We start from the raw sequence: 56,372 nt of genomic DNA on the forward strand, positions 1-56,372 counted from the left end.
CCGCGCACTGCAGGCCACCCGACTCGAACCAGACGTCGCGCCGCACGGTGGCGGCGCCCGGGTTCTGCCCTGATGTCGTCTCCATCGCCATCATCAGCCCCTATCGCCTCTTGATTACCATTCAAGATCGGTTCGGAGGGAGGCTACGGCCCTCTTGAATGGCAGTCAAGAAGTGGCCCACTCGCTACCTACGCCCGGTGTTGGCGACAGCAGGGTGCGGACATGGAAGGTGCGACGTGGAACCGGCGGGCCCCTCCCGCCCTGCCGCGAAGCGGAGAAGCCATGTTGGCGTGTTCTTGAATACCTGCCAAGATGCCGGTATGGCTCGCAACCGCCGCCCGGTCCCCAAGGAGCAGAGACGCGACGAGCTGCTGGCCGCTGCAGCGAAACTGCTCGTGCTCGACGGCTACGAGGCCACCTCAATGAGTCGACTCGCCCAACACGCCGGTGTCGCCCCGAACACGCTCTACTGGTACTTCCGCGACAAGGACGAACTGCTCGTAGCCGTCGCCGACCGGTATTTCCAAGCGCTGTTGCATGAGCACGCCTCGCTAGCAGACCGGCCACTCGCCGAGCAGTTCCTCTGGTTGATCGAGAGGCTCCGGCCAGTCAAGCACCTGGTCGCCACGGTCCATAGCCGCGTCACCGTCTCGGAGACCGTCCGCAAGTGGCATACCGGCTTCCATCAGAGCTTCGAGAACCTCTTCGAGCGACAACTCGCCGCCCCCCTAGCCGCCGAGCACCGCACCGCGGAATTCGCTGCCGCGACCTTCACCCTCGAAGGCGCGATCACCCACAGCCTCGACGAGGCCACCACGGAACAACTCTGCGAGATCACTGCCGATCGCCTGCGCCGTGCAGCCGAAGCGAAGCTGAACGCGACCTGAGAAGACGCCAGGGTTCAGTCGAGGGCCAGGCGTGTCGCGACATCTCAGCCACCAGCCCCGGCATCCTGCTTGCTTGGCACCAGGCCTACGTCGGAGACTGGTGGGCACTTGCCACGTTCGAACCGAGGAACCGCTCGGGCGATCCCGGCTCGATGGTCACTCAACTGGTCCCGCGAAGGCCGTCAACCTGCGATAGACGGCATCGTGCACCGTGCTTTTCCCTTCCAGAACAACCGGAAATGACCGGCACCGACCGTCCTGATCGGTCATAGGTCGAACTCGAAAACCTTGATACTGCAAGGCTTTCGCCAACATCAGGAGATAACAAGACACGTCGCCTCAGAATCCGCGGGTTCAGGGTTCGATCCCCTGGCGCCCCACCACAACCCCAGGTCACAGGCCTGGGGTTCTTCATCGCCGAGCTCCGGTTGCCACTTGATCACGCCGCGGAACACCGGTAGGGATCGTCTCCAGCAACTCAGAGGCACTGTTCGCGCCTACCTTCACGCCAACGGCCTTGCAGTGCTCACCCAAGGCGTGCCCGCGAGGACTGGTGCAGAGCTCGCCGAGCTGTAACTGACCACCTGCGGTCACAAGCGTCGCCTCTACGGCGCCCTCGCATGGCATGGCACGTCGAGCATGCTCACCTGTGCACACTCGCCTACCACCGACCCGGACAGCAGGACTAGTAGTAGCCCTTGTCGCGGAACTGGTCCCGCAGTTCCTTGACCACTTCCCGGCGCTGCTCTTCGTCCGGCCACTGGCCGAGCTTGTAGGCGCGCAGTACCCGCCGCACGATGCTCGCGCCAGGCCGACTGGTGCAGCGCCCGCACACCTGAGGAAAGACCCGCTTGGGGTTAGCCATCATGTCCAGCAGCTCAGCCGGGGTGAACACCCACGCGTCGCGACGCTCGTCGATGAACCGGCACGGTTCATCGCGGTCGATCGGGTCGAACTCGGCGTGCACGGCCACGGTCAGGTTGCCGGGCTCGGAATGCTGCTGCAGCAGGAACCGTGGCGGGGTGGTGACCTGCCCACGCAGCCCCATCTGCCGCAGCTGGCGCTCCAGCACCTCACGCAGGTGGTTGATCTGCTGGTCGGAAATCTCGTCGACCACATCCACGCTGATTCGAGTCATGGCGCCGGACTCTAGTCCGAACGGGTGAATGATCGGCAGGCCTGCGGTGCGAACCGGCCACTCCCAAGCTCAAGCCCGGGTTCTTCTTCGGCCTCCGCAGCGGGCTGAGCACCTCGCCTCCCGCACTGACCACGTCGCATGGTCGAGCTCAGTTCACCGAGCGGCCGACGAAGACGACGTCCTGGCCGAGACCGTCCAGGTCGGCCACGGCCGGGAGTCGTCCCCACTCTTCGAACCCGTGGGAGCGGAACAGCCGGATGCTGCGCTCGTTGCTGGCGAAGATCGTGGTGGCCAGAGTTCGCAGCCCCAGCTTCGGGGCGTGGGAGATCGCCTCGCGAAGGAGGTGAGCACGTTGCCCGCGGCCGCGGTGGTCAGGATGGAGGTAGAGCGCGAGGTCCGCGGTCACGTCGTAGCCGCGACGTCCGTTGAGGAAGGGCTCGAAGGACAGGTAGCCCGTGACGGTGTGCGGACGGCCGGGTTCGTGACCGACCCAGGTGGGACGGCTCCCCGGATCAGCCGCTTCGAACCACGCGATCCTGGAATCGACGGTCACCGGCTCCAGGTCGCACGTAGCGGACCTGCTCGGGATCGCGGAGTTGTCGATGTCGACGATCGCCTGCAGATCGTCGCGGGTGGCGAGCCTGTGGCAGTACGTCACGGAGTCTCCCTGCGGCCGTCGGAGGGGTAGAGCGGCGGAGTTGAGCGCTACGTGCGGGCGGACCTCACCACTGCGGGCCGCTCCGACGACTAGATCAGTCCGGACGCATCCCGATCAACGTCGTCCTGCAGGGCCTGCGCTTCTCCATCCTGAAGCCTCCACCCCCAAGCACAGGGGCTCCTCGAACGGACTTGTCTCCTCCCGGCCGCCTCCCGTGCAGCCGAAACCTCGCGGTGAGTCGACCTGCGGCGTCGCGCCGTTGACGGGCGTCCGGTCTGCCCCCGACGCGCGGCACCCAGCACGTGCGCTGCTGGTCAGCCGGGCCGGCGCTAGCGTCGGGTTCGTGATCGTGTGGCTCAACGGTGCCCATGGCGTGGGCAAGACGACGACCGGCGCGCTGCTTCAGGAGCTGCTCGCGAATGCTCGCGTGCTGGACGCCGAGAAGGTGGGCGAGACGCTCATGGACATCACGCCCGGCCTGCCCTGGACGGGGAACTTCCAGGACTGGCCGCCGTGGCGGCCGCTGGTCGTCGAAACCGCGCGCCACGTCCTCGATCACACCGGTGGCGCCCTCGTGATGCCGATGACCGTGCTGGTCGAGGAGTACTGGCGCGAGGTCTCCTCGGGGCTCGCCCACCACGGCATTCCCGTACGGCACTTCGTGCTGCACGCCGACCTCGACACGCTCCGCGGGCGCATCGAGGGAGACACCGCCCTGGGGCCCTCCTCGTTCCGGCCGCGCCACCTCGAGCCCTACGCCGACGCGGCGCGCGCCTGGCTCCACCGGGAGGCTGAGGTCGTCGACACCACGCTTCTGACGCCCGCCGAGGTCGCAGCGCGTATCGCGGAGGTCGTGCGGTGCTGGGAACCGCTGTAGCGCAACGGGTTCGGTGGTCGCGAGAGCGGCCGCCGCTGTGCGGCAGCGGCGGCCCTCCTCGGTCCGGTCGTGCGAGGACCTCGGTCAGCTCTGCACGAGGTAGCGCATCATCATCGCCCCTTCTTCCGAGACGACCGACGCGAGTTCCAGTTCGAGGGTGTCGAAGAGCTCGCCCGTGGCGATCCGCGAGTGGGAACCGCTCACGAGCATCGGGGACACGGTCAGCCTGAGCTCGTCGACGAGGCCCGCGGCCAACAGCCCGCCGAACAGGTGGGGCCCACCCTCGCAGTCCACGTGACGCAGACCTCGTTCGGCGAGCGACTTGGTGGCCGTGGCGAGGTTCACGCTCCCCATTCCGGTGATCAGCAGGTCCGCTCCGGCCTCCCGCCAGGCGTTGAGCTTCTCCCCTGGGGCCGTGGCGCAGGTGATCACGATGGTGGGTGTTTCGGCTTCGGTGATGACCGGTGCGTCGGCTGGGAGCGAATCGCCGGACGTGACCACTGCCGTCGGGGGCACTTCGGACAGGCCGTGCCGGAGACGCCGCTCCCGGGTGGCGGTGTCCGGGTGCTTGCCGCGGAAGCCTTCGGCCATCGCTGTCGTGGCGCCGACCAGCATCACGTCCGCGAGGTCGCTGCCGAGCTTGAGCACCTCCTGGTCGGCGGGCGTGGAAAGCCCGCGCGCGGTGCCGTCCAACTCGACGGCTCCATCAGCGCTCGAGACGAAGTTGACGACGAGCCACCGCTCGTCAGCGGGGTAGGTGTAGAGGTCCTCCAACTGCCGGTCGTCGAGGGTCGCGGCGTCCGGCCAGAGCTGTCTCATCAGAACGCCCGTTCCGAGGCCGTCGAATGTCCAGTTCCGGGCGTGCAGGCGAACACCTCAACGGTCCACCGAGCACGCGTTGCAAGATCGAGGAGTGCCGTCATGCACTACCTCTACCCGGGTTCGGGCAGAACCATGCCCGTCCTGCCGAGATTTCTCGATTCACCTCTGAGCTGGGGAGATTCGTCACCTCAGGCGTGGTCACCCTCGGTGCCGGACTCGGTTCCCAGCGTCAACCGCGGCCGGTAGTCGGTAGACCACTTCGGGGCGGCCACCGCTGACCCGTTCCACGTGGCGGTCGAACCCGAGCCTCTCGGCCAGCCGCACGCCGGCCCGTTGTCCTCGTCCGTCACGATCAGCACGGGCTTGTCGGGGCGGTGACGACGAGCCCAGTCCAGCGCGGCCTGGGCCATCTCCCGCGCGTAGCCCTGGCCCCACGCCTGCGGCCAGAAGCGGTACGCGAGGTTCAGCACCGGCTCGCCGTCCTCCACCCACGGCCGCAGACCGCCGAAGCCGATCACGCCCTCCGCGCCGTGGAGCCTGACCAACCAGTACCCGATGCCGTCCGGTTCCCAGCTCGTCATGAACCTGTCGAACGCCACGAGGGCCTGGTCAGGGGTCTTCCGGACGTGCGGGTCGAACGGATGGGTCTCCGCAGCGGTGGACAGGGCGACGAACGCGTCCACATCGGAGCGCCGCAAGGCGCGGAGGACCAGTCGACGGGTGCGCATCTCTTCCGGTTCCTGCACCCCGCACACGCTATTCCCCTTCGCCGTCCCGAGCACTCGAATTCCGGCCGAGCGCGGTTCGAGGAGCCAGCGGCGACCTGCGGTGATCAACCGCTGGTGAGCACGCGCCGGACGAACGCCGACTTCTCAGCGGTGTACGCCTCACGTTCGTGCGGGTGCCGTGCGGCCGCCGCGACTTCAAGCCGGGCGTACTCGTCGGCCAGGGCGGGCGATGCGCGGAGCCGATCGCGGAAGGCGAGCTGCTGGTCCCACCGCGGTTCGTCCGGCTTCATGAGGTGCAGGTGGGCCAGGCGATGTCGACCGGTCGGATCGGCGCGGACGACGAACCGGCGCCACGCACGCAGGTCGAGTTCTCGAGGCACGACGAACCAGGACGCGGCGGCCATCGCCGCCTGCGCAGCCGCGATCGCCGAGTCCGGGTCCTCAGCGCGGGCCTGCAGGTCGACGATGGGCTTGGCGAGGAGGCCGGGGACCGCGGTGGAGCCGATGTGGAGGACCGGCTCCGTCAGCGAGGCCCCGAGCAGAGCCCGCGCCTCCGCGGCGAAGGCATCCGCCCATCCCGGCCAGGCGGGGTCGGGGTCGGCGAGGTGGACGTCCTCGACGGCCCACGCAGGCGGCCTGGCGGCGTCGTCCGCTGACACGCCGCCAGTCTGACAGCGGTGAGCGGCCCGAACTGGCGATCATTCGCACGGGTGTTCTAACCTTCGGGTGCTGGGCCGGAGGATGGGGAAGATCCGGGAGGTCGAGCACGGGTCGGTCGCTGCACCCCCTCTGGCCGACCCGACCACACTTCACGTCAGAGCGGGCACCAGGTGGCGAACGACGGTGGCGATGGTTGGCAGGGCACGCGGCGACGACCGCACACCCCGCTCCCCATCTGGGTCCACCTGGCACGAGCGCTGCCGCCGCAGCGCGGCATCGGCTACGGCCGCACGCCGCTGCGCGTGCGAGCCGGCGGCATCGACATCGCCGCGACCGTGCCGGGCGTCCTCGTCGCCTGGCACCAGACGTCCGTGGGCGACTGGTGGGCACTCGCGACGTTCGAGATGACCAACCGGACCGGCAAGCCCGCCGTCGTCGTGACCCAGCTGGTGCCCGCCGCGGCCGTCAGCCCCCGCCAGGGGGACCCGCGGTGAGCCCCCCCACGTGCGCCGACGGTCCACCGTGGCCTGACGGGTGGGCGGCTCCGGCAACGGCCTTCACGCGGACGGACCGGACAGGCGAGCGCGGCTCATCGCCCTGCGCCGGCCGTGCGCTTCTCGATGCGGTTGACGGTGGCGTGGGCGGGGATCAGCAGGAGCCAGCACAGGGGCGTCCACGTGGGAGCGAACAGCGCCACCGGAGCGGACAGGGCGAAGACGACGATCGTGACCGCCGAGGGCGCGTACGCCGGGAAGGCGGCCCTGCCCGGCCGGAAGCTCCCGGTTCGGCGGGCGACGCCGACGATGACCAGCTGGAGCGCCGCGATCATCGCGACGTTCGCGGCGTAGCCGAGCACCGCGACCGGCTCGTCCCCGTAGTTGGCCAGCAGCGACGAGGGGAACGGCAGCAGCGCGACGAAGCCCAGCAGCACCACGTTCACCGCGGCGACCGGAGGCTCGGCGCGGTAGACGTCGGTGAACAGCTCGCGGTGGCCCATCCACAGCACGCCGATCACCAGGAACGCGATCGCGTAGCCGACGATGTCGGGCGTCAGCTCGAGCAGCGCGTCGTGCAGACCGCCGGTGCTCAGCCCTTCCGGCACGCGGATGTCGAGCGCGAGCAGGGTGGCCGCGATCGCGAAAACACCGTCGGACAGGGCGAGCACCCGCCCGTCCTGCCCCACGTCGTCGTCCCCGGCCACCACACCCCGAGACTGGCTCAAAACCGGCCCTCGGGCACGATGACCTTGGAACCGCCGGGCCGAGGGCAGATCAGCGCTGGACCAGGTACCGGATCATCAGCGTGTCGTCCTGGGCCAGCACCGAAGCGAGCTGGAGCCGCGCGGGTTCGATGCCGGCGCCCTTCGCGATCCGGTCCGCCGCGCCGGAGACCAGCATCGGCGAGAGCGTCAGGCGCAGCTCGTCGACGAGACCTGCTTCGAGCAACGAGCCGAACAAGCGCGGTCCGCCGTCGCAGTGGATCCGCCGGAGTCCCCGCTGCGCCAAAGCCCCTGTCGCCGCGCGGAAGTCGACCTCCTCGTCCCCGGCGACCAGAACCTCGGCACCGGCGGCCGCCCACTGCTCCCGCAGGCTCGCAGGGGCCGCAGCGCAGGTGATCACGACCGTCGGCACGTGGACGTCGGTGAGCACCGGCGCGTCCGGAGGCAACGTCCGCCCGGTGGTGACGACGGCGATCCGGGGGACCGGGGCCAGGCCGTGCCGCTCGCGGAGCGCGGCGTGCTCCGCATCGGGGTCGACACCGCGGAACTCCTCGACGACCGCCGTGTTCGCCCCGACCAGCAGGACGTCAGCGAGCCGGCTGCCCAGCGGGTAGACCTCTCGGTCGGCGGCGTTGGACAGGCCGCGGGAGCGCCCGCCGAGCTCCACCGCGCCGTCCACGCTGCTCACGAAGTTCATCGCCAGCCACTGGGGCGGACCGTCGGGGTAGCCGTAGAGGCGTTCGAGTTCCGCGCGGTCGACGTCCCCCGCCTCGTCGGGCGGCCACAGCTTGAGCATCAGTCCAGGTACCTCACCACGCGCGACGGCTTCCGGAGGCCACCGATGCTGGCGACCATCTCGAGGGTGTGCCGGGTTTCGCGGACCTGGTGCGCCCGGAACATCACCGCGCCGGCTTGAGCCGCCAGCGCGGTGGCCGCGAGCGTGCCCGTCACGCGGTCGTCCAGCTCCACGTCGAGGGTTTCGCCCACGACGTTCTTGTTGCTCATCGCCATGAGCACCGGCCAACCGGTGTCGACCAGCTCCGACAGGCGGCCGAGGACCTCCAGCGACTGGTAGGTGTTCTTGCCGAAGTCGATCGTCGGGTCGATCAGCACGCCTTCGCGCGGGACTCCGAGGGCGACGGCCCGCTCGGCCAGCGCCGTGGTCTCCTCGACCACGTCGGCGACAACGTCGTCGTACTGGGGCCGGGTGGGGTCGGTCCGCGGTTCCAGCCCGCCGGTGTGCGAGCAGACGTACCCGGCGCCGTACTTCGCGGCGACCTCCAGCACCTCCGGGTCGTGGCCCTGCCACGTGTCGTTGAGCAGGTCGGCACCCGCCTGGCACACGACGTCGGCGACCTCGTGCCGGTAGGTGTCGATGCTGATGACCAGGTCGGGGAACTGCTCACGGGTCCACTCCAAGGTGGGCAGGACGCGGCGCAGCTCCTCCTCGACGGTCACCTCGGGCCCGGGGCTCGCCGGGATCCCTCCGATGTCGAGGACGTCGGCGCCTTCGGCGACGGCTGCGGAGATCGCCGCCTTCGCCCGGTCCTCGTCGAACGTCGCACCGTGGTCGTAGAACGAGTCCGGCGTGCGGTTGACGATCGCCATGATGAAGGCTCGATCGCTGGTCACCTTTCGGCCCCGGAAGGCCAGCTCAGGCATCCACACTCCTAGCTGCGGCGATCCGTCACTCCTGCCCGAGCCTACCGAACCGGTTGGCTCGGTCCCGCTGCTCGCGGGCCGGCAGTACGGTGTCCTCGTGATGGAGATCTGGGTCAACCCCGCGTGTTCCAAGTGCCGGTCCGCTGTGAGCGAGCTCGACGCAGCCGGAGCCCAGTACACCGTGCGGCGGTACCTGGAGGAGCCTCCGTCGGTCGCGGAGCTGGAATCCGTGCTGGAGCGCCTGGGCCTGGAGCCGTGGGACGTCGCGCGGACCGGCGAGGCCATGGCGAAGGAGGTCGGGCTCCGCGAGCTGCCCAGGGACGCCGAGCACCGGCAGGACTGGCTGCGCCTGATGAGCGAGAACCCGAAGCTTGTCCAGCGACCGATCATCACCGCCTCCGACAGCACGACCGTCGTCGGCCGTGACCCGGAGTCGGTCAGCCGCGTCCTCGACGCCGAGAAGAACGCGTGACGGCAGGGGCTTCCACCGCAAGCTCGTGGGCATGAGCGACGCGCGCATCGAGGCGACCCGGACGATGGCCGCCACCCCGGCGGCGATCTTCGAGGTCCTGCGCGACCCGGAGGGGCACGTGGCGATCGACTCCTCCGGCATGCTGCAGTCCGCCGAGGGTGCCCCGGTGAGCGCAGTTGAGGAGAGCTTCGTGGTGCACATGGACCGCGAGGCGCTCGGCGATGTTCCGCTGGGCCACTACGACGTCGAGGTCGTCTTCACGAAGGTCGCCGAGCCGACCGAGATCGAGTGGACGATCCACGGCACGATCACACCGCCGCTCGGGCACGTGTTCGGCTACCTGCTCGAACCGCTCGAGAACGCGGACGGCGGACCGGCCACCAAGGTCACGTCCTACTGCGACTGGAGCGACGTGCACCCGGACTGGCTGCCGATCTTCCCGGTGATCGACCAGAAGGCGTTGCGGGCGACGCTCGGCGTCCTGGAGCGGACCGTGAAGCGCGGGTACCCGCGGATCAGCCTCGGCGGCTGAGCTTCTCGCCGAGCTGGATGATGCGTTCGCCGACGTCCTCGGCGAGGCCGCTGGTGGCGGTGGCGAGCTTCTCGGCAGCGGACCGGCTCGCCTCCGCGGCCTTGGCCGCGGTGTCCTCTGTGAACTCGGCCGTCGCCGCACCTGCCTGGTCCGCCCACCCGGCGGCGCGGCCGGAGAAGCGCGCGACGTGCTCCCCAGCGTCCTCGCGGACCTGCTCGTAGAACTGCGCGGTCTGCGCGACCGTCGTGTCGACCAGCTTCGAAAGCACTCCAGGAACCGGCACCGCGACCTCCTCCGGGGACACCGAGCGAACCTGTTACTTCGAGTAACACCTTAAAGCGGGTTGCCCACCACCGCAACGTCCTCGGTGCGGTGCGAGCGGACCTCCGGCCCGCACTCGCGCGTGCGCGCAGGGTGCACGCGAAGTCCACTGAGGACTCTCTCCCGTAACGATTGCGATCACGTGACGAGGATCGCCCTCGAGACCTGCTTGATCGTGCTGATCAGCGAAGATCGTCCTCGTGATCCGGATGGGGAACGTCCGCGTGGCCGCGACGATGCCGGAACGCGACCTGGGGCACTTAGGATCAACCACCCAGGGAAGGGAATGCCCGCGCAACGGCTGGACAGGCGCAGACCTGACCGCGCCACAACACCTCGTGCGGGCAGCAACGGCAGCCGACACCTCGGCAACCACTAAGGACAGGTACTCATGCTTCAGCAGCGGACGCGACTGTTCGGTTCGATCGCGGGCCTGTGCACGGCCGGCGCACTGCTCGCCGGTTGCGGCGGGGGGGACTCGGGCGAGCAGGCGCAGAACCAGCCCGCTCCGCAGGCTCCCGCTCAGGGGCAGTCCGCTGCGGGCAAGCAGACCTCGGGTGCGTTCGAGAACTTCTCGCCGACCGCCAAGGCGGTCACCTACAAGCCGGACCAGGTGCCGGTGGGCGGGCACATCACCGTGTCCTCCACCAACGCCGACGGCAAGTCCAAGGTGACCGTCGAGGTCAAGGGCCTGCAGCCGAACCGCCCCTACGGTGGGCACGTGCACGTCAAGCCCTGCGGTGCCACCGGTGAGGACGCGGGCTCGCACTTCCAGGAGAAGGCCGACCCGGTGAAGCCGTCGGTCGACCCGGCCTACGCCAACCCGCAGAACGAGGTGTGGCTGGACTTCCACACCGACGCCCAGGGCAACGGCACCGCCACCGCCGAGGGCAACTGGTCGTTGGCCACCCGCGACGACGCCCAGTCGGTGGTCATCCACGAGACCCACACGCACTCCGAGCCCGGCAAGGCCGGCTCCGCGGGCGGGCGCCTGGCCTGCATCTCCGCGGACTTCTGAGCCGCGCGGACCCCGAGGGCGCTCGCCGACCAGGCGGGCGCCCTCGTCGCGTCCCGGGAGGCCGGGAGCGGCCCGCGACGCAGGTCACGGGTGATCGCGGTTCGCCGTCAGGGACAATGGCAGCGATGACCGCTCTGGACCTGCCCGCCGCGACGGGCACCACGACGCTGCGGATCGGCCCCTACGAGGTCGACCCGCCGGTGGTGCTCGCCCCGATGGCCGGGATCACCAACGTCGCGTTCCGGCGGCTGTGCCGGGAGTACGGGGCCGGGTTGTACGTGTGCGAGATGATCACCAGCCGCGCGCTGGTCGAGCGGCACCCGAAGACCCTGGAGATGATCACCTTCGACGACGACGAGCGCCCGCGCTCGATGCAGCTCTACGGCGTCGACCCGGTGACCATGGGCCAGGCTGTGCGCATGATCGTCGACGAGGACCTCGCCGACCACGTCGACATGAACTTCGGCTGCCCGGTGCCCAAGGTCACCCGCAAGGGCGGCGGCTCGGCGCTGCCGTACAAGCGGCAGCTGTTCCGCGAGATCGTCCGCGCCGCGGTCACCGCCGCCGAGCCCGCGGGCGTCCCGGTGACCGTGAAGTTCCGGATCGGCATCGACGACGAGCACATCACCTACCTCGACGCCGGGCGCATCGCCGAGGAGGAGGGCGCCAAGGCGGTCGCGCTGCACGGCAGGACCGCCTCGCAGCGCTACTCCGGCACCGCCGACTGGTCGGCGATCCGCACGCTCAAGGAGCACGTCACCTCGATCCCGGTGCTGGGCAACGGTGACATCTTCAGCGCCGACGACGCGCTGCGGATGGTGGCCGAGACCGGGTGCGACGGCGTGGTCGTCGGCCGCGGTTGCCTCGGGCGCCCGTGGCTGTTCCGCGACCTGCAGGCCGCCTTCAGCGGTGAGCCCGTCCCCGACGGCCCCCACCTGGGTGAGGTCGCGCGCGTCCTGCGGCGGCACGCCGAACTGCTCGCCGACCACATGGGCGAGGAGAAGGGCCTCCGGGACCTGCGCAAGCACATGTCGCAGTACCTGCGGGGCTTCCCGGTGGGGTCGGACCTGCGGCAGGGCTTCGGGCTCGTCTCCAGCCTCGCCGAGCTCGACGACCTGCTGGCCCAGCTCGACCCGGACGTGCCCTTCCCGGCCGACGCCGAAGGACCCCGCGGGCGGCAGGGCTCGGCGGGAAAGGTCGTGCTGCCGGAGGGGTGGCTGGACGACCCGGACGACGCGACCGTGCCCACCGGCGCGGAGATCGACTCCAGCGGCGGCTGATCCGTGCGCGTGGTCTGGGTGCTCGTGGCCGCGCTGTGCTTGAGCGGGTGCGCCTCGGCACCGCCGCAACCGGACCTCCGCCAGTACTTCGCGGACAACAACGCCGCAGCGGCGGCGGGGCCGCGAGCGCAGGAGGAGTTCTTCCGCCGCACGCAGCACCCCGATTTCGCCGACAGCACGTGCGAACTCGGCGATCTCACCGTCCACCTCGATCCTGCCTGGAGCACGCTGCGCCCGGACCCCGGGTTCGCCGCCGGCGGCGTGGTTCCGCGCGGCGAGATCTGGGCTGTCGGTGTCGAGGTCACCACCCGGGCGAACGGCAGCGCCACCGGTCATCAAATCGGGTCACAACACCTCGTAGTGCTCGACGGGCGCACGTTCGGCTTCGCACCCTGTCCTCAATAACCGAAAACCCGCGTCGTGCGGGGAAGATCACCCAGCCCACGTGCGGGGTCGGCGATGTGGAACGAGAACTGGTCTGCTCGTCCGTGCGGGTGGGTCCGAACCGATTCGCTTCCACATCCGCCCCCTCGCCCGGTACACACCTAGGAGCCGAAGGCTCGGTCTCCCCATCACCGAGATGTAACCCGATCGCGCGAATCGAGGTACGGGGCGAGTCGAAACGGCATGATCGTTCCGTCACAACCGACGACAGCGCGCGGACGGGAGGTGGTCGACATGATCCGCAACGGATTTGCCGGGCAGGACCCGCACTCCGGTGGTGGGGACGTGCCGCAGCCGCCGACACCCCGCAGCCGTGAGGAGCTCGCCAACGGCACGGGCATGGCGGAACTGCACGAATCCATCGCGCGGTTGCTGGCCTCGCGCGGGCAGTGGCGCCAGGCCTACCACCACCTCCGCTCCGCGCTGGACATGATGTCGTCGGACAAGCCCGCGGTCCCCGAGCAGTTGCGCAGCGAGGTCGAACTGCTGCGCAAGGAGCACGCCAAAGCTCGCGAGGACAGCCTGCGGGACAGCCTCACCGCCAGCTACAACCGTCGGTACCTCGACGAACGGCTTGCGGACCTGGTAGCCGAGAACGCCATGACCGGGGAGGGCCTGGCCGTGGCGCTGATCGACCTGGACTGGTTCAAGCTCGTCAACGACACCTACGGCCACCTCTTCGGGGACCGGGTGCTGCAACGCGTCGTCGACCTGCTGCAGGAGGCGCTGCCGGACGGGGCGTTCTGCGCCCGCTACGGCGGCGAGGAGTTCGTGCTGGTGCTGCCGCACATCCTGCCCAACTCGGCGGCCCAGGTGTGCGAGGCGGCCCGGCAGCGGGTCGAGCACTTCGAGTGGGGGACCATGGCACCCGGGCTCGGTGTGACGATCAGCATCGGCGTCGCGCACGAACAGGGCACCGGTGCACCCGTCTCGGGCGAGCAGCAGCTCATCGCGTCCGACGCGCTGCTGTACGCGGCGAAGCGGGCCGGCCGGAACGCCGTCGCCTACCGGAAGGGCACCGAAGTCCGGTTGGCCGGGGCCGCCGCGGAACGCGTCGTCGAAGCGGGGAGCCGCGTCGCCGGTTACTGATGGCGATCACGCGAAAACACACGGTGCAACCAGATTTCGAGCATACCGGTCATCTGGATTAGCACGGCTAGTCGCAACAGACCAGCCAGGCGGTAGGATCGTGCACTGATTGTGAAGAAATTGTCGGCGCTATCGTCAGTTCGGGCGATCCGCCGTACTATCTCCAAGGCGCCACGCGATACATGTCGGGGAGTATCGAGCGCGTCAGCACGGTTCGCAGACGATGACTGAGGCAGGTTGGGAGGGAACACGCGTGCCGCAAGACCCCCGGCATGGCGACTTCGGGCACCGGCGTACCCGCCCCGACGAGACCGCCGATGCCACCGGTCAGGCGAGTGGTGGACGGCGCCGACGCGCGCTGTCCGAGGACGGCACCGGTGGCACTCGCGTCATCGACCTGCTGTCCAAGCACGGCAAGAGCCCCGGCACCTCCGGTCACCGCCGCGCGGCCGAACCGGAAGCACCCTCGGCACCGCAGTCCCCCCAGACCGGACCCCGCCGGACAGCACCGGACCCGCCGCAGGCCTGGACCTCACCCGAGCCCTCGGGCCGCCGCGCCCGGCAAGCCCCTCCGAGCCGGCCGATGCCCAACCCGCCGGCTCCGCCGATCAACCCGGCTCCCCCGGCCGGCTGGACGCCGCCGAGCACCGGCCCCCGCCCGGTGCAGCAGCCGCCCGCCGGCCCGGTGTCACCGCCTTCCGGCCGCAACCAGCGGCCGACTCCGCCTCCGCCTTCCGCTCCGGGCGCCGCCGCCGCGTTCGCCGGTGGCGCCGCCGCGCGCCCCACGCGGCGCAACCCCGAGCCACCCGGCGAGGAGGCCACCCGCATCAGCCAGGCGTTGAGCGCCGATGCTCCGCAGCGCGTCTCGCCGCCGTCCGGGCGCAACCCGCGTCCGGGCCCCGCGCGCCCGCCGGCTGACATGGACGCCACCACCCAGCACCCGCGCGTCCCGGCTGCTCCTCAGCAGCCCCAGCAGCCCCAGCAACCGCAGCCCGGCTCGCAGCAGCAGCCCCACCCGCAACACCAGGGCGGTCCCCAGCAGCTGGGCGGCCCCCAGCAGCAGGGCCAGCAGGCCGCGAAGCCCTCAGCGCCGCCGGTCGAGCGCGCCGAGGAAACCGCGATCGTGGCGCCGGCCGACGGCTACTCCGAGCTCGACGAGTACGCCGAGCTCGATGAGTACGGCGAGCTGGAGGAGTACAGCGAGCTCGGCGACGAGGAGTTCGACGACTCCGGCGAGCGCAAGAACGACATCGAGCAGATCGACCTGACGCTGGCCCGGTTCTCCGCGGTGCACGACGAGATCGCCGCCGAGGAGGCCAAGCGCCGCAAGCGCTACGCGTGGCTTCCCGGCCACAAGAAGGAACCGGAGCTCGGCAGCGACATGCCGTTCGACTTCCACGAGGACCGCGGCGGCGCGTCGCGCGTGGAGTGGAAGAAGAAGCAGCGCAAGCGCCGCACGAACCTGATCGTGATGGCCGTGGCGGTCGCCGCGTCGCTGACGGTGTTCCTGTCGCTGGGCTTCGCCTGGGGCGCCACCACGCTGTTCGGACCGCCGTCGGTGCTGGCGCTGGACCCGAACTCCCGCGACATCAAGGACGTCGCCAACCAGGCTGGCGACCAGAACTTCCTGATGATCGGCTCGGACACCCGCGCGGGCGCCAGCGCCGCCGACGGCGTCGGGTCCGAGGCCGACGAGCCGGGCGCGCGCTCGGACACCACGATGATCGCCCACATCCCGGCCGACCGGAGCCGCGTGGAGCTGGTGTCCTTCCCGCGCGACCTGCAGGTGAACATGCCCGCCTGCGAGCGCTGGGACCCCAAGACCGGCCAGTACAGCAACGAGGTCGTCCCGCCGAAGGAAGGCGCGCGGCTCAACGAGGCCTACGCCGTCGGCGGCCCGCTCTGCACCACCAAGGTCATCCAGCAGGTCTCCGGCCTGCGGATGGACAGCTTCCTCGGCATCGACTTCAACGGCTTCAAGTCCATGGTCGACGCGGTGCACGGCGTCGAGATCTGCACCCCGAAGCCGGTCGTGGACTCCACGCTGGGCACCGTGATCCCCGAAGCCGGACGGCACACCCTCACCGGCGACCAGGCCCTGACCTACGTCCGGGCCCGTCACGTCGAGGGCGACCCGACCTCGGACTACGGCCGGATGCAGCGCCAGCAGATGTTCCTGTCGTCGCTGCTGCGCAAGACCATGTCCAGCCAGGTGCTGCTGGACCCGCGCAAGCTCAGCGACTTCGTCAAGGCCGTCAGCGCCAACACCTTCGGCGACAACGTCAGCGCCGACCGGCTGATGGGCCTCGGCCAGCAACTGCAGGGCCTGGACCCGAACAAGGTCACCTTCGTGACGGTCCCGACCACCGGCTACGCCAACGAGGAGGGCAAGGAGGTCCTTCGCGAGGACGCCGCGAAGTCGCTGTTCCAGTCGATGATCGACGGTGCTCCGGTGTCGACCGGCAGCGCTCCGCGGCAGGTCGCGCAGTCCACGCCGACCGGTGGTTCGGGCGGTTCCGGCGGTGCGTCCGGAGCGGGCCGGGTGCTGCACCAGCAGCCCGCCGCCCCCTCCCTGCCGGACGACCTGCGAACCGTGAACGCCGGCACCGACACCTGCGGCTGACCTGCGGGTACGTCCGGTTCGGACCTGCCGATCACGTCGAGTTCACCGCCGGTTCACCACAGGTCATTCTGTCCGATTCCGCGGCGAAGTACGCTGGGTGACATGCGCGAGGTCTACCAGGAACAGCTAGGCATGCTCACCGACGTTCTCGCCTCGATGTCGGCGATGGTCGGGACGGCGATGGAGCGGGCCACCAAGTCGCTCCTGGAGGCCGACCTGACCCTGGCCGAGCAGGTCATCGACGAGGACGCCCTGGTCGACGAGGCCCGCTCGCGCGCCGAGGAGTACGCCTTCGGCCTGCTGGCGCTGCAGGCCCCGGTCGCCGGTGACCTGCGCAGCGTCATCGCCACCATCCACGCCGCCGAGGACATGGAGCGGATGGGCGACCTCGCGCTGCACGTCGCCAAGGCCGCCCGGCGCAGGCACCCCAACGCGGTGCTGCCCGACGACGTCTCCGCCTACTTCGCCGAGATGGGCCGCATCGCGGTGAAGCTGGCCAACCAGGTCAGCACCGTGATCCGCACCCACGACGTGGAGGCCGCGCGGCTGCTGGAAGAGATCGACGACGAGATGGACGACCTGCACCGGCACCTGTTCACCGTGCTGATGAGCCCCGACTGGGAGCACGGGGTCGCCACGGCCGTCGACGTCACGCTGCTGGGCCGCTTCTACGAGCGCTTCGCCGACCACGCCGTCGCGGTCGCCCGCCGCGTCGAGTTCATCGTGACCGGAAAGATGCCGTCCCGTTGATCCGTCCTCGCTGGTCAACGGCGATCTGGTGCGGAAAGTACTAATAGTCGGTCTCAGCACTCGATGTTGTGATCATCGTGTGCCATCCTCTTTCGGGTGAGAAGCGACCGAACTCGTACCGATGGGGGGCGCGGTGGGTAAGAGTCCGACCGTGCACCGACGTCGACTGGGCAGTGAACTGCGGCGCCTCCGCGAGATCGCCGGCCGTACGCACCGGGAGGTCGCCGCCCACCTGGACTGCTCGCAGGGCAAGATCAGCCAGATCGAGCTGGGCCGCGTTCCGGTGCGCACCTCCGACGTGCGCCTGATGGCCGAGTTCTACGGCGCGTCCGGCGATCAGCTCGAGGCGCTCATCGACTTGGCCCAGGACTCCAAGCAGCGTGGCTGGTGGCAGCAGTACCCGAGCACCGCGCAGCGTCCCGGCCTGCAGACCTACTTGGGGTTGGAGACCTCCGCGAAGGCGGTCAGCTGCTTCGGCAGCGACCCGCTGCCGGAGCTGCTGCAGACCACCGACTACACGCGCGCACTGCTGACCTCCGACTCGCAGGTGTTCACCGACGACGAGATCGCCGAGCGCCTGCAGGTGGTCTCCACCCGGCAGCAGCGGTTGCTGGGTGAGCAGCCCCTGGAGCTCTGGGCGGTCCTCGACGAGTCCGCGCTGCGGCGCTGCGTGGGCGGCCCGGGCGTGATGCGGCAGCAGTTGGAGCACCTGGTGCTGCTGGGCTACCGGCGCAACGTCACCATCCAGGTCCTGCCGTTCGTCGTCGGTGCCCACCCGCTGATGGGCGACCGGGCGGCGGTGTTCTCCTTCGCCAACGAGGCGGATCCGCAGGTGGTCCACCTGGGAGACTCGGCCAACTCCCGCTTCTTGGACAAGGCCGCCGACACCGCCGACTACCTCAAGGCCTTTGAGCAGGTGTGCACGAGCGCCCTGGGCCCCAAGGACTCCAGCGCTTTCATCTCTGCGGTGGCGGACGAGCTCCCAGCGCAGTGAGGACCTGCACCCTCGGCCCGGCACGACCCCGGGACGACGTGGAAGAGGGCCTCCTGCAGCGAGGCCCTCTTCTGCTCGCGCGAGACTTGCTGCACAACAGCGCTTGTCAGGGTTCGGGCCGGGAGAAGGTGCCGTGGCGACCCTCGCCGGAGGCGAAGCGAGCTGCCCCGCCGACGCCGTCGCTGGTGTAGGACTCCACGCCGACGGCGTACTCGAAGGCCATGGCCTCGGATTCCGAGCGGCCGAACTGCTCGTGCACCGACCGGCGATCGTTGCGCAGGCAGGTTTGCGGGAACCGGGTGAGCTGCCGCGCCAAGTATTCGGCGGCCTCACGGCTGCTCCCCGGTTCGACGACGCGGTTGGCCAACCCGAAGTCGAGCGCTTCCGCCGCCTCCACCGGCCGGCCGGTCAGAACCATGTCCAGGGCTCGGCTCGTACCGATCAACCGCGGCAACCGGACGGTGCCGCCGTCGACGAGCGGCACTCCCCAGCGCCGGCAGAACACTCCGAACACCGCATCGGACGCAGCGACGCGCAGATCGCACCAGAGGGTCAGCTCCAGGCCGCCGGCGACCGCGTGGCCTTCCACAGCGGCGATGACGGGCTTGGACAAGGTCAGGCGAGTCGGGCCCATCGGTCCGTCGCCGTCCTCGCTGAGCACGTTCATCTCGTCGGTGCCCAAGGCTTTGAGGTTCGCCCCGGCGCAGAAGGTGCCTCCTTCGCCGTGGAGCACGGCGACATCGGCGTCGGGATCGGCGTCGAACGCCTTGAAGGCGTGGGCGAGTTCCGCTGCCATCGGACCGTCGACGGAGTTGCGGCGCTCAGGGCGAGCCAGGACCACGGTCGTCACCCGCTCCCGCGTCTCCACCCGGATCGACTCGTACTGCGTCGTCATGCCTCCGCCTCCTGGTTCCACAACGGCTCCCGCAACGCACGCCGGAGAACCCCCGGCCCCACCCTCCCCGGCCGGCCCGGCTGATCACTCCCAGTCGACCGAATCCCACCCCGGAAAGCAACAACGCCGTCCGCTCAAGCAGGACAGCACGCAGGGACGCTGGAGTCATCGCTCAACACGGACGAGCAACCGCCACCACCCAACGAGCGCACCAACGCAGCCGAAGGCGACAAGCTCCACCCGTGCCCCCAAAGCCACTGCGCCAAGCGACGTTCCCCCCCACAACCCCCACTCGAACTTCGCGCGGATGTCGAACGGTAACCCTCGGAGCAGCCCAGGCACGCCGGAGTTCCCGACACCCCCGCGCGTCAGCCCGACCACGGCGGCGCCGCCCTGCACGAGCAACGTCCAGCCCCGTCGGATCTCGCGCGAAGATCGACAAAGCCCCGCACACCAACGCTCTGCGCTGCACAGACACGTCCGGGCTCAGGGAACGCCCTCGCGCGTCCGGGAACAGGAAGTTGCGACCAGGCGCCAAGCCGCGCACAGCCCCACACTCGAGCTTGGCGCGAATGTCGAACTGGAGGCCTCGGAGCAGGCCCAACACGGCGGAGATCACGGAGCGGCCCCGGGCGCGTCGGGCGGTGGCATCACCCTCTCCGCGCGAAACACCGCACCGCCCGGTCGAAACCCGCGCGAGGTTGGACGCTCTGCGCTGCACTGACACACTCGGCCTCAAGATCCGCCGTCGCGTGTCGGGGCCGAAGAAGTCACGACCTTCTCGCGCCTAGCTGCGCCCAGCCCTCGCTCGAACTCCGTGCGAGATTCGAACGGTAACCCTCGGACCAGGCCAGACACACCGGGGGCCACGAAGCACCCGGGCACGGCGGGCGATGGTCACAACCTCCTCGCGCGAAACACCGTCCCACCCGGTCGAAATCCGCGCGAAGTTCGACAAGGCCCCCCGCACACCAACGCTCTGCGCTGCACAGACACACTCGGCCTCAAGATCCGCCGTCGCGTGTCGGGGCCGAAGAAGTCACGACCTTCTCGCGCCTAGCTGCGCCCAGCCCTCGCTCGAACTCCGTGCGAAATTCGAACGGTAACCCTCGGACCAGGCCAGACACACCGGGGGCCACGAAGCACCCGGGCACGGCGGGCGATGGTCACAACCTCCTCGCGCGAAACACCGTCCCGCCCGGTCGAAATCCGCGCGAAGTTCGACAAGGCCCCCCGCACACCAACGCTCTGCGCTGCACAGACACGCTCCGGCTCAGGATGCGCACTCGCTGGTCGGGCTGAGAGGGTCACGACCTTCTCGGGGCAGGCTGCGCCTAGCGCTCAGTCGAAGTTCGCGCGAAGTTCGAACTGCAGGCCTCGGAACAGGGCAGACACGGCGGAGACCACGGAGCGGCCCCGGGCGCGTCGGGCGAAGTGACAGCGTCGCACCGGCTGAGCAACCGGCACCGCCGTGGGCTCGCGGAGGTTCTTTGGGCAGGACAGTCGTGGCAGGTTCAGGACCCGTAAGGCGTTGGGGATCTCCCCCTAGCCGCACCGGGTTCTGCAGGACGACCACCAGGCCCTCAGTGCGGGCGAGCCGGAGGCTCGCCCGCACGACATCGCGGCTCACCCACGGGGAACCCGAACGAGGATCAGCCGAAGCGGCCGGAGATGTAGTCCTCCGTGGCCTTCTGAGCGGGGTTGGAGAAGATCTTCCCGGTCTCGTCGATCTCCACCAGCTGGCCGGGTTCCCCGACCGCGCGGAGGTTGAAGAACGCGGTCTGGTCGCTGACGCGGGCGGCCTGCTGCATGTTGTGGGTGACGATGACGATCGTGTAGTCCTGCTTGAGGTTCGCGATGAGGTCCTCGATCGCCAGGGTCGAGATCGGGTCGAGCGCGGAGCAGGGCTCGTCCATTAGCAGCACGTCGGGGCGCACCGCGATGGCGCGGGCGATGCAGAGGCGCTGCTGCTGACCGCCGGAGAGGCCGCCGCCCGGCTTGTTGAGCCGGTCCTTGACCTCTTCCCACAGGTTCGCGCCGCGCAGCGCCTTCTCGGCGACCTCGTCCAGGTGCGCCTTGTTCTTCTCGCCCGCGAGCTTCAGGCCGGCGACCACGTTGTCCCGGATGGACATCGTGGGGAACGGGTTGGCGCGCTGGAAGACCATGCCGATGGTCTTGCGGACCTGCACCGGGTCGACGTCGTCGGCGTAGATGTCCTCGCCGTCGAGCATCACCTTGCCCTCGACGCGGGCACCCGGGATGACCTCGTGCATCCGGTTCAGCGACCGCAGCACGGTGGACTTGCCGCAACCGGAGGGACCGATGAAGGCGGTGACGCTGCGGGCGGGCACCTGCAGGGTCACGTCCTGCACGGCGTGGAACTTGCCGTAGTGGAGGTTCAGGTCTTTGATGTCGAGACGCTTGGCCATGTCGAGAAGTCCCTACTTGGTCTTGATCGCGAAGATCTTGGACAGACCGGTGGCAGCGAGGTTGATCAGCATGATGACGAGGACGAGGGTCAGCGCCGCCCCCCACATCCGGTAGTCGCCGGCCGCGGTTCCGGTGCTGCGCTCCATGAAGATGGTCAGCGGGAGAGAGGCCATCTCCCCGTTGAAGAGGTCGAAGTTGATCGCCGAGGAGTACCCGACCAGGATCAGCAGTGGTGCGGTCTCACCGAGCACACGCGCCAGGCCGAGCATGATGCCGGTGAGGATGCCGGACAGCGCGGTCGGCAGCACGATCCGCACGATGGTCTTCCACTTCGGCAGGCCCAGCGCGTAGGCCGCTTCGCGCAGTTCGTTCGGCACGATGAGCAGCATCGTCTCGGTGACCCGGACGACGACCGGCAGCATCAGCAGCAGCAGCGACAGCGCCACCGCGAAGCCGCTGCGGGTCATGCCGAAGGTGGTGATCCACAGCGCGTAGATGAACAGGCCCGCCACGATCGACGGCAAACCGCTCAGGATGTCCACCATGAAGGTGGCGGCCTTGGCCAGCTTCGACTGCTGCCCGTACTCGACGAGGTAGATCGCGACCATCACGCCGAGCGGGACCGCGAAGACCAGGCAGACCAGGCCTTCGAAGACGGTGCCGACCAGGGCGTGGTAGATGCCGCCGCCGAAGTCGGTGGGCAGCAGGCCCTTGAACGAGTGGGACCACCACACGGTGCTGAGGAGGGGCCGGAGGCCGCGCTCGAACAGCGTCCACAGCACCCACAGCAGCGGGATGACCGCGATCACGAAGGCCGCCGCGAACAGGACGGTGGCCAGGTTGTCCTTGAACTTCCGGCCGAAGCCGATGCTCTGGAAGGCCGGCGCGGTGGCGAGCTGCTCCACGTCGGCGGCGTCGGTCCTCATGACTTCCCCTCAGCGCCGGCCGCGCTCTCGATCCAGCGCGCGAGCGCGTTGACTGCGAAGGTGATGACGAACAGCACCAGGCCGGCCGAGATGTAGGCCCCGACCTGCAGGTTGTTGTTGAACTCGGCGGACCCGAGGGCGATCTTGGAGGCGAAGGTCGCCCCGCTGTCGAAGATGCTGTACCCGGGTGCCGCGGAGGTGCCGCTCAGGATGATGGTCAGCGCCATCGTCTCGCCCAGGGCGCGGCCGAGACCGAGCATGGAGCCGCCCACGAAGCCGTTGCGGCCGAAGGGCCACACCGTGGTCTTGATGACCTCCCAGCGGGTCGCGCCGAGGGCGAGCGCACCCTCGATCTGCGCGGCCGGGGTGCGGGAGAAGACCTCGCGGGTCACACCGGTGATCGTCGGGATGATCATCACCGCGAGCACGATCCCGGCGGTGAAGACGTTGGCGCCGGAGTCGACCTGGCTGATGTTGCCCTGGGCGAAGATCGGGATCCAGCCCAGGTTCTCGTTCAGCCAGTTCGCCACGGGCTTGAGGAACGGCCCCAGCACCAGGAAGCCCCAGAGGCCGTAGACGACCGAGGGCACCGCGGCCAGCAGGTCGACGACGTAGGCGAACGGGCGGGCCAGGATCCGCGGCGCGTACCGGGTGAGGAACAGGGCGATGCCGCCGGACAGCGGCATCGCGATCACCAGCGCGACCAGCGAGCTGGCCACGGTGATCCACGCGAGGTCGATGATCCCGAAGCTCATGTCGTTCGGGTCGCCGGTGTCCCACTCCCTGCTGAACAGGAAGTTCACCTGGTTCACCTGCAGGGCGGGGACCGCGCGGACGAGCAGGAAGATCGCGATGGCCGCGATCACCGCCACCACGAACGCCCCGGACGCGGTGGCGAGCGAGGAGAACAGCTTGTCGCCGAGTCGGGAGGTTCTGCCCGCGGGTTTCAGTGGAGCGGAAATGGGAGCCTCCGGTCCGGAATGCGCCGAGGCGTCCCGCTGGGCACCGCTGGTGCTCGCGGGCCGCGCTTCGGTTCTCGTCGAGTCGGTCACTGCGATTCGCAGCCTCTCATCTTCTCCGGTGGACCAGGGGGTCCGCACGAATCTCGAGCGGCCCCGGTCACGCTCACGAGATTGCGTTGACGGCTTCCAGGACCTTGCCCTTGAAGGACTCGGGCAGCGGGACGTAACCCGACTTCTCGAGGTCCTCCGGGTCGGCGTTGGCCGCCACGGTGAGGAACGACTTGACCGCCTTGGTGGTCTCCGGGTCGTAACCCTTCGAGCAGACGATCTCGTAGGTGTTCAACACGATCGGGTAGACGCCGGGGGACTTGTTGCCGTAGATCGACTTGAGGTCGACCTTGAGGTCGTGGCCTTCGCCCTCGATCTCGGCGGCTTCGATGCCCCGGCCGACGTTCGCGGTGCTGAGCTCGACGGGGCCGGAGCCGCTGTCGATCTTGGCGACGCCCAGGCCCAGGTTCTTCGGGAAGGACCACTCGACGTAGGTGAAGGCACCCTCGGTGGCCTTGACCGACTGCGCGACCTGGTCGGAGCCGTCGCGGCCCTGGCCGACGCCCTGTCCGCCTTGGAAGGTCTTGCCCTCACCGGTGAAGGCCCCGCCCGTCGCGGTCTTGAGGTACTTCTGGAAGTTCTCGGTCGTGCCCGATTCGTCCGAGCGGTAGAACGGCACGATCTCGATCCCGGGGAGCTGGGCGTTCGGGTTCAACGCCTTGATCGCCGGGTCGTCCCACTTCTTGATCTCACCCTTGAAGATCTTGCTGATCACGTCGGGGGTGAGGGTCAGGGCGGGGTTGCCCGGGAGGTTGTAGGAGATCGCGATCGGGCCGAACACCATCGGGATGTTCCAGGCCGGGTTGCCCTGGCAGCGCGCAGCCGCCTCGGCGACCTCGCCCTTCTCCTCCTTCAGCGCGGAGTCCGAGCCGCCGAAGTCGACCTGTCCGGCGGTGAAGGCGGCGACGCCTTTGCCGGAACCGGACTTCGTGTAGTTCACGGTCTGGTCGGGGCACTTGATGCCGTAGTCGCGGGCGAAGACGTCCACAGCGTTCTTCTGCGCCGACGATCCCTCGCCGGAGACCGGCTTGGTGCCGCAGTCGACCTGCAACCCGGCGAGCGCGGGGTTGATGCCGCCCTCCGGGATGTTGTAGTCCGTACCGCAGCCGGCGAGCACAAGCGCGCCCGCAGCGAAGACGGCCCATGCAGCGCTGTGCCGCTTGATTCTCACTTCGGTCCTCCACCCAAGGGACGAGCTTGCGGGTCGCGGCCGAGCGTGCACGCTCGTGCTCGGTTCCGCTGGGGGCGACGCTAAGCAGCCAGGGTGGCCTGTCCTCGCCATCGAAGTGAACGGAAGGTGAACAAGGCACACTGAGTAAGCAGAACCACATTCCAACGGGCGAAATCGAGGCGGAGGTTCCGATCTTGCCGTGACTCAGCGCAGCTCCGCGGTCAGCGCCCGAATTGCACGTCGCTGTCCAGCTTGGCGAAGCCCAACCGCTGGTAGACCTTCACCGCGGGGACGTTGTCCGCCTCGACGTAGAGGATGACGTGGCTGCGCCCGGTGTCGCGCAGGTGCCGCAGGCCGGCCACGGTCAGTGACTTCCCCAAGCCGCCGCCCTGGGCGTGCGGGTCAACGCCGACGACGTAGACCTCGCCCGTCCCGTCCGGGTGCACCTTCGTCCAGTGGAAGCCGAGCAGCTCGCCGGAGGCGTCCACCGCGAGGAAGAAGCCCGCCGGGTCGAACCAGTCCTCCTGCTCCTTGGTGCGCAGGTCCTGCTCGGTCATGTCGCCCTGCTCCGGATGCCAGACGAACGCGCGGTGGTTCACCCGCACCACGTCGGCCTCGTCCTCGCCCGGTCGGAAGGTGCGCAGCGTGACGCCCTCCGGTGGCGGCGCCTCGGGCAGCTCGGGTTCGGTCAGCGGACGACCCATCCGCCACAGCTCCCGCGGCCGGTGGAAGCCGTAGCGCTCGGCCAGCCGCACCGCACCCGGGTGCTCGCCGTGCGACCAGGTCCTCAGCCGGCCGGTGTCGATGTCGGGATCGGTGCCGAGCTCGGCGCGCTCCAGCAGCGCCTCCACGAGCCTGGTGCCCGCGCCCTGACGGCGGTGGTCGGGGTGCACGGCCAGCTCGGCGACCAGTTGGCCGGCGTCGGGCTCGTGCTCGGTGTCCAGGTGCGCGTACCCGATCAGCGCGCCCCCGGAGTCGCGCAGGACGAAGTGCTCGGAGCGCACGTCGGCCTGCACCGGCTCGATCTGGTGCACGACGTCGCGGTGCGCCTTGAGCCGCAGGATCACGTGCTCGCCGACCGGGGCGACGCCGTCCGCCTTCTCGGTCTCCTCGAGCAGGGCCATCACTTCGGCCAGCTCGCCCTCGTCCAGTCCGTTCCGCCAAGTCAGCTGCACGCCTCTGACCCTACCCACCCGAGCACGACGAAGCCCCCGATCCGATGATCGGGGGCTTCGGCCGTCGAACTCGGTGTCAAGCGTTGACGTTCGACCGCCCCAGGGACTCCGCTGCCGCTTCCGCCTCGGCGGCTTCGGCGACCTCCGCGGCCACCGGCGAGGTCGTGCCGCCGCGGTTCGGGCGGACGAACTTGTAGCCGACGTTGCGCACGGTGCCGATCATCGCGTCGTGCTCGGGGCCCAGCTTGGCGCGCAGCCGCCGGACGTGGACGTCCACCGTGCGGGTGCCGCCGAAGAAGTCGTACCCCCAGACCTCCTGCAGCAGCTGAGCACGGGTGAACACCCGGCCCGCGTGACCGGCCAGGAACTTCAACAGCTCGAACTCCTTGTAGGTCAGTTCGAGCGCGCGCCCCCGCAGCCGGGCCGTGTAGGTGGCCTCCTCGATGACCAGGTCGCCGACCGTCAGCGAGCCGTCACCGCCGGAGGAGGCGCTGCTGCGCCGCGAGACCAGCAGCCGCAGCCGCGCGTCGACCTCGGCCGGGCCGGTGCTCGGCAGCAGGATGTCGTCCACGCCCCACTCGGCGTTGACGGTCACCAATCCGCCCTCGTTGACCAGGGCGATCACCGGGACGTCACCGGCGGAGAGCAGGCGGCACAGGTCGCGGGCGCCCGCCAGGTCGGTGCGGGCGTCGACGATGACGACGTCGTGGGCACCCCCGGACAGGATGGCTCCGGGGTCGGCGGGGAGGATTCGGACTCGGTGCGGCAGCAGGGCCAGCGACGGCAGGACCGCGTCGCAATCGGACTCACCGGTCAGCAGGAGCAGTTCGGAGCTCATCTGGGGGGCCTCCATCTCCAGGCGCGAACAGCCGAGGGCCGTGGCTCGGGCGTCACCCGCAGTGGTCGGATGACTCGGCGTCGTTGCCTGTGGATGCCAAGGAGAATAACCGACATGCGCCGGAAAAACCCAGGTCCCGCCGAGGGCGTCACATTTGTGAACAGCAGGCGACCTCGTGTTTCGCCCACGTTTCGCGATGGGGCTGTCACGTTGCGCGCAGAAGACGGTACGCGGTTGCGCGGTGTGCTGGACCCCGGTCCCGGGCTGCCCGCGCCCCTGGGTTTCGTCGTCGGCCACGGTTTCACGAACCACATCCGCAAGCCCAGCGTGCGCGTTGTCCTGCAGCGGTTGGCGACTCACGGACCGGTGCTGGCGACCGACTTCCGCGGGCACGGCCGTTCGGGCGGGCGGACCACCGTGGGGCCGAACGAGGCGATGGACATCGACGCCGCCGTCGCGCACCTGCGGTCGCTCGGGTGTGAGCGGGTCGTCACCATCGGGTTCTCGCTGGGCGGCTCCGTGGTCCTCCGCCAAGCCGCGCTGGGAACCCCGCCGGACGCCGTGATCTCGGTGAGCAGCCCGGCGCGCTGGTTCGTCCGCGAGACGCCGGCGATGCGCCGGGTGCACTGGCTGCTCGAACAACCCCACGGCCGGCTGGCCGCGCGGCTGCTCGGCGTGCGGCTCGCGCCTCCGTGGCCTCGGGTTCCGATCTCGCCGCTCGAACTCGTGACCCGCGTCGAGATCCCGCGGCTGGTCGTGCACGGTGCCGAGGATCACTACTTCCCACCCACGGACGCGCGCGCCCTCGCCGAGGCGGGAGACGCCGAGTTCTGGCTGGTCGAGGGCATGCGGCACGCCGAGAGCTCCACGTCGCCGGAGCTGGTGGACCGGATCGTGGCCTGGGCGGTGGATATGGTGGTGCCACCCGATCGTGCCCGGTCGGACCGCCGGTGCCCCGACAGAACGGAACGCGCGGAGTGAAGAAGCTCGCGATCACGCTCGTCCTCGTGATCGGCCTCCTGGTCGCCGCCGACTTCGGCTCGGCCGCGGTCGCCGAGTACCAGGTGTCGAAGAAGGTCGGCCAGCAGCTCAAGCTGCCGGAGCAGCCGGAAGTCTCGATCAACGGCTTCCCGTTCCTCACCCAGGTCGTGGCCGGGAACTACCGCGACGTGCAGCTGGTCGCCAACGCCGTGCCGGTCGGGCCGTTCAACGAGGTGGGCATCGAGGCCGACCTGCACGGGGCGAAGGTCGCCGCCTCCGAGGTCATCGCCGGGACGGCCGACGAGTTCACGGTGGACCAGCTGGTGGGCCGGGTGAAGCTGAAGGCCTCCGACGTGGCGCGGCTGATCGGGATCCAGGACCTGACCATCGAACCAGCCGCCCCGGACGCGCTGGCCGACGACGAGGGCAACGTCAGTCAGGCCGACGAGCAGCTGGCCCAGGGCGGCGACGACCAGCGGGCGCTGGTCCAGCTCGACGGCACCGTGAACATCGCGGGCTCGGACAACAAGGTCCGGGTGATCGCGGTGCTGGCGTTGGTCAACGGCAAGATGGAGATCGAGCCGCGCAAGCTGGAGCTGAACAACAGCGCGCTGGGCCCGATCGACCTGCCGCCGATCTTCGAGCAGTCGGTGCTCAAGCAGTTCAACACCACCCTGGACCCGGGCATGCTGCCGTTCGAGGTGCAGCCCACGGCGGTGCGCGCGGAACGCGGCGCGCTGGTCATCGAGGGCACCGCGGACAACGTGACCATCAGCGGGAACGGGGTGTCCACGCGATGAGCCCAGGCGTGATCGCGCTGCTGGTCGTGGTCCCGGTGGCGCTGGTGATCGGCCTGGTGTGGCAGGCCCGGCAGGGCAAGGTGCGCAGCAGCGGGGGTGAGGAGATCGTGACCGACCACTTCCCGGACGGCCTCAAGCAGCAGCTCGCCGACGCGCCCGACCCGGACGCGCAGGTGACGTTGCTGCAGCTGTCGACGACCTTCTGCCAGCCGTGCCGGCACACCCGCATCCTGCTCGCCGACTTCGCGGGCAAGAACGACCACGTCCGGCACGTCGAGGTCGACCTCACCGACCACCCCGAGTGGTCCACCCCGCTGCGGGTGCACACGACCCCCACCACGCTGGTCCTCGACCGCGACGGTCGCGAGCTCTTCCGCGTCGGCGGCGTCCCCCGGCCGCAAGCCCTCGCCGAAGCCATCGAGCCGCACGTGTCGTGACGAAGGTCCGCATCCCACTCGTGACGAAGGTCCGCATCCCACTGTATGAACGTTCTTCCCGGCGATCGGTCCATCCGGGTAGCCTCTAGGCGTGCATGTACTGCTGACCCGAAGGCGCGCGGTTGATCTCTGCCGCGTGGGTAGCAGCCTGTGTTGATGGCACTGACCGGGCGGTAGTACGCGCGTGAGCACGGCCTCGTCATGCCTTCATGGCCTCGCCGGCGTGCGCCCCACCGCCTGACGGACTCGGCAGACCCAGTCCACATCGTCAGGAGGCCTTCGAAGATGTCTGCCACGACGCTCGATCCGCGTGGCGTCCGGTTCACAGCGGCGATCACCAGCGCGATCCTCGCGCTGGGCCTCGTCACCACGAGCTGGCGCGTGATGGCGGCCCAGATGGTGTTGTTCGGTCTGTGCGCGTTCATCGGAATGCAGCTCAACCCCTGGGGCGCGCTGTACCGGAGCGCCGTGCAGCCCAAGCTGGCGCCGGTCGCCCCGGAAGACCGCGAGGACTCCGCGCCCGTGCGCTTCTCGCAAGGGGTGGGCTTCGCCTTCGCCCTCGTGGCCACCATCGGCTACGCGGCGGAGCTGACCACCCTCGGCATCGTGGCCAACGCCTTAGCCCTGGTAGCGGCACTGCTGAACGCGGTGTTCGGCTACTGCCTCGGATGCCAGATGTACTTGGTGCTCCGCCGGTTCGCACCGGCCGGGGCGTCCACAGCAGACTGAAGTCAAGTTCGAAGATCAACGAAGGAGTCGCTCGATGAGCCGCGCAGAGGTCCTGGTCTCCACCGAGTGGGCCGAAGAGAACCTGAACACCGACGGGGTGGTGTTCGCTGAGGTGGACGAGGACACCACCGCCTACGACGGCGGCCACATCCCCGGGGCCATCAAGCTGGACTGGAAGAACGAGCTGCAGGACCACGTCCGCCGTGACTTCGTCGACCGCGAGGGCTTCGGAAAGCTGTTGTCCGACAAGGGCATCAGCAACGACGACACCGTGGTGCTCTACGGCGGCAACAACAACTGGTTCGCCGCCTACGCCTACTGGTACTTCAAGCTCTACGGCCACCGCGACGTCAAGCTGCTCGACGGCGGTCGCAAGAAGTGGGAGCTCGACGGTCGCGAGCTGACCAAGGAGGAGCCGAACCGCTCCGCCACGACCTACAAGGCGCAGGAGCCGGACACCTCGATCCGCGCCTTCCGGGACGAGGTCGTGGACGCCATCGGCAAGAAGAACCTGGTCGACGTGCGGTCGCCTGACGAGTTCTCCGGCAAGCTGCTGGCCCCGGCGCACCTGCCGCAGGAAGCCGCCCAGCGCGGTGGCCACATCCCGAGCGCGATCAACGTGCCGTGGAGCAAGGCCGCGAACGAGGACGGCACCTTCCGCTCCGACGAGGAGCTCAAGGAGATCTACGGCGACGCCGGGCTGGACACCAGCAAGGACACCATCGCCTACTGCCGCATCGGCGAGCGCTCGTCGCACACCTGGTTCGTGCTGCGCGAGCTGCTCGGCCACCAGAACGTCAAGAACTACGACGGTTCCTGGACCGAGTACGGCTCTCTGATCGGCGTGCCGATCGAGAACCCGTCCGAGGCCTGATCCACCCCGGTATCCCCGAACAAGGAGTTTGTGTCATGAGTGGATGCGGAGCGCCGCAGCAGTCGGCAACCGCGGTCGACGAGGCCACTGACCAGGTCGTCGTGGCCGGCAAGGTGCGGGCCGGGGAGTCGCCCGTCGGCGGGGCTTTCGTCCGCCTGCTGGACTCCTCCGGTGAGTTCACCGCGGAGGTCGTGACCTCCGAGGAGGGCGACTTCCGGTTCTACGCCGCGCCCGGCGATTGGACCGTCCGCGCGCTGCACCGCAGCGGCAAGGGCGAGTCGACGGTCTCCCCGAGCGGCACGGGCGTGCACTCGGTGGACATCGCGGTCGCCTGATCGCTGATCTGACGAAGGGCCGGCACCTCTGGAGGTGCCGGCCCTTCGTCGTCCCAGGTGAGGGCTGCTGCCGGGGCTCACGCCTTCCGCGAGCGCAGGAGGGCGAACGCGCGTTCGTCGCGGTCCGGGGTGCGGGGGTCGGAGTCCTCCTGGCAGCCGACCGTGGTGAAGTCCACGACGTCCCAGCCGGTGCGGTCGAAGAGGCGGCGGAGACCGGTCTCGCTGAAGATCCAGAAGTTGGTGGCGTCGTCGTTGGCCTCCGCAGGGTCCAGCAGGTAGGCGACCGGCTGCTCGGCGATGCGGGTGCCGTCCGGGGTGACCTGGGCGATGCGAGTCGAGACGAAGCACAGCTCGGCGCGCTCGGCCAGCCGATCCAGCACCAGGAACGGGTTCTTCAGGTGGTAGAGCAGGCCGAGGAAGAACACCGCGCCGTAGTGCTCGGCGGGCAGCCGGAACTGGGCGTCGAGGTCGATCTCGTGCACCTGCGCCCGCGACCGCAGCTCCTCGACGAGCCGCCGGGCACCGCGCAGGCCGTTGAAGTTCGTGGGCGCGTTGTCGACCAGGTCGACCTCGCAGCCCAGCTCGTCCTCCAGGAAGAACCCGAAGTCGCCGTCGGCGGCGCCGATGTCGGCGATGCGGGTGCCCGCGATGCGGTCGAAGACCTGCCGCTGCGGCCCGCTGAGCAGCGCGTCCAGGTGGAAGATGTTGGCCATCGTGTCGTAGGGGTACCAACCGAAGTCCGCCGTAACGATCTTGTCCTTGCGGGCCAGCAGCTCCTCGCGGTAGGCCAGCGCGCGCTCACGCAGCGTCTCGAAGTCCATGTGATCCTCGTCCCGGCTCTGACGTTCCTGGTGTTCAGCGGCCTGCTCCGACCGCGCACCACGCCGATCATGCCGCACGCCACACCCAGACCGGGCGTCGACGTGGTTATCCTTCACGCGTGGAACTCCTGGACTTCATGCACTACGGCCTCGTCACGCTCGTCGGACTCGCTGCGGTCGCGACCATGTGGTTCGCCTTCTACGTGGTGTACCGCCTGTACAACGACTGATCAGCGCCTCGTTGTAGCCTCGTGGAGATGACTGCAACGCCGAACGAACCGCAGCCGGGCAGCGGCGACGCCGCAGTTGCCGCTGCCGCCGAACGCGCCAAGATCACCCGGGACGTCAACGTCCCGGAGTTCGACGACCTCCCGGGCGAGGGCGACACCGCGAACCTGCGGGTGGGCCCCTCGCTCAATGACGCCTGCCTGTCGCTGCTGCCTCTGGTCGGCGTGTGGCGCGGCGAGGGCGAGGCTTCGCACCCGTCGATGGACGAGACCTACCGGTTCGTCCAGCAGGTGACGATCTCCCACGACGGTCGCCCGTTCCTGGTGTACGCCAGCCGCGCCTGGCGCCTGGACGGCGAGGGCGGCACGGTCGTCGCGCCGGCCTTCCGCGAGTACGGCTTCCTGCGCCCGCAGCCGGACGACAGCATCGAGCTGCTGCTGATGCACTCGACCGGTGTGACGGAGCTGTTCATCGGCACCCCGCGCAACACCACGACCTGGGAGTTCGGCACGGACGCCGTGCTGCGCACCCCGAGCGGCGAGGACGTCACCGCCGCCAGCCGCCTCTACGGCGTGGTCGACGGCGCCCTCGCCTACGTCGAGGAGCGGGCCACCTCCGAGCACGAGATCCAGCCGCGCCTCTCCGCGAAGCTCGACCGCATCGCCGGCTGAGGACGTCCAGCGAGCAACGCAGCCGCTTCCTCTCCACCCACCTGAGCACCTCGCACAGCCCCGGGGGCAGCGGCGTCATGACGAGCACGCCGCGACGCCGTGTGCAGGCGCTGAGCAGCGCGACCGCGGGACCTCAGGCTCGGTAGTTCGATTCGTAGAGGTCGACCACTTCGGCGTGCAGCGCGTCGTCGGCCTTGATCGAGGTGCCGTCGATGGAGCGCACCTGGGTGATGCGGCGGAGGCTGGAGGCGAGCCAGACGCCGTCGGAATCGAAGAGCGCCGAGGTGGGGAAGTTGACCACCTCGGTCCGCCAGCCCGCCTGCTCGGCCGCGCGGAACAGCGCACCTTGGGTGGTGCCTTGCAGGACTCCGGCGGCGGGCGGCGTGGTCAGCAGCGTGCGCCCCTGAGCCAGCACGACCGTCGAGGTGGGGCCTTCCAGCACGACCCCGTCGTCGGCCGTGAAGACCACCTCGTCCGCGCCGCGCGATTCAGCCTCGCGCAGCGCGGCCATGTTCACCGCGTAGGACAGCGTCTTCGCCGACAGGAGCAACCAGGGGGCGCGTTCCATCAGGTCGGAGGAGTACCCGCGTTCCAGGGTCACGACCTCGACACCGCTGTCCCGCTTGCGCCGGGTCTCCGGACCGACGTCCATGCCCATCGCGAAGCCGTGCGGGGTGCCGTCCCCGCCGTCGACACCGCGGGTGCAGACCAGCTTGAGCCCCATCTCGGTCTCGGACTCCCACGGCCAGGCGTCGATGACCGCCTGCGCTGCGCGTTCCCAGGCCTCGCGCTCCGGCAGGGGCATCTGCATAAGCCGTGCGGAGCGCTCCATCCGCTCCAGGTGGGCGCCGAGCTCCCGCGGTGCGCGGTCGACGACCAGGATCGTCTCGAAGCAACCGTCGCCTCGCATCACGCCGAGGTCGTCGGCCCGGAACAGCGGGGCCTCGGGGTCGGCGAGCGTCCCGTCCAGAAGTGCCAGTACGCGCATGACGCGAGCGTAGAGCGTCCCAATCCGGCGGTGCCGCCCGGAGGTTACGATCGAAGAGGATTTCCATCCGAGCGCGCCGAGCACGGGAGCGGGCATTGAGCGACCAGGGATCGCTGCGCAGCACCTTGCACCAACGTGGCATGCGCATGACGCCGCAACGCCAGCTGGTGCTGGACGCCGTGCGCGAACTGGGCCACGCCACGCCCGAGCAGGTCTGCAAGAAGGTGCAGGAGACCGCGCCGACGATCAACATCACGACCATCTACCGGGCGCTCGACCTGCTCGAGCAGCTCGGTCTGGTGCGGCACACGCACCTCGGCCACGGCGCGCCGACCTACTCGGCCGAGGAGCACGAGCACGTCCACCTCGCCTGCCACCGGTGCGGGCGCATAGACGAGGTGGCCACCGAGACGATGGACGACCTGGCGGAGCGGTTGCGCCGCGAGCACGGCTTCGCGCTCGACGCCACGCACCTGGCGTTGTCCGGCACCTGCCGGGAATGCCAGGAAGCCGACATCGGCTGAACCCGGTGTCGCACGAGCACGACCTTCGAGGAGCGCTGATGGTTTCACCCCTGCTGGACCTGCCGGGCGCGGTTCCCGCGCCGGAGGAGTCGGTGGACGTCGGCGTGCCCTGGCACTTCGGTGACCCCTTCGCCGAGCAGCGCTCGGCCGCGCGTTCCGCGGTGCTGGTGGACCGCTCGCACCGCGAGGTCATCGCCGTGCCCGGCGAGGAGCGGCTGAGCTGGCTGCACCTGGTGCTCTCGCAGCACCTCACCGAGCTGCCGGCGGGCCAGGGCACCGAAGCGCTGGTGCTGGACACGCACGGCCGGGTGGACAGCCACATGCTGGTCGCCCACCACGACGGTGTCGTCTACCTGGACACCGAGAAGGGCGCGGAGGCCACCAGCGCGCTGCCCACCATCGGCGTGGACGGCAGGCAGACGCTGCTCGAGTACCTGGACGCGATGCGCTTTTGGTCGAAGGTGGAGCCGCGTGACGCCACCTCCGAGCTCGCGGTGCTGACCGCGATCGGCCCGGACGCCGCCGGCATCCTCGCCGGCTTCACCGAGGTCCCCTCCGGGGCCTACGAGGTGCGCGGGCTCCCGGGCGGCGGGTTCGTGCGCAACGTGCCGTTCCGCGCGCTGCAGACCTACGACCTGCTGGTCCCGCGCGAGTCGCTGGTGGACTGGTGGCTCAAGCTCACCGACGCCGGCATCCGCCCCTCCGGGACGATGGCGTTCGAGGCGCTGCGCGTGGAAGCCCTGCGGCCACGGGTCGGGCTGGACACCGACGACCGCGCCATCCCGCACGAGCTCGGCTGGATCCACCTCGCCGCGCACGTGGCCAAGGGTTGCTACCGCGGCCAGGAGACGGTCGCGAAGGTCCACAACGTGGGCAAGCCCCCGCGCCGGATGGTGCTGCTGCACCTGGACGGCTCGGTGGAGGTCACGCCCGAGACCGGCGACCCGGTCCACCACGGCGACCGCAAGGTCGGTCGGGTGGGCAGCGTCGTGCAGCACCACGAGCTCGGCCCGGTGGCGTTGGCCCTGCTCAAGCGCTCCGCGCCGGTCGACGTGGAGTTGATGGCGGGCGACCCGGCGGAGGAGCGAGCGGTGGCCGCGGCGGTCGACCCGGACTCGGTCCCGCCGGACACCGGTGAGCCACCCGGTCGGCTGGCCGCTGAGCGGCTGCGCGGGCGCTGAGGAGTGAGATGCGCTGACGATCCTCAAGTTCGGCGCGTCGAGTGACGTCGGCATTTGACAGGGCCGGTATGCCTTGAGGCGTGCCGACCGCCCGATCAGGGTCGTTCACGAACACGGGGAACGCTGATCGACCGCTCGGCGTCACACCGTTGTCGTAACGACATCACCCGAAATGTTGGCGAGCTCGACCGAATTGCCGGAGGATGGCCACGTGATCGAAGTCCGCCCGGGTGGACGGCGCCGCATCGACAGGGTCCTGTCCCCGGACTACACCAGTGGCATCGAACAGCACGCGCTGGGTGGTGTGCGCGCGCTGCGGGACGAGGCCGCTCAGGAGGAGACCGACCTGTCCTACCTGCGGCGGGTCCTGCACGCGCGCATCGACATCGTGCGTGCTGAGAAGCGCCGCCGGCGCGAGGACGGCTCCCGGTCGGTGGTCGAGCAGCTGGTCAACATCCTGTCCGACAACGCCGTGGGACCGGCGACCGGCTCGGGCCGCTACCAGGCCACCGAGCCCTCGCGCGCCGAGGCGCACCGCAGGCACGTCGAAGCGCTGGTCTCGGACGTGGACCTCTCCGACGTCATGTCGCTGTCCGACGAGAAGCTGGACCAGGCGCTGAGCGCCTACACCGCCGAGGAGGACTCGGTGTCGCAACGTCGCCGCGAGGTCCAGCAGGTCGTGGACCGGCTCAACGCCGAGATCGCCCGCCGCTACCGTGAGGGCGCGGCTTCGGTGGACGACCTGCTGGCCGAGGAGCGAGACCGCAGTTGACCTCTCCCGTCCCCCTCGTCGAGGTCGTCCGAAGTGGACTCCGAGAGGGCCTGCACCACGGTTCCGCGGTGGTGGTCGATCCGCAGGGTGGACCACTGCTGTCGCTGGGCAGCACCACCGCTCCGATGTACCCGCGCTCGTCGCTCAAGCCCGCGCAGGCGACCGCGATGCTGCGCTGCGGGCTCGACCTCCCCTCCGCCGACCTGGCCCTCGCCGCGTCCTCGCACAGCGGCGAGCAGGACCACGTGCGGCGCGTCGCCGCGCTGCTGGAGCGCTTCTCGCTGACCGAGGACGACCTGCGCTGCCCGCCGGACCTGCCGATGGACGAGACCGCGCGACGGGGCGCCTCGGTGGAGCGGCGGATCACGATGAACTGCTCCGGCAAGCACGCCGCGATGCTGGCGACCTGCGTGATCAACGGCTGGTCGACGGCGGACCACCTGGACCCGAAGCACCCGCTGCAGGTCGCGATCGCCGACACCGTCGTGGAGCTGGCCGGCGAGCCGCTGGCGGGCACGGGGGTCGACGGCTGCGGCGCTCCGCTGTTCGCGATCTCGCTCACCGGCTTGGCCCGGGTGTTCCAGCGGGTGGTCGGCACACCGGTCGGGGCCGCGATGCGCGAGCACCCGTGGCTGGTCGCGGGGACTGACCGGCAGGACACCTACCTGATGGCGGCCGTGCCGGGATTGATCAGCAAGATCGGCGCCGAGGGCGTCTTCGCCTTCGCGCTGCCGGACGGACGGGCCGCGGCGATCAAGGTCGCCGACGGTGCCGGTCGCCCGCGGCTGCCGATCGCCGTGGGCCTGCTCGACCGCCTCGGGATCACGGGCCTGGAGCACCTCGCCGAGGAACCGGTCCTCGGCGGCGGACGCCCGGTCGGCTCTGTCCGCCTCATCCCCGGCGCCCTGGGCTGAGCGCTCTTCTGCCGTTCTGGGGTTCTCGCCTGCACCTCGCCCGCGATAAGCTCATATCGCGGAACTGATTTCCCACATCACGGGATGGTGAGCGATGGGCGCCCAGGACACCTACACGCACGGACACCACGAGAGCGTGCTGCGCTCCCACCGGTGGCGGACCGCGGAGAACTCCGCCGGCTACCTGCTCGGCGACCTCCGCCCCGGCGTCCAGGTGCTGGACGTGGGCTGCGGGCCGGGAACGATCACGCTGGACTTCGCCGAGCGCGTCGCGCCGGGCCGGGTGCTGGGCATCGACAACGTCGAGGACCCGCTGGAGATCTCCCGCGCCGGCGCCGCCGAGCGCGGGCTGGACAACGTCGAGTTCGAGGTCGCCGACGTCTACCGGCTGCCCTACGCCGACGACTCCTTCGACGTCGTGCACGCCCACCAGGTCCTGCAGCACCTCACCGACCCCGTCGCCGCGCTCCGCGAGATGCGCCGGGTGTGCCGCCCCAGCGGTGTCGTCGCCGCCCGCGACGCCGACTACGGCGGCATGCGCTGGTCCCCGGACAACCCCGGTCTGGACCGCTGGCTGGAGCTCTACCGCTCGGTCGCCCGGCGCAACGACGCCGAACCGGACGCCGGCAAGCACCTCAAGACCTGGGCCCTGCAGGCCGGGTTCACCAACGTCGAGTGCACGGCCTCGGCCTGGTGCTTCGCCACCCCCGAGGAACGCACGTGGTGGGGCGACCTCTGGGCGGACCGCATCCGCCGGTCCGCCTTCGCCACCCAAGCCACCGGCTACGGCCTCACCACCGAGGACGAGCTCGAAACCCTCGCCGAGGCCTGGCACGCCTGGCGCGACACCGAGCAGGGCTGGTTCGGAGTCCTCAACAGCGAGATCCGCTGCCACCCCTGACCCTCGACCACGGCCAGGCGCGCAACGACACACCCGAGTACCCCAGCCCAGCCCCGACTCCAGCCCCGACTCCAGCCCCGGCTCCGGCTCCGGCTCCGGCTCCAGCCCCAGCCCGGCTCCAGCACCAGCCCGGCTCCAGCACCAGCCCCAGCCCGGCTCCAGCACCAGCTGCGGCTGCGGCTTCGGCTTCGGCTGCGGCTTCGGCTTCGGCTTCGGCTTCGGCTTCGGCTTCGGCTGCGGCTTCGGCTTCGGCTTCGGCTTCGGAAAGCGAAGAACTCGAACTCGAGGCCCACAACTACAACCTCGCGAAATGCCCGCCCACTTCCCCTTCGGATTCCGCGCGAATTTCACCAGCAACCCACTCACCTGAACAGACACGCCGAATCCTCGAACCGCCCGTGTGCGTCGGGGGAGGACATTCGAAGTTCGCGCGAAGTTCGAAGCCGTGGTGGCGGACTCGAACTTCGCCCGAATTCTGACAAAGCAGCGCTTTGACCTGGCCAGACACGCCGGATGCCGCGAGGGGTGCGCGTGTGCCGGGGTGGGAGGGCGGGTTCGGGGTCGGGGTCTCGGTCAGTTGTGCTGTTCTCTGGCTGCGAATTCTGCCCAGAAGTCCCGCAGCTGCTCGTAGCGGGCGGCGACCTCCTCGGCGTCGTCGCTCTCCATGGCGTCGACGATGGCGTGGACGTCCTCCGCCGAGGTGTCGGCCTCGAGGTCGGCCGGAGTCATGAGCTGCACCAGCCCGCCGTAGTCGAGCTCGACCGCGCTGTGCGGGTGGAAGCGCTCCAGCCAGCGGCCCGTCTCCTTGAGGATCTTGGTCGGGCCGTCCTCGCCGATCGACTGCTTCGCGACCGAGTGCGCGCGGGCCACCCGGCGACGGGCATCGGCCATCGCGACCCGCCAGCAGACGCGGCGGCGTCCGGGCTCGGTGAACACGCAGCGCTCCGTGGGGTCCACCACGACGAACCAGGGCAGCGGGACCGTCCACGTCGAGGACAACACGTGCACCGCGCCACCGGCCAGCTCGCTGACCACCGCGCCCGCGCGCGAGCGCGCCGTCTCCGCCGAGTCCGCCAGAGCGGCCGTGCGCAGCGGGATCTCGGCATCGCCCAGGAAGCCCACCAGCGCCGCAGCGGCACGCCCCCGCACGTCCAGCGGGCACACCAAGGTCCCCGGGCCGACGGTCGCGGCGGGCGCGGTGGGCACGTCCTCCGGTTCCAGCACGAGGACTCCGCCCAAGCCCTGGACCTCGCCCTTGGCGTTCTCCCCGGGCAACAACCGGGGTGGGGCGGCGAGCTGGCTGCGCAGCCACAGCTGCTGCTCCCACTGCCCCGCGTCGAACGGGTCCACGGTCCCCCGCTCCACCGCGGCTTCGACTTCCTCGCGCAGCGGTGGCTCGAACGACGACAAGGGCTCGTAAACCCTCAGGTAGGCGACGAACGGCTCTGGCACAGCGAGCATGGTGTCATGTCGGGTGGGAGCGCCATCGCGCGACTCACGAGCTCGTCCGATCCGCCCCGGCGACGTGATCAGATCGAGCGAGGGACACATCACCCAAGACACGGCCGCCAACTCGCGGCACCACGTCGCGTTCAACCGCCTCGACACGGTACGGTAGTTACAGGAAAAGTTGTCGAGATCATGCGGGGCCGGCTTTCCCCTGTCCGCCCCGCACACCCTGTGCGAGGGGGTCGAGCCATGGGGCGCGGCCGGGCTAAGGCCAAGCAGACGAAGGTGGCCCGCGAGCTTAAGTACAGTTCCCCGTCCATGGACATAGAGGCGCTGCAGCGCGAGCTGTCGACCTCTGAGTCCGGCGAGTGGTCCAGCGAAGACCGCGATGACTCGTACGACGACGGGTACGACGACTACGACTACGGTCGACGTTGACGCATTCCTCCAGCGAGAACAGCGGTTGAACGCTGTTCGCTCGATGGGCGGCGTGCGTCGCTGAGCTCGCAGGACCCAACAGGAGCACGGCGTGGAGTGGCGCCGCCGGTTGCGACCGGCGGCGCCACTCACGTGTGCGTGCACCCTGATAGCGACACGAGGGGCGGTGCGGGAACTCCCCGCACCGCCCCTCGTGCTGCGCGAACGCGGCCCTCCAACGGGTGATCGCCGGTGCGCCGGGAATCCTCGGCGGGGTCCGCTCGTTGTAAGGGGTGCCGGCGTCGTGCGCGTGCCCCCGGGCTCCAACCACCGCCTGCTGGGAATACCGTTCGGCTGGAGCCCATCAGTGCCACCCGCCGAGAGGCGGCCCGCACGCGCCGGCCCTTCTTGCAGGCCCACGGTCAGGGCCGAACCTCACGCACCCGCCACCGGGCTCGAGCGCTGCCTGCAGCGACGACGAGCGTGCCCGGGCTGCGTGGAAGAAGCCTCTCCTGACCGGCGTCAGGTCGACCGGTCACCGACCTGACCGGCGGGCTTCCAGGTGGAGACGACGAGGCGCGGCACGCCACGCGTGCCGCGCCTCGTCCTCGTTCGTCAGAAGCGGGGGTGGTTGCCGCGCAGGACGACCCGGTCGTCCTCGGTAGCGCCCTCGACCGTGGGCTGCTTCGCGACCTCGCCGAGGACCCAGGCCGGCACGTGGCGGGCGGTGAGCACGGCCAGGGCGCGGTCGACGTCCTCAGCCGTGACCACGGCGACCATGCCGATGCCCATGTTGAAGGTGCGCTCCATCTCCTCGGCCTCGACCCTGCCGCGCTGAGCGATCATCCGGAACACCGGGTCCGGCGTCCAGCTGCCGCGGTCCAGCGTCGCGGTCAGGCCCGGCGGGATGACGCGGGCGAGGTTCTGCGCGAGACCACCGCCGGTGACGTGCGCGAACGTCCGCACCTCGGCTTCGGCGGCCAACGCCAGGCAGTCCTTGGCGTAGACCCGGGTCGGCTCCAGCATCTCCTCGCCGAGGGTGCGGCCGAACTCCTCCACGTGGCCGTCCAGCGGCATCCGGGCCAGGTCCAGCAGCACGTGCCGGGCCAGCGAGTAGCCGTTGGAGTGCAGACCCGAGGAGCCCATCGCGATGACCACGTCACCAGGGCGGACCCTGTCCGGCCCCAGCATCCCGTCGGCCTCCACGACGCCCACGCCGGTGGCGGAGATGTCGTACTCGCCGGGCGCCATCATGCCCGGGTGCTCGGCGGTCTCCCCGCCCAGCAGCGCGCAACCCGCCTGCACGCAGCCCTCGGAGATGCCCTTGACCAGGTTCGCGATCCGGTCCGGGACGACCTGGCCGACGGCGATGTAGTCCTGCAGGAACAGCGGCTCGGCGCCGGCCACGACGAGGTCGTCGACGACCATGGCGACCAGGTCGATGCCGACCGTGTCGTGCTTGTCCATCGCCTGCGCGACGGCCAGCTTCGTGCCCACCCCGTCGGTGGAGGAGGCCAGCACGGGCTCCTTCCAGCGGTCGAGCTTGAGCTGGAACAGGCCCGCGAACCCACCGAGGGAGCCGAGCACCTCCGGCCGGGTCGCGCGTTCAGCCCACGGGCGGATCTTCTCCACCGCCTCGTCACCGGCCTCGATGCTCACTCCCGCCGCGGCGTAGGTGGCCTTCGGGGTTTCGGATTGGGCAGACCCTGCGATCAGGTCTTCGGACACGACTGGCTCCACATCTAGTGCGATTTGCGATTCGCCGGACGCGCAATCCTGGCACGGCCAACGCTACGCGGCGACGGCGAGGTCAGGGCCGTTGCAACGCGTCTTCCGCCCCGTAACCGCTGGGCAGCACGGGCTCGGCCGGCCCGGCCACACCGCGCTCCTCGCCGAGGCCTTCGAGCAGGTACTTGCCGAGCCGCGCGTCGTCCGGCAGCGGGATCGGGTACTCGCCGTCGAAGCACGCCGCGCACAGCCGGTTGCTGGGCTGCTCGGTCGCGGCGATGAGGCCGTCCAGCGAGACGTAGCCGAGGCTGTCGGCGCCGACCGAGCGGCGCACGCCGTCGTCGTCGAGGCCGTTGGCGATCAGCTCCGCGCGGGAGGCGAAGTCGATGCCGTAGAAGCAGGGCCACTTCACCGGCGGCGAGGCGATCCGCACGTGCACCTCGACGGCTCCGGCCTCGCGCAGCATCCGCACCAGCGCGCGCTGGGTGTTGCCGCGCACGATGGAGTCGTCGACCACGACCAGCCGCTTGCCGCGGATGACCTCGCGCAGCGGGTTGAGCTTGAGCCGGATGCCGAGCTGGCGGATCGTCTGCGAGGGCTGGATGAACGTCCGGCCCACGTAGGAGTTCTTGACCAGGCCGGTGCCGTACGGGATGCCGGAGGCCTGGGCGTAGCCGACCGCGGCCGGCGTGCCCGACTCGGGGACCGGGATGACCAGGTCCGCGTCGACCGGGTGCTCCTTGGCCAGGCGACGACCGATCTCCACGCGGGTGCCGTGCACCGTGCGACCGGCGATGGTGGTGTCCGGGCGCGCCAGGTAGACGTACTCGAAGATGCAGCCCTTGGGCTTCGGGCTGGCGAACGACTGCGAGCGCAGCCCGTCGGCGTCGATGGCCAGCAGCTCGCCCGGCTCGACCTCGCGGACGAACGACGCTCCGACGATGTCCAGCGCTGCGGTCTCGCTGGCGACCACCCAGCCGCGCTCGAGGCGGCCGAGCACCAGCGGACGCACGCCCTGCGGGTCGCGCACCGCGTAGAGGGTGTCCTCGTCGCAGAAGACCATCGAGAACGCACCGGAGACGGTGGGGAAGAGCTCCATCGCGGCCTGCTCCAGGCCGATGTCCGCGGCCTTGGCCGCGAGCATCCCGGTGACCAGGTCGGAATCGCTGGTGGCGCGGTCGCAACCGTTGGCGGGCGATGAGAGGTTGCCGCCGTCGACGCGGCCGTACTCGTCGGCGCGGTCCAGCAGCTCGGCGGTGTTCACGAGGTTGCCGTTGTGGCCGAGCGCGAGGCCGCTGCCGGTGCCGGTGGTGCGGAACGTCGGCTGCGCGTTCTCCCACGAGCCCCCACCGGTGGTGGAGTAGCGGCAGTGCCCGACGGCGACGTGGCCGTGCAGCGACGCGAGGGTCTGCTCGGTGAACACCTGGCTGACCAGGCCCAAGTCCTTGTAGACGACCACCTGGGAACCGTCGCCGACGGCGATCCCGGCGGCTTCCTGGCCTCGGTGCTGGAGGGCGTAGAGCCCGTAGAACGAGAGCTTGGCGACTTCCTCACCAGGGGCCCACACACCGAAGACGCCGCACTCCTCGTGCGGAACATCGCGTTCGAGGGCTGCCGGGGTGTCGAAGGTCGGGAAGGGAAGGTCCGTTGTCGTGCTGGCATGTGCCGGACGGTCGGTGACCACCGAGAACTCCCTGGATGACGGAGCCGGAGTTACACCTCAGTGTAAGGCTCGTGAAACCTGCACGAACCCCACCCGATGCGTGTCAGCCATCTCATCACCGCACGTGACGTGCGGTCACCCGACCCGCTCGAGGCGGACCAGAGGCAGCCACTGGGACACGTCGGAGCGCGGCCCCGAGGCGGTGAGCCGGCCGCTGTCGACGGCTTCGCCCCAGGTCACGTGGCCGGTGGCGAGCTGCAGCCAGGTTCGCGGGTCGGTCTCGACGACGTTGGGCGGGGTGCCGCGGGTGTGCCGCGGGCCTTCGACGCACTGCACCGCGGCGAACGGCGGGACGCGCACCTCGACGCTGCCCCCGGGCGCGATCTGCTCCAGCGTGCGCAGGCTCAGGCGTACGGCTTTGGCGAGATCGGGACGGGCCGGGCGGCGCTCGGGGTCCTCGAGCCAGTCGCGGAGGGCGGTGACCGCCGCGCGCATCTCCCCGGGGTTCACAGCACCGCGCTTCGCCATACCAGGGATTTTAGTGCGAAGGCCTGTTCGGGCTTCGCACGGCGGTACCGGTGGCGGAAACCACCGTGCGGGAACGCATCGGCTCCCTGGACGCCGCCACTCCTGGTCCACGCCGCGCACCGCGGTGCGGTGTCCTCATCACGAAGCCGCTCGAAACGTGCGGCGGCGGCTGAGTCCTCACGGTCGGCACGCGGCGTCCGTCGACACGCGGCGTCGCGGTGTCCTCGCCACCGAGCCGTCTGCAGCGGCGGCCTGGCCCCCACCTTCGAGTTCTCGGGATGGATCGAAGAGTCCGACGTTCCCGTTCGAAGTTCTCGCGGAGTTCGGCGGGGCTCCGCGCCGCAGAGAGCTGGACAGCGGTCCGCCGCCTTCGCGGTTGTCGCCGCTCCTGCACCGGGATGTGCGGCTTCGCCGCGTGGTGGACGGCTCCGCGCGGTCGGCACGGCCGGGACGACCGCGCGCCTCGGTTCCGGTGCGGTGACCGGGGCCGAGGCGCCTCATCGATCCGCCCGCGGGCGGTGTCACAGCCAGCCGAGCTTGACCGCCTGCATGCCGGCCTGGAACCGGGTCTCGACGCCGAGCCGTGAGATGAGCTCGCGCACCCGCCGGTGCGCCGTGCGGGCGCTGAAGCCCATCAACCTTCCTATGGTGTCGTCGGTCGCGCCCGAGGCCAGCAGGGAGAGGATCCAGCGCTCCTCCTCCGTCGGCCTCAGCTCGTTGCCGTCGAGGTCCTGGTTGGCCGTGAACGGCGCCGCGTAGCGCCACAGGTCCTCGAAGATGCGGGCGACCGCCGCCAGCATCGCCGAACTGCGCACCACCACCGCGCTCTCCACCGACGTCTCGGTGACGGTGAGCGGCAGCAGCGCGATCTCGTTGTCGACCATGATCAGCTTGGTCGGCGCCACGTGGATCACCCGCGCCTGCTCGCCCATCGCGACGAGCTTCGTGGTGATGTCCAGCTGCGGTGGCCGGGCGAGCGCCGAGCGGTCGTAGAGCACCTGGTAGCGCACGCCCTCGGCGAGCTTGCGCGATTCCAGGGAGTCCAGCGTTCCGGTCTGCGCGTACGGCGGTTTGGCGACGCCCTGGACCAGGTGGGTGGCGGCGGCCTGCAGCTCGTAGGCGGCCCAGCCGACCCGCTTGGCCCCGTGCACGACTTGCAGCACTCCGCCGCTGCCCGCCTGCGTCCGGGCCGCGCGGGTGACCGACGCGACCTGCGCTTGGACGGTGCGCTGGCTGATCTGCTCCGGTGCGGTCGACTCCCCGCCCGGTTCGGCCACCTCGGTCGGCGCCTTGGTCAATTCCTCGGTGTATCCGGGTAACACGGCACATCCCTCCTCGATGTGCCCCGGCGGAACCCGGCCCGCACGGGCGCGGGAACCGCAATGGACACTGAGCTCCCCCTGTTGATTGGCAAACGTAACCACCGGGAACCACCGCCGGAACCGACTTCGGAAAGCCGGCACGGGCAACCCCAGCAGGTCAGCCCGATCGGCCGAGTCCCAGCACCCCCGAACGCAGCAGCGGTGAAGCACCGCGGGCCCTCCCTGAAGCGCTCAGGAAGGGCCCGCGACGGCTCTCTCGCTTCAGGCGATCACAGGTCGCCGATCTGCAGCAGGTCGGCGAGCGTGTCCTGCGGGGCTCCCTGGACGACGCCCGTCGTGGCCTGGCCCTGCAGGCCCTTGATGACCTCGGCGGGAGCGGTGCCCGGGTTGGCGCCCAGGAACAGCGCGCCGACGCCGGCCACGTGCGGGCTGGCCATCGAGGTGCCGCTCATCGCCTCGGTGCCGCCACCGGGCACGGTGGAGACGATGTCCACGCCGGGCGCGTAGCCCTCGACCGTGGCGCCGAAGTTGGTGAACTCGGCGGAGGTGTCGGTGTTGTCCGACGCCGCCGTGGTGAACACGCCTTCGGCGCTGGCCGGGGACACCTGCTCGGCGTCCTGCGACTCGTTGCCCGCGGCCACCGCGAGGAACACGCCGCTGTTGACCAGGTTCGTCGCGGCCTCGTCGAGGGCCGGGTCCTTCGGACCGCCCAGCGACATGTTGGCGACGGCGTTCTCGTCGTGGTTCTGCGCGACCCAGTCGATGCCGCCGACGACGGACTCGGTGGTGCCCTGGCCCTGGTCGTCGAGGACGCGGACGCCGACGAGCTTGACGCCCGGGGCGACACCGTAGGTGTTCGAGCCGATGGTGCCGGCAACGTGCGTGCCGTGGCCCTGCTTGTCGATGCCGTCGCCGCCGGTGGCGTCGAAGCCGACCGAAGCGCGACCGCCGAACTCGGGGTGGTCGGGGGCGATGCCGGTGTCGATGATGTAGGCGGTCACGCCCTCACCGGTGCCGTTGGGGGCGTAGCTGTCGTCCAGCGGCAGGGCCGGCTGGTCGATCCGGTCCAGGCCCCACGAGCCGACCGCGGCGGGCTTGACGTCCGGCTCGACCGCCATGCGGTAGCTCTGCGAGACGTTCTGCACCTTGTCGCTGGAGCGGACCTTGGTCAGCTGGTCCGGCGTCATCTTCGCCGAGAAACCGTTGATGGACTTGGTGTAGGTGTGCCGGGCCTGCACGCCCAGCTCCTCGGCGACGCCCTCCGGGGCGATGCCGTCCTTGAGGTTGATGATGTAGACGTCCGCGGTCTCCCGCGACTGGGCCTCCGGGTGGAGCGTCAGCGGGGCCATCTCGGTCTGCGGCTGTGCGCCGGCGGGAGTTCCGGCGAACACGAGCGCCGCTGCGGCAACCCCTGCCCCGGTGCCGAAGAGCAGCTTCCTCATGCGTTCCCCTCCTTCAGAACGGTTCCGCTCGGGTGGGGCCGAGCGGAGGTGTTGCAGAGCGGAACGTAACCAGCGAGGACACTCGTACGGGCGACGTTGGCGATTTTGCGCCACACAATCGGACGTTGGGGTCAACGTATTCCCAGGGAAGCCCGTCCTACCGGGAATGAGCAGCTGAAACCGGGGCAGGCGCAAGGGGCCGAACAGCCCGCCGATCGCCGGATTTCCCAGTTGTTACCGGCAAGTAGAGGTAACAGTCCGTACTCGATGTGGCGAACGGTGTGGACGCCTTGGGGCGTTCCTCGAACGTGCTCTAGCGGGTGGCGGCGACCCAGCGCCGCAGCCGCAGCCGGACCGATTCGACGTACTCGTCCGACTGCTCGCCATCACCGTCGTCGACTCCGGGGTCGACGCCGTAGGTCATCCCGTAGTAGCGGTACAGCGCGCGCTCCGTCGCCAGCGGGAGGTCGCCCTGCTCCAGGTCGACCCGCGGCGCCAGGCGCACCGCCTCCTTGCCGACCGAGACGGTCAGCGTGTCGCCGTCGAACGCGGCGCCGTCCAGGGGGACGAAGCTCTCGTTGGTGCCGAAAAGACCGGTTTGGACCGTGATCCACGCGGGTTGCTCGGTGTCGTCGTCGATGAACAGCTGTCCCACGATGCCGATCCGCTGACCGGCCGGGTCGAAGACCTCGCATCCGAACATCCGCAACGCTTCACGCTGACCGATCATCGAACACCCCTCCCCCGAAGACCCGGGAACCAAGTCTCCCCCTTCAGCGGTCGGGATGGCACCTCAGAACGGCGGACTGACCTCTTCGGACCACTCCGGGCCAGAAATGGGACCCTTTCCACGGGAACGCTCGGCAGTCGCGGGGCGTGTTCTTTGTCCAGCCGAGTAACGGGAGCCTCGAACCCCATGACCGAACCCACGCCGCCGATCACCGACGAGATGCGCGCGCACGCCAAGGAGAACCCGAACACCTGGCTGTACATCGCCGATCCGGGTTACGCGCAGGACGAAGCCGGCGACATGCCGCCGGAGGGCGTCGTGGGTGCGTACCGCATCGACGAGAACGGGGAGATCGACGAGGAGTTCCAGTTCAACGAGCAGTACATCCCCTCGGACCTGATGCTGCACCGGCCGGAGCCGAGCAACGACCTGGAGCGCGTGCTCGACGAGATCGCCGACGGCGAGCGCCCGGAGGACGACCTGCCCAGGGCGGTGCTGGCCGGTGAGGTCATGCTCTACGCGCCTTCGGCCGAGGACCGCAACATCTACACGGCGGAGATGTCCGACGGTTCCACCCTCGTCCCGGCCTGCACCTCGGCGTCCCGGGTGCCCCAGGACTGGCCCGGCTACCGCACGATCCCGGGTTCGTGGCTGCCCGACGTCCTCGGCGGCTACGACCTCGGCCTCAACCTCCACGAAGCGGTCCAGGCGGTCATCCCGAACGCGGTCCTCGTCCAGTTCGCCGAAGAAGGCGAGTAGGACGAGCACTCCACCACCGCGGCGGAGGTGCGAGCTTCAGCCGACACCGCGGTTCCTCGCTCGACCGGGCGGGGGCGGACATGTCGCGCGACATGTCCCTCCCCGCCCGATCAGGTGGCTCCGGAGCAGCGAGACGTGACGCTGGCCGCTGATCCCGCTCGAACGTAAGGTCGGCAGGGTGAGCGGACCGGGACCGATCGAGGACTACGCGCTGCTGTCCGACCTGCGGACCGCGGCGCTCGTCGGCAATGACGGCTCCCTCGACTGGCTGTGCTTCCCGCGGTTCGACGCGCCCGCCTGCTTCAACCGGTTGCTCGGCGACGCGGGCGACGGGCACTGGTCGATCGCTCCGACCGGTCCGGTGCGCGAGGTCCACCGCCGGTACCGGGACAACTCGCTGGTCCTGGAGACCGAGTTCCACACCGACGACGGCGTGCTGCGGCTGATCGACTTCATGCCCCCGCACGAGATGAACCAGCACGGCGAGACGTGCGTGGTGCGGATCGTCGAAGGCGTTTCCGGCGAGGTCGACTTCCAGCTGGACTGGGTGCTGCGCTTCGACTACGGCCACTCGGTGCCGTGGGTGCGGCGGGTCCGCGAGACGAACCCGGTGCTCGACGAGTACATCCTCGCCATCGCCGGCCCGCACACCGCCGTGCTGCGCGGCGAGGAACTGCCCCACCGCGTCGACGACGAACGCGCGCACCGCTACACGGGGACGATCTCCGCAGGGGAGCGCATGGCGTGGGTGCTGCAGTGGGCGTCGGACCCCGACGCCCTGCCCGCGCCGATGAACCCCGAGCAGGAACTGCTGGAGTGCGAGCAGTACTGGGCCGAGTGGTCCGGCAAGATCGTCTACGACGGGCCGCACGCCAAGGCCGTGCACCGCTCGCTGGCCACCCTCAAGGCGCTCACCTACGCACCGACCGGCGGGATCGTCGCCGCCCCCACCACCTCGCTGCCGGAAGCCGTTCCCGGCGACCGCAACTGGGACTACCGGTACTGCTGGCTGCGCGACGCGACGCTGGTGCTGCTCGCCCTCGACGACCTCGGGTGCACCGCCGAAGCCCAGGCGTGGCGCCGCTGGCTGGTCCGCGCGGTCGCGGGCGATCCCGCCGACGTGCAGATCATGTACGGCATCGGCGGCGAGCGGCACCTCATCGAGTGGGAGGTCGACTGGCTGGCGGGTTACCGCGGTTCCAAGCCGGTCCGGGTCGGCAACGCCGCCTACCGGCAGACCCAGCTCGACGTCTACGGCGAGGTGATGGACGTCCTGCACCTGGCCCGCGAGCGCGGGTTGCTGGAGAGCGAGGAGTCCTGGGCGGTGCAGCGCGGCATGCTCAGCCACCTGGAGCACATCTGGCAGCGCCCGGACCGCGGGCTGTGGGAGGTGCGCGGACCGGACCGCTACTTCACGCACTCGCAGGTGATGGTGTGGGTCGCCTTCGACCGCGCGGTGCGCGGCGCGGAGGAGGACGGGCTGCCGGGGCCCGTCGACCACTGGCGGGAGCTGCGCGAGCAGGTCCGCGACGAGGTGCTGCAGTGGGCCTGGAACCCCGAGATCGGCGCGTTCACCCAGTACTACGGGGGTACCGAGCTGGACGCCTCGGTCCTGCTGCTGCCCTCGGTCGGTTTCCTGCCCGGTTCGGACGAGCGGATGCGCAGCACCGTGGACGTCATCCAGCGCGAGCTGCAGCACGGCGTGCTGGTCGACCGCTACACCACCAGCGACGAGCCGAACGAGGTCGACGGCCTGAGCGGTCGCGAGGGTTCGTTCTTGGCGTGCTCGTTCTGGATGGTCGACGCGCTGGCGCACTGCGGTCGCCAGGAGGAAGCGGAGCGGATGTTCACCGAGCTCGTCGGCATGGCCAACGACGTCGGCCTCTACGCCGAGGAGGTCGACCGCGACACCGGGTGCTTCGTGGGCAACTTCCCGCAGGCCTTCAGCCACCTCGCGCTGGTCAACTCCGCTGCGGTGCTGCACGGCGGCAGGACGCGCGGCCAGAAGTCCCGCCGCAACGGGCTCATCCCAGGTGGTCGGCGATGAAGTCGGTGACGGCGTCGGGGTTGCTGGGCTTCGCCCAGAGGTAGCCCTGGCCGGTCTCGCACCCGATCTCGGCCATCCGGCGGGCTTGGGCCTCGGTCTCGACGCCTTCGGCGGTGACCGTGAGGCCCAGCGTGTGGGCGAGGTCGACGAGGGTTCCGACGATCCGGGCGTCGACCGGGTCGGCGCGCTCCGCGTCGCGCAGTCCCTCCATGAACGACCCCGCGATCTTGAGCTCGTGCACGGGAAGGTGCCGCAGGTAGGCGAGGTTGGAGTAGCCCGTGCCGAAGTCGTCGATGGCGATCCGCACGCCCATCCGGGACAGCGCGCGGAGCTTGTCCAGCGGCTCGTCGGCGGTGGACATGATCGCGCTCTCGGTCAGCTCCAGCTGCAACCTGTGCGGGGCGAGCCCGGTCTCGTCCAGGATCGCGGCCACGTCCTGGACCAGGTTCGAGTCGCGTGATTGCCGGACAGCGAGGTTCACGCTGACGAACGGCGCCCCGTCGCCGAACCGGTCCTGCCACCGCTTGGCCTGCTCGCAGGCCTTGCGCAACACCCACCGGCCGAGCGGGACGATCAGCCCGGTCTCCTCGGCGAGCCCGATGAACTTGTCCGGACCGAGCCTGCCCAGGTCCGAGTGCAACCAGCGCACGAGGGCTTCGACTCCCACGACCGAGCTGTCCCGCAGCCCGATCAGCGGCTGGTAGTCGACGAAGAACTCCTCGCGCTCCAGCGCGGCGGGCATCGACGCGGCCAACTGCAGCCGGGCGACCTCGTTGGCGTTGCGCTCGGGGTCGAACTGCGCCCAGCGGTTCTTGCCGTCGGACTTCGCCCAGTACAGCGTCACGTCGGCGTCGCGCATCAGCTCGGCCGCGGTCTGCCCGTCGACCTCCCGCTCGACGATGCCGATGCTGGCCGAGACGGTGAGCTCGTGGCCGTCGATGCGGACCGGCTCGTCGATGGCGGCCAGCACCCGGTCGGCGATCTCCACGGCCTCCTCGGTGCCGGCGGAGTTCTGCAGCAGGATGACGAACTCGTCGCCGCCCATCCGCGCTACCAGCCGGTCCTCGCCCTGCACCACCGAGGCCAACCGCTGGGCGACGGTGATGAGCAGGTCGTCGCCGACGTGGTGGCCGAGGCTGTCGTTGATGACCTTGAACCCGTCGAGGTCCATGTAGCACAGGGCGATCCGGTCCGCGGGGTCGTGCTGCTGCAGCACGGCTTCGAGGCGGTCGAGGAACAGCGCCCGGTTCGGCAGCGCCGTCAGCGGGTCGTGCTGCGCCTGGTAGCGGAGGCGTTCCTGGAGTTCGCGCCGGTCGGTGACGTCCTCGATCAACGCCACCTGGTACAGCGGTTTGCCGTCCTCGTCGCGGATCAGGGAGACGAAGAGCTCGGTCCAGACGGTCTTGCCGCTGGGGCGGGAGAACTGCTTCTCGACCCGGAACTGGTCACGTTCGCCGCGCAGCAGCTCCTCGTAGAGCCGCCAGGTCCGCTCCGGGTCGTCGGGGTGGACCATGTCGGCGACCTGCATCCGGTGGATGTCGTCGACGGAACGGCCGAGGATGCGTGCGAGCGAGCCGTTGACCTCGAGTATCCGGCCCTCGATGTCGGCGATGCCGATGCCGATCGCGGCTTCCGAGAAGATCGCGCGGAACCGCGCTTCGCTGGTGCGCAGCGCCAGCTCCACGGCGTCGCGCGCGTCGAGCACCGCCTGCCGGATGGCCTCCTGCTCGTCGAGGGTGCGCTTGCGCGCGGCCTGGACGAAGCCGGAGCACAGCGCCGCCTGCAGCGCGGCGACCCGGCCGCGCCACACCGGGTCGTCGCCGAGGCGCAGCACGTCGAGGACCTCGTCGCCGATGAGCTCCACGGTGCGCGCCAACGACTCCGCGCTGGTGAAGTGCACGCCGACCAGGTCGGTGCCGACTTCCCGCGCGGGCGAGGCGTCGAAGGGTTCTCCCACCAGTGCGTCGACCAGGCGATCGGTGTAACCCTGCAGCCGACCTTCGACCTCCGCGCTGGTCATGGGCACGTAGCTGGTCCCCATCAAGGCCTGCGCCCAGACCGCGGCGAAGCGTCGTCGGTCGGTTCGGTTCACCTTCGCGGCCACCTCGTGAGCGCTGGGCACCGGCGCGGTCCAGCCAGTCATGCCTGGGCGCCCTCCACTCGTCGTCCTACCTGGCTGTTCTCGTTCGGAGCATACGACCTGCTCAGCCTGGTGGTCGAACATCAAGTACGGCACCCGGAGCAGTCGTCACACCGGTGTGGGACGGCCAACGGCGTGGCCCCGCCCAAATTACCGCTACCGTCCGCGATCAGTCCGGAAGAACGGCGGCGGAGTTCGATCCCCCTTGTTGGACGCTCAACCCACCTCGGGAGGTTGCGCTGGCGGATCTTCGCCAAAACCCCTGTTCGTGAGCCCCCAGCGGTACGGATTGAGCCGATCCGGTCAAAAACTAACACAGCATCTTCTGCTTTCGGAAAGCGTTCGCCACACTTTCGGGGCAACGATGCGTAGTCACTCAACACCATCCGCGACTATCCGTGATGCGAGGCCACGATGACGATGCGCGGTCCCCTGGCCCTGGTGATGATGGTGGCTCTGGCGTGCACGACGCTGACCGCCGCGGCCCAGGCGAACCCGGACACCACCGACGAACCCAACGCGACGATGGGCTCGCAGATCCGCCGCTTCGAACCCGTCAACCCGCTCCCGCAGCTGCCGAACCTCGAACCGCGCGCGACCGTGCCCGGCATGGACGTGGCCAGCTACCAGGGAAACGTGGACTGGGCCCACTGGTACGGGCAGGGCAAGCGGTTCGCCTACGTCAAGGCGACCGAGTCGGTCAGCTACACCAACCCGTACTTCGCGCAGCAGTACAACGGTTCCTACGCCGTCGGCATGATCCGCGGCGCCTACCACTTCGCGATCCCCAACGCCTCCAGCGGCGCCGACCAGGCGAACTACTTCGTCGACCACGGCGGCGGCTGGTCGGCCGACGGCCGCACCCTGCCGGGTGCGCTCGACGTGGAGTACAACCCCTACGGCGAGACCTGCTACGAGATGAGCCAGGACGCGTTGACCGCGTGGGTCGAGGACTTCAGCGACACCTACCACGCCCGCACCGGCCGCTACCCCGTGATCTACACCAGCACCAGCTGGTGGAACCGGTGCGTCGCGGGCTCCTTCAGCACCACCAACCCGCTCTGGGTCGCCCGCTACGCGGACAGCCCCGGCGAACTCCCGCACAACTGGCTCGTCTGGACCTTCTGGCAGCACACCTCCGACCCGCTGGACCAGGACCTCTTCAACGGTCCGGTGGAAGGGCTCCACGCCCTCGCCCGCGGCTGACGGCCGTGGGAGACAGGTGGTGATCGTCCCGGGCACAATCACCGGACGTGGGTGAGCGCAAGATCGGGTTGGTGCTGACGATCGCGGTGGCGGTCGTGGTCCTGTGCGGGGTCAGCACCGGGTTGCTGGTGTTCGACCCACGGTCCACCGGGGCCGACGCGCTGCGGACCGGAGGGCTCGCGGCGGGGTCGGTGGTCGCGCTGTACGCGCTGTGGCTGAACGACCGGCGACGCCGGGTCGAGGAGCAGCGGCAGACGTTGGAGAGCCGGCGTGCGGAGCTGGACCGCGACCGCGTCGCCGACGAACGCTTCGCCCGCGCTGTCGAGCTGCTGGGGCACGAGACCGACCAGGTCAGGGTGGGTGCGCTGCACGCGCTGGCCGGTCTGGCCCGCAGCAACCCCGGCCACAACCAGACCGTCCTCGACGTGCTCTGCTCCTACCTGCGCCGGCCCTTCCAGCACCCGCGCTACTCCCCGTCGAAGCGCTTCACACCGGAGCAGGAAGACGAGGCCGAACGCCACCTGCAGGTGCGGCTGACCGCGCAGCGCCTCATCACCGAGCTGCTGCCGGGGCCGCAGGACGTGGGCGCACCGGTCTACGACCTGGACCTGACCGGAGCGACGCTGGAGTACTTCGACCTCTCCGACCGCACGGTCGGCACCGTGCTGCTGCGCTACGCGCAGCTGTTCAGCAGCAACAACCTCAGCCGCAGCACTTTCCACGGCCACGTCTACTTCACCGGCAGCACCTTCGGGACCGGGCGGCTCAGCGGCCGGTTCCGCTGCGACGACGCGGTGTTCCACCGCCGCGCCTGGTTCAGCGGCGTGCACTTCGGCGGCCCGGTGCGCTGCGAGCGCACCACCTTCCGCGGGCCCGCGAAGTTCGCCGACAGCACCTTCCTCGACGAGGCGTCGTTCGCGGGCACGACTTTCGAGGGGAGTGCGGACTTCGACGGGGTGGTCTTCGAGCGCGACCCGGACCTCACCGGAACGTCGGGGGTGGGGGAAGTCGTGACGACTTCCCCCACCCCCGACGCGAGGTGACGGTCCCGCTCAGCCGAACAGCTTCAGCAGGGTGCCTTCCCACGCCTCGCGCAGCTCCGGCAGCGGGATCTCCGCGACGTCCTGGATGTCCAGCGAGTCGGATCCGGCGTCGGCGACACCGACCTTGGCCCACGGCAGGCCCCGGGCGGTGCACATGTCGGTGAACCGCAGCTCCTCCGAGCGCGGGACCGCGACCAGGACCCGACCGGCCGATTCGGAGAAGAGCTGGACGAACGGGTCCGAGCCCTCCGGCAGCACCACGCGGGCACCGCACTCGCCGATCAGCGCCGTCTCGACCAGCGCCTGCGCCAAGCCACCCTCGGACAGGTCGTGCGCAGCGGAGATCATCCCGTCGCGGGAACCCGCGAGCAGGATGTCGGCCAGCAGCTTCTCGCGTGCCAGGTCGACCACCGGCGGCGTGCCGCCGAGGTGGTCGTGGACCACGCGAGCCCACTCCGAACCGCCGAACTCCTCGCGCGTCTCGCCGAGCAGGACCAGCGTCTCGCCCTCCTCGCCACCGATGCCGGTGGGGATGCGGCGGGTGACGTCGTCGATCGTGCCCAGCACGCCGACCACGGGCGTCGGCAGGATCGCCTGCTGCCCGGTCTGGTTGTAGAAGCTGACGTTGCCGCCGGTCACCGGGATGCCCAGTTCGCGGCAGCCGTCGGCCAGACCGCGCACCGCCTGCTGGAACTGCCACATCACGCCCGGGTCCTCGGGCGAACCGAAGTTCAGGCAGTTGGTGACGGCCGTCGGGGTGGCACCGGTGGTGGCCACGTTCCGGTAGGCCTCGGCCAGCGCCAGCTGGGCGCCCTGGTACGGGTCGAGCCGGGTGTAGCGGGCGTTGCAGTCGGTGGAGACCGCGATGCCGCGACCGGTCTCCTCGTCGATGCGCAGCACGCCGCCGTCGGACGGCTGGGCCAGCACGGTGTTGCCGCGGACGTAGCGGTCGTACTGGTCGGTGACCCACGCGCGCGAGCACAGGTTCGGCGAGGCGGCCATGGTCAGGATCGTGTTCCGCAGCTCGTCCGGGGTGGACGGGCGGGCCAGCGTGTGCGGGTTGTCCGCGGCGATCAGGTCCTGCTCGCCCGGACGCTCGACGGGACGCTGGTAGACCGGGCCGTGGTGGGCGACGGTGCGCGGCGGCACGTCGACGACCAGCTCGTCCTGCCAGTAGATCTCCAGGTTCTCGCCGTCGGTGACCTCACCGATGACGCTGGCGTTGACGTCCCACTTGCGGCAGACCCGCATGAAGTCGTCCACCTTGGACGGTTCCACGACGGCGCACATGCGCTCTTGGGACTCGCTGGAGAGGATCTCCGCGGCGTTCATGCCGGTGGCGCGCAGCGGCACCTCGTCGAGGTCGACGCGCATGCCGCCGTCGCCGGCCGCCGCCAGCTCGGAGGTCGCGCAGGACAACCCGGCACCGCCGAGGTCCTGGATGCCCACGACCAGGCCCGAGTGGTACAGGTCCAGGCAGCACTCGATGAGCACCTTCTCGGCGAACGGGTCGCCGACCTGCACGCTCGGCAGCTTCTTGCGGCCGCCCGCGCTCTCGTCGCCGTCGAAGGTCTCCGAGGCGAGCACGGACACACCGCCGATGCCGTCGAGACCGGTCCGGGCACCGAACAGGATGATCTTGTTGCCCTGGCCGGAGGCGTGCGCGAGGTGCAGGTCCTCGGTCTTCATCACGCCCACGCACATGGCGTTGACCAGCGGGTTGCCCGCGTAGGTCTCGTCGAAGACGACCTCACCGCCGATGTTGGGCAGCCCCAGGCAGTTGCCGTAACCGCCGACACCGGCGACCACGCCGGGCAGCACGCGCTTGGTGTCCGGCGCGTCAGCCGGACCGAAGCGCAGCGGGTCGGCGACCGCGACCGGGCGCGCGCCCATCGCCATGATGTCGCGGACGATGCCGCCGACACCGGTGGCCGCGCCCTGGTAGGGCTCGACGTAGGACGGGTGGTTGTGGCTCTCCAGCTTGAACGTGACCGCCCAGCCGTCGCCGATGTCGACCACGCCGGCGTTCTCGCCGATGCCGGCGAGCATCTTGCCGCGCATCT

58 protein-coding genes (2 of these 58 running past the window's edge) are annotated in these 56,372 nt (G+C 70.0%); 30 read left to right on the forward strand and 28 right to left on the reverse strand.

The genetic code is table 11. The features are described 5' to 3' along the window. A protein-coding gene (locus EIL87_RS26245) for an alpha/beta hydrolase (protein WP_233576599.1) crosses the window boundary here: on the reverse strand, positions 1-91 show its start. Its footprint begins 1,019 nt before the window's first position; the window shows 91 of its 1,110 coding nt (coding positions 1-91); its start codon is at positions 89-91; the stop codon falls past the left edge of the window. A 229-nt stretch (positions 92-320) separates the two neighbouring features. Here EIL87_RS26245 and EIL87_RS26250 point away from each other — a divergent pair, with 229 nt between their 5' ends. Beyond that, complete coding sequence (locus tag EIL87_RS26250; RefSeq protein WP_158628701.1) at positions 321-887, forward strand: TetR/AcrR family transcriptional regulator; 567 nt, start codon at positions 321-323, stop codon at positions 885-887. 685 nt (positions 888-1,572) lie between these two features. Here EIL87_RS26250 and EIL87_RS26255 read toward each other — a convergent pair. Continuing rightward, positions 1,573-2,025 carry a hypothetical protein gene (locus EIL87_RS26255; protein ID WP_125093228.1) on the reverse strand — a complete coding sequence of 151 codons (453 nt, stop codon included), beginning with the start codon at positions 2,023-2,025 and terminating at the stop codon, positions 1,573-1,575. A 148-nt stretch (positions 2,026-2,173) separates the two neighbouring features. Further along, positions 2,174-2,683 (reverse strand): GNAT family N-acetyltransferase, encoded by a 510-nt coding sequence (locus EIL87_RS26260; protein WP_125093229.1) that lies wholly within the window; start codon positions 2,681-2,683, stop codon positions 2,174-2,176. 343 nt (positions 2,684-3,026) lie between these two features. Between EIL87_RS26260 and EIL87_RS26265 the strand changes: the two genes are divergently transcribed. After that, the gene (locus EIL87_RS26265) at positions 3,027-3,560 is read left to right on the forward strand and encodes an AAA family ATPase (RefSeq protein WP_125093230.1); all 534 of its coding nucleotides are present in this window, start codon (positions 3,027-3,029) and stop codon (positions 3,558-3,560) included. 84 nt (positions 3,561-3,644) lie between these two features. Here the strand turns inward: EIL87_RS26265 and EIL87_RS26270 are convergent, their stop codons facing one another. From EIL87_RS26270 to EIL87_RS26280, 3 genes are all read right to left on the reverse strand, one after another. Further along, the gene (locus tag EIL87_RS26270) at positions 3,645-4,379 is read right to left on the reverse strand and encodes a dihydrofolate reductase family protein (protein WP_125093231.1); all 735 of its coding nucleotides are present in this window, start codon (positions 4,377-4,379) and stop codon (positions 3,645-3,647) included. Between the two features lie 191 nt (positions 4,380-4,570). Beyond that, the gene (locus EIL87_RS26275; protein WP_125093232.1) at positions 4,571-5,128 is read right to left on the reverse strand and encodes a GNAT family N-acetyltransferase; all 558 of its coding nucleotides are present in this window, start codon (positions 5,126-5,128) and stop codon (positions 4,571-4,573) included. A gap of 86 nt (positions 5,129-5,214) precedes the next feature. After that, the gene (locus EIL87_RS26280) at positions 5,215-5,769 is read right to left on the reverse strand and encodes a GrpB family protein (protein ID WP_125093233.1); all 555 of its coding nucleotides are present in this window, start codon (positions 5,767-5,769) and stop codon (positions 5,215-5,217) included. 171 nt (positions 5,770-5,940) lie between these two features. Here EIL87_RS26280 and EIL87_RS26285 point away from each other — a divergent pair, with 171 nt between their 5' ends. Further along, positions 5,941-6,264, forward strand: coding sequence for a hypothetical protein (locus EIL87_RS26285; protein ID WP_125093234.1), 324 nt, complete (start codon positions 5,941-5,943; stop codon positions 6,262-6,264). A 95-nt stretch (positions 6,265-6,359) separates the two neighbouring features. On the opposite strand, the gene EIL87_RS26290 is transcribed toward EIL87_RS26285, so the two are convergent. From EIL87_RS26290 to folP, 3 genes are all read right to left on the reverse strand, one after another. Next, a complete protein-coding gene (locus EIL87_RS26290) occupies positions 6,360-6,974 on the reverse strand; it encodes a TMEM175 family protein (protein WP_233576600.1) in 615 nt (204 codons plus the stop codon). Between the two features lie 67 nt (positions 6,975-7,041). Further along, positions 7,042-7,785, reverse strand: coding sequence for a pyrimidine reductase family protein (locus tag EIL87_RS26295; RefSeq protein ID WP_125093235.1), 744 nt, complete (start codon positions 7,783-7,785; stop codon positions 7,042-7,044). Further along, positions 7,785-8,651 carry a dihydropteroate synthase gene (folP, locus tag EIL87_RS26300; protein ID WP_125093236.1) on the reverse strand — a complete coding sequence of 289 codons (867 nt, stop codon included), beginning with the start codon at positions 8,649-8,651 and terminating at the stop codon, positions 7,785-7,787. The genes EIL87_RS26295 and folP overlap by 1 nt, the downstream gene beginning before the upstream one ends. A gap of 100 nt (positions 8,652-8,751) precedes the next feature. Between folP and EIL87_RS26305 the strand changes: the two genes are divergently transcribed. Then, on the forward strand, positions 8,752-9,123 hold the full coding sequence (locus EIL87_RS26305) for an ArsC/Spx/MgsR family protein (RefSeq protein ID WP_125093369.1): 372 nt from the start codon (positions 8,752-8,754) through the stop codon (positions 9,121-9,123). 31 nt (positions 9,124-9,154) lie between these two features. After that, positions 9,155-9,655 carry an SRPBCC family protein gene (locus EIL87_RS26310; protein ID WP_125093237.1) on the forward strand — a complete coding sequence of 167 codons (501 nt, stop codon included), beginning with the start codon at positions 9,155-9,157 and terminating at the stop codon, positions 9,653-9,655. On the opposite strand, the gene EIL87_RS26315 is transcribed toward EIL87_RS26310, so the two are convergent. Further along, positions 9,639-9,938 carry a hypothetical protein gene (locus EIL87_RS26315; protein ID WP_125093238.1) on the reverse strand — a complete coding sequence of 100 codons (300 nt, stop codon included), beginning with the start codon at positions 9,936-9,938 and terminating at the stop codon, positions 9,639-9,641. The genes EIL87_RS26310 and EIL87_RS26315 overlap by 17 nt on opposite strands. A gap of 429 nt (positions 9,939-10,367) precedes the next feature. Here EIL87_RS26315 and EIL87_RS26320 point away from each other — a divergent pair, with 429 nt between their 5' ends. The 7 genes from EIL87_RS26320 (at position 10,368) to EIL87_RS26350 (ending at position 18,174) form a co-directional block, all read left to right on the forward strand. After that, a complete protein-coding gene (locus tag EIL87_RS26320) occupies positions 10,368-10,994 on the forward strand; it encodes a superoxide dismutase family protein (protein WP_125093239.1) in 627 nt (208 codons plus the stop codon). Between the two features lie 125 nt (positions 10,995-11,119). Then, positions 11,120-12,274, forward strand: coding sequence for a tRNA dihydrouridine synthase DusB (gene dusB / locus EIL87_RS26325; RefSeq protein WP_125093240.1), 1,155 nt, complete (start codon positions 11,120-11,122; stop codon positions 12,272-12,274). Between the two features lie 9 nt (positions 12,275-12,283). Continuing rightward, the gene (locus tag EIL87_RS26330) at positions 12,284-12,679 is read left to right on the forward strand and encodes a hypothetical protein (protein WP_199740614.1); all 396 of its coding nucleotides are present in this window, start codon (positions 12,284-12,286) and stop codon (positions 12,677-12,679) included. Between the two features lie 273 nt (positions 12,680-12,952). Then, positions 12,953-13,807: a GGDEF domain-containing protein gene (locus tag EIL87_RS26335; RefSeq protein WP_233576602.1), complete on the forward strand. Its 855-nt coding sequence runs from the start codon at positions 12,953-12,955 to the stop codon at positions 13,805-13,807. A gap of 253 nt (positions 13,808-14,060) precedes the next feature. Further along, a complete protein-coding gene (locus EIL87_RS26340; RefSeq protein WP_233576603.1) occupies positions 14,061-16,430 on the forward strand; it encodes an LCP family protein in 2,370 nt (789 codons plus the stop codon). Positions 16,431-16,532: 102 nt separating this feature from the next. Beyond that, a complete protein-coding gene (phoU, locus tag EIL87_RS26345; protein WP_125093242.1) occupies positions 16,533-17,180 on the forward strand; it encodes a phosphate signaling complex protein PhoU in 648 nt (215 codons plus the stop codon). Positions 17,181-17,331: 151 nt separating this feature from the next. Further along, complete coding sequence (locus tag EIL87_RS26350; RefSeq protein WP_125093243.1) at positions 17,332-18,174, forward strand: helix-turn-helix domain-containing protein; 843 nt, start codon at positions 17,332-17,334, stop codon at positions 18,172-18,174. A gap of 106 nt (positions 18,175-18,280) precedes the next feature. Here EIL87_RS26350 and EIL87_RS26355 read toward each other — a convergent pair whose 3' ends face one another. The 7 genes from EIL87_RS26355 to EIL87_RS26385 all read right to left on the reverse strand — a co-directional run bounded on the left by EIL87_RS26355 (position 18,281) and on the right by EIL87_RS26385 (position 26,679). After that, entirely contained in the window at positions 18,281-19,069 is a 789-nt protein-coding gene (locus EIL87_RS26355) for a crotonase/enoyl-CoA hydratase family protein (RefSeq protein ID WP_125093244.1), read from the reverse strand. A gap of 1,652 nt (positions 19,070-20,721) precedes the next feature. Then, positions 20,722-21,498, reverse strand: coding sequence for a phosphate ABC transporter ATP-binding protein PstB (pstB, locus tag EIL87_RS26360; RefSeq protein WP_125093245.1), 777 nt, complete (start codon positions 21,496-21,498; stop codon positions 20,722-20,724). A gap of 12 nt (positions 21,499-21,510) precedes the next feature. Continuing rightward, on the reverse strand, positions 21,511-22,425 hold the full coding sequence (pstA, locus tag EIL87_RS26365; RefSeq protein ID WP_125093246.1) for a phosphate ABC transporter permease PstA: 915 nt from the start codon (positions 22,423-22,425) through the stop codon (positions 21,511-21,513). Beyond that, on the reverse strand, positions 22,422-23,375 hold the full coding sequence (gene pstC, locus EIL87_RS26370) for a phosphate ABC transporter permease subunit PstC (RefSeq protein WP_233576635.1): 954 nt from the start codon (positions 23,373-23,375) through the stop codon (positions 22,422-22,424). Before pstC ends, pstA begins: the two co-directional genes overlap by 4 nt. A gap of 175 nt (positions 23,376-23,550) precedes the next feature. Further along, entirely contained in the window at positions 23,551-24,666 is a 1,116-nt protein-coding gene (pstS, locus tag EIL87_RS26375; RefSeq protein WP_125093248.1) for a phosphate ABC transporter substrate-binding protein PstS, read from the reverse strand. Positions 24,667-24,887: 221 nt separating this feature from the next. After that, a complete protein-coding gene (gene mshD, locus EIL87_RS26380) occupies positions 24,888-25,841 on the reverse strand; it encodes a mycothiol synthase (RefSeq protein ID WP_407690576.1) in 954 nt (317 codons plus the stop codon). Between the two features lie 76 nt (positions 25,842-25,917). Next, entirely contained in the window at positions 25,918-26,679 is a 762-nt protein-coding gene (locus EIL87_RS26385) for a winged helix-turn-helix transcriptional regulator (RefSeq protein WP_125093249.1), read from the reverse strand. Positions 26,680-26,889: 210 nt separating this feature from the next. On the opposite strand from EIL87_RS26385, the gene EIL87_RS26390 reads away from it, so the two are divergent. The 7 genes from EIL87_RS26390 (at position 26,890) to EIL87_RS26415 (ending at position 30,835) form a co-directional block, all read left to right on the forward strand. Further along, positions 26,890-27,660 carry an alpha/beta hydrolase gene (locus EIL87_RS26390; RefSeq protein WP_233576604.1) on the forward strand — a complete coding sequence of 257 codons (771 nt, stop codon included), beginning with the start codon at positions 26,890-26,892 and terminating at the stop codon, positions 27,658-27,660. Beyond that, positions 27,657-28,460 (forward strand): LmeA family phospholipid-binding protein, encoded by an 804-nt coding sequence (locus EIL87_RS26395; RefSeq protein ID WP_125093251.1) that lies wholly within the window; start codon positions 27,657-27,659, stop codon positions 28,458-28,460. The genes EIL87_RS26390 and EIL87_RS26395 overlap by 4 nt, the downstream gene beginning before the upstream one ends. Then, positions 28,457-28,897, forward strand: a complete 441-nt coding sequence (locus EIL87_RS26400) for a TlpA family protein disulfide reductase (RefSeq protein ID WP_125093252.1) — start codon at positions 28,457-28,459, stop codon at positions 28,895-28,897. Before EIL87_RS26395 ends, EIL87_RS26400 begins: the two co-directional genes overlap by 4 nt. 91 nt (positions 28,898-28,988) lie before the next feature. Continuing rightward, a complete protein-coding gene (locus EIL87_RS28000; protein ID WP_363786369.1) occupies positions 28,989-29,054 on the forward strand; it encodes a putative leader peptide in 66 nt (21 codons plus the stop codon). Between the two features lie 128 nt (positions 29,055-29,182). Continuing rightward, on the forward strand, positions 29,183-29,626 hold the full coding sequence (locus EIL87_RS26405) for a DUF4395 domain-containing protein (RefSeq protein ID WP_125093253.1): 444 nt from the start codon (positions 29,183-29,185) through the stop codon (positions 29,624-29,626). Positions 29,627-29,660: 34 nt separating this feature from the next. Then, complete coding sequence (locus tag EIL87_RS26410; RefSeq protein WP_125093254.1) at positions 29,661-30,500, forward strand: sulfurtransferase; 840 nt, start codon at positions 29,661-29,663, stop codon at positions 30,498-30,500. A gap of 35 nt (positions 30,501-30,535) precedes the next feature. Then, the gene (locus EIL87_RS26415) at positions 30,536-30,835 is read left to right on the forward strand and encodes a DUF1416 domain-containing protein (RefSeq protein WP_125093255.1); all 300 of its coding nucleotides are present in this window, start codon (positions 30,536-30,538) and stop codon (positions 30,833-30,835) included. Between the two features lie 77 nt (positions 30,836-30,912). Here EIL87_RS26415 and EIL87_RS26420 read toward each other — a convergent pair whose 3' ends face one another. After that, entirely contained in the window at positions 30,913-31,656 is a 744-nt protein-coding gene (locus EIL87_RS26420) for a class I SAM-dependent methyltransferase (protein WP_125093256.1), read from the reverse strand. Positions 31,657-31,913: 257 nt separating this feature from the next. Here EIL87_RS26420 and EIL87_RS26425 point away from each other — a divergent pair, with 257 nt between their 5' ends. Further along, entirely contained in the window at positions 31,914-32,555 is a 642-nt protein-coding gene (locus EIL87_RS26425; RefSeq protein ID WP_125093257.1) for an FABP family protein, read from the forward strand. Between the two features lie 133 nt (positions 32,556-32,688). On the opposite strand, the gene EIL87_RS26430 is transcribed toward EIL87_RS26425, so the two are convergent. Next, on the reverse strand, positions 32,689-33,543 hold the full coding sequence (locus EIL87_RS26430) for an aminodeoxychorismate lyase (RefSeq protein WP_125093258.1): 855 nt from the start codon (positions 33,541-33,543) through the stop codon (positions 32,689-32,691). 95 nt (positions 33,544-33,638) lie between these two features. Here EIL87_RS26430 and EIL87_RS26435 point away from each other — a divergent pair, with 95 nt between their 5' ends. From EIL87_RS26435 to EIL87_RS26455, 5 genes are all read left to right on the forward strand, one after another. Next, the gene (locus EIL87_RS26435; RefSeq protein WP_267898880.1) at positions 33,639-34,067 is read left to right on the forward strand and encodes a Fur family transcriptional regulator; all 429 of its coding nucleotides are present in this window, start codon (positions 33,639-33,641) and stop codon (positions 34,065-34,067) included. A gap of 38 nt (positions 34,068-34,105) precedes the next feature. Beyond that, positions 34,106-35,248, forward strand: coding sequence for a CAF17-like 4Fe-4S cluster assembly/insertion protein YgfZ (gene ygfZ / locus EIL87_RS26440; RefSeq protein WP_199740615.1), 1,143 nt, complete (start codon positions 34,106-34,108; stop codon positions 35,246-35,248). 211 nt (positions 35,249-35,459) lie between these two features. Then, a complete protein-coding gene (locus EIL87_RS26445; RefSeq protein WP_125093259.1) occupies positions 35,460-36,020 on the forward strand; it encodes an RsiG family protein in 561 nt (186 codons plus the stop codon). Beyond that, complete coding sequence (locus EIL87_RS26450; protein ID WP_125093260.1) at positions 36,017-36,934, forward strand: asparaginase; 918 nt, start codon at positions 36,017-36,019, stop codon at positions 36,932-36,934. Before EIL87_RS26445 ends, EIL87_RS26450 begins: the two co-directional genes overlap by 4 nt. A 94-nt stretch (positions 36,935-37,028) precedes the next feature. After that, positions 37,029-37,835 carry a methyltransferase domain-containing protein gene (locus EIL87_RS26455; RefSeq protein ID WP_125093261.1) on the forward strand — a complete coding sequence of 269 codons (807 nt, stop codon included), beginning with the start codon at positions 37,029-37,031 and terminating at the stop codon, positions 37,833-37,835. A 573-nt stretch (positions 37,836-38,408) separates the two neighbouring features. On the opposite strand, the gene EIL87_RS26465 is transcribed toward EIL87_RS26455, so the two are convergent. Then, positions 38,409-39,287 carry a hypothetical protein gene (locus tag EIL87_RS26465; RefSeq protein WP_125093262.1) on the reverse strand — a complete coding sequence of 293 codons (879 nt, stop codon included), beginning with the start codon at positions 39,285-39,287 and terminating at the stop codon, positions 38,409-38,411. 246 nt (positions 39,288-39,533) lie between these two features. Between EIL87_RS26465 and EIL87_RS26470 the strand changes: the two genes are divergently transcribed. Further along, a complete protein-coding gene (locus EIL87_RS26470) occupies positions 39,534-39,722 on the forward strand; it encodes a DUF3073 domain-containing protein (RefSeq protein ID WP_125093263.1) in 189 nt (62 codons plus the stop codon). Between the two features lie 594 nt (positions 39,723-40,316). Here EIL87_RS26470 and purM read toward each other — a convergent pair. The 6 genes from purM to EIL87_RS26500 form a co-directional block, all read right to left on the reverse strand. Continuing rightward, complete coding sequence (gene purM / locus EIL87_RS26475) at positions 40,317-41,429, reverse strand: phosphoribosylformylglycinamidine cyclo-ligase (RefSeq protein ID WP_125093264.1); 1,113 nt, start codon at positions 41,427-41,429, stop codon at positions 40,317-40,319. A gap of 82 nt (positions 41,430-41,511) precedes the next feature. Beyond that, on the reverse strand, positions 41,512-43,113 hold the full coding sequence (purF, locus tag EIL87_RS26480; RefSeq protein WP_125093265.1) for an amidophosphoribosyltransferase: 1,602 nt from the start codon (positions 43,111-43,113) through the stop codon (positions 41,512-41,514). A gap of 114 nt (positions 43,114-43,227) precedes the next feature. Next, positions 43,228-43,620 (reverse strand): sterol carrier family protein, encoded by a 393-nt coding sequence (locus EIL87_RS26485; protein WP_125093266.1) that lies wholly within the window; start codon positions 43,618-43,620, stop codon positions 43,228-43,230. 521 nt (positions 43,621-44,141) lie between these two features. After that, complete coding sequence (locus tag EIL87_RS26490) at positions 44,142-44,942, reverse strand: helix-turn-helix domain-containing protein (RefSeq protein WP_125093267.1); 801 nt, start codon at positions 44,940-44,942, stop codon at positions 44,142-44,144. A gap of 269 nt (positions 44,943-45,211) precedes the next feature. Next, positions 45,212-46,384: a S8 family peptidase gene (locus tag EIL87_RS26495; protein WP_125093268.1), complete on the reverse strand. Its 1,173-nt coding sequence runs from the start codon at positions 46,382-46,384 to the stop codon at positions 45,212-45,214. 313 nt (positions 46,385-46,697) lie between these two features. Continuing rightward, a complete protein-coding gene (locus tag EIL87_RS26500) occupies positions 46,698-47,114 on the reverse strand; it encodes a PRC-barrel domain-containing protein (RefSeq protein ID WP_125093269.1) in 417 nt (138 codons plus the stop codon). A gap of 186 nt (positions 47,115-47,300) precedes the next feature. Between EIL87_RS26500 and EIL87_RS26505 the strand changes: the two genes are divergently transcribed. Both EIL87_RS26505 and EIL87_RS26510 read left to right on the forward strand, forming a co-directional pair. Then, positions 47,301-47,873, forward strand: a complete 573-nt coding sequence (locus EIL87_RS26505) for a type VII secretion system-associated protein (RefSeq protein WP_125093270.1) — start codon at positions 47,301-47,303, stop codon at positions 47,871-47,873. Between the two features lie 178 nt (positions 47,874-48,051). Continuing rightward, positions 48,052-49,920 (forward strand): glycoside hydrolase family 15 protein, encoded by a 1,869-nt coding sequence (locus tag EIL87_RS26510; RefSeq protein WP_233576605.1) that lies wholly within the window; start codon positions 48,052-48,054, stop codon positions 49,918-49,920. Here the strand turns inward: EIL87_RS26510 and EIL87_RS26515 are convergent. Further along, a complete protein-coding gene (locus tag EIL87_RS26515; RefSeq protein ID WP_325049517.1) occupies positions 49,898-52,012 on the reverse strand; it encodes a putative bifunctional diguanylate cyclase/phosphodiesterase in 2,115 nt (704 codons plus the stop codon). The genes EIL87_RS26510 and EIL87_RS26515 overlap by 23 nt on opposite strands. A gap of 462 nt (positions 52,013-52,474) precedes the next feature. Here EIL87_RS26515 and EIL87_RS26520 point away from each other — a divergent pair, with 462 nt between their 5' ends. Continuing rightward, positions 52,475-53,266 carry a lysozyme gene (locus tag EIL87_RS26520; protein WP_125093272.1) on the forward strand — a complete coding sequence of 264 codons (792 nt, stop codon included), beginning with the start codon at positions 52,475-52,477 and terminating at the stop codon, positions 53,264-53,266. A 47-nt stretch (positions 53,267-53,313) separates the two neighbouring features. Next, on the forward strand, positions 53,314-54,309 hold the full coding sequence (locus EIL87_RS26525) for a pentapeptide repeat-containing protein (RefSeq protein ID WP_125093273.1): 996 nt from the start codon (positions 53,314-53,316) through the stop codon (positions 54,307-54,309). Between the two features lie 9 nt (positions 54,310-54,318). On the opposite strand, the gene purL is transcribed toward EIL87_RS26525, so the two are convergent. Further along, positions 54,319-56,372, reverse strand: partial view of a phosphoribosylformylglycinamidine synthase subunit PurL gene (gene purL / locus EIL87_RS26530; RefSeq protein WP_199740632.1) — the 3' portion only. The gene runs 217 nt beyond the window's last position; only the last 2,054 of its 2,271 coding nucleotides appear in the window; its start codon lies off the right edge, out of view; its stop codon occupies positions 54,319-54,321.

Source organism: Saccharopolyspora rhizosphaerae (genome assembly GCF_003931915.1).
GTDB lineage: Bacteria > Actinomycetota > Actinomycetes > Mycobacteriales > Pseudonocardiaceae > Saccharopolyspora > Saccharopolyspora rhizosphaerae.

Excerpts from the sequence above, each read along its gene's own strand:
- EIL87_RS26250 (WP_158628701.1), top strand. The coding sequence starts at position 321 with ATGGCTCGCAACCGCCGCCCGGTCCCCAAGGAGCAGAGACGCGACGAG.
- EIL87_RS26255 (WP_125093228.1), bottom strand. The coding sequence starts at position 2,025 with ATGACTCGAATCAGCGTGGATGTGGTCGACGAGATTTCCGACCAGCAG.
- EIL87_RS26270 (WP_125093231.1), bottom strand. The coding sequence starts at position 4,379 with ATGAGACAGCTCTGGCCGGACGCCGCGACCCTCGACGACCGGCAGTTG.
- EIL87_RS26295 (WP_125093235.1), bottom strand. The coding sequence starts at position 7,785 with ATGCTCAAGCTGTGGCCGCCCGACGAGGCGGGGGACGTCGACCGCGCG.
- folP (WP_125093236.1), bottom strand. The coding sequence starts at position 8,651 with ATGCCTGAGCTGGCCTTCCGGGGCCGAAAGGTGACCAGCGATCGAGCC.
- EIL87_RS26305 (WP_125093369.1), top strand. The coding sequence starts at position 8,752 with ATGGAGATCTGGGTCAACCCCGCGTGTTCCAAGTGCCGGTCCGCTGTG.
- EIL87_RS26310 (WP_125093237.1), top strand. The coding sequence starts at position 9,155 with ATGAGCGACGCGCGCATCGAGGCGACCCGGACGATGGCCGCCACCCCG.
- EIL87_RS26320 (WP_125093239.1), top strand. The coding sequence starts at position 10,368 with ATGCTTCAGCAGCGGACGCGACTGTTCGGTTCGATCGCGGGCCTGTGC.
- dusB (WP_125093240.1), top strand. The coding sequence starts at position 11,120 with ATGACCGCTCTGGACCTGCCCGCCGCGACGGGCACCACGACGCTGCGG.
- EIL87_RS26335 (WP_233576602.1), top strand. The coding sequence starts at position 12,953 with ATGATCCGCAACGGATTTGCCGGGCAGGACCCGCACTCCGGTGGTGGG.
- phoU (WP_125093242.1), top strand. The coding sequence starts at position 16,533 with ATGCGCGAGGTCTACCAGGAACAGCTAGGCATGCTCACCGACGTTCTC.
- EIL87_RS26355 (WP_125093244.1), bottom strand. The coding sequence starts at position 19,069 with ATGACGACGCAGTACGAGTCGATCCGGGTGGAGACGCGGGAGCGGGTG.
- pstB (WP_125093245.1), bottom strand. The coding sequence starts at position 21,498 with ATGGCCAAGCGTCTCGACATCAAAGACCTGAACCTCCACTACGGCAAG.
- pstA (WP_125093246.1), bottom strand. The coding sequence starts at position 22,425 with ATGAGGACCGACGCCGCCGACGTGGAGCAGCTCGCCACCGCGCCGGCC.
- EIL87_RS26385 (WP_125093249.1), bottom strand. The coding sequence starts at position 26,679 with ATGAGCTCCGAACTGCTCCTGCTGACCGGTGAGTCCGATTGCGACGCG.
- EIL87_RS26400 (WP_125093252.1), top strand. The coding sequence starts at position 28,457 with ATGAGCCCAGGCGTGATCGCGCTGCTGGTCGTGGTCCCGGTGGCGCTG.
- EIL87_RS26405 (WP_125093253.1), top strand. The coding sequence starts at position 29,183 with ATGTCTGCCACGACGCTCGATCCGCGTGGCGTCCGGTTCACAGCGGCG.
- EIL87_RS26410 (WP_125093254.1), top strand. The coding sequence starts at position 29,661 with ATGAGCCGCGCAGAGGTCCTGGTCTCCACCGAGTGGGCCGAAGAGAAC.
- EIL87_RS26415 (WP_125093255.1), top strand. The coding sequence starts at position 30,536 with ATGAGTGGATGCGGAGCGCCGCAGCAGTCGGCAACCGCGGTCGACGAG.
- EIL87_RS26420 (WP_125093256.1), bottom strand. The coding sequence starts at position 31,656 with ATGGACTTCGAGACGCTGCGTGAGCGCGCGCTGGCCTACCGCGAGGAG.
- EIL87_RS26425 (WP_125093257.1), top strand. The coding sequence starts at position 31,914 with ATGACTGCAACGCCGAACGAACCGCAGCCGGGCAGCGGCGACGCCGCA.
- EIL87_RS26430 (WP_125093258.1), bottom strand. The coding sequence starts at position 33,543 with ATGCGCGTACTGGCACTTCTGGACGGGACGCTCGCCGACCCCGAGGCC.
- ygfZ (WP_199740615.1), top strand. The coding sequence starts at position 34,106 with ATGGTTTCACCCCTGCTGGACCTGCCGGGCGCGGTTCCCGCGCCGGAG.
- EIL87_RS26455 (WP_125093261.1), top strand. The coding sequence starts at position 37,029 with ATGGGCGCCCAGGACACCTACACGCACGGACACCACGAGAGCGTGCTG.
- EIL87_RS26470 (WP_125093263.1), top strand. The coding sequence starts at position 39,534 with ATGGGGCGCGGCCGGGCTAAGGCCAAGCAGACGAAGGTGGCCCGCGAG.
- EIL87_RS26485 (WP_125093266.1), bottom strand. The coding sequence starts at position 43,620 with ATGGCGAAGCGCGGTGCTGTGAACCCCGGGGAGATGCGCGCGGCGGTC.
- EIL87_RS26495 (WP_125093268.1), bottom strand. The coding sequence starts at position 46,384 with ATGAGGAAGCTGCTCTTCGGCACCGGGGCAGGGGTTGCCGCAGCGGCG.
- EIL87_RS26500 (WP_125093269.1), bottom strand. The coding sequence starts at position 47,114 with ATGATCGGTCAGCGTGAAGCGTTGCGGATGTTCGGATGCGAGGTCTTC.
- EIL87_RS26505 (WP_125093270.1), top strand. The coding sequence starts at position 47,301 with ATGACCGAACCCACGCCGCCGATCACCGACGAGATGCGCGCGCACGCC.
- EIL87_RS26520 (WP_125093272.1), top strand. The coding sequence starts at position 52,475 with ATGACGATGCGCGGTCCCCTGGCCCTGGTGATGATGGTGGCTCTGGCG.